The 49,484-nt window shown below is 70.6% G+C and carries 44 protein-coding genes (1 of these 44 running past the window's edge); 24 read left to right on the forward strand and 20 right to left on the reverse strand.

From position 1 onward, the window contains the following. The 4 genes from ACWDAG_RS23845 to ACWDAG_RS23860 form a co-directional block, all read right to left on the reverse strand. Positions 1-521: the 5' portion of a hypothetical protein gene (locus tag ACWDAG_RS23845; protein WP_450697572.1), read on the reverse strand. It extends 118 nt beyond the left edge of the window; only the first 521 of its 639 coding nucleotides appear in the window; the start codon lies at positions 519-521; its stop codon lies beyond the left edge, outside the window. 205 nt (positions 522-726) lie between these two features. Next, positions 727-1,326: a histidine phosphatase family protein gene (locus tag ACWDAG_RS23850; protein ID WP_450697573.1), complete on the reverse strand. Its 600-nt coding sequence runs from the start codon at positions 1,324-1,326 to the stop codon at positions 727-729. Between the two features lie 62 nt (positions 1,327-1,388). Further along, complete coding sequence (locus tag ACWDAG_RS23855; protein WP_450697574.1) at positions 1,389-2,558, reverse strand: serine hydrolase domain-containing protein; 1,170 nt, start codon at positions 2,556-2,558, stop codon at positions 1,389-1,391. A 66-nt stretch (positions 2,559-2,624) separates the two neighbouring features. Further along, on the reverse strand, positions 2,625-3,833 hold the full coding sequence (locus ACWDAG_RS23860) for a pyridoxal phosphate-dependent aminotransferase (protein WP_450697575.1): 1,209 nt from the start codon (positions 3,831-3,833) through the stop codon (positions 2,625-2,627). An 87-nt stretch (positions 3,834-3,920) separates the two neighbouring features. Between ACWDAG_RS23860 and ACWDAG_RS23865 the strand changes: the two genes are divergently transcribed. After that, positions 3,921-4,547 carry a winged helix-turn-helix transcriptional regulator gene (locus tag ACWDAG_RS23865; protein WP_450697576.1) on the forward strand — a complete coding sequence of 209 codons (627 nt, stop codon included), beginning with the start codon at positions 3,921-3,923 and terminating at the stop codon, positions 4,545-4,547. A gap of 442 nt (positions 4,548-4,989) precedes the next feature. Here the strand turns inward: ACWDAG_RS23865 and ACWDAG_RS23870 are convergent, their stop codons facing one another. Genes ACWDAG_RS23870 through ACWDAG_RS23880 form a run of 3 tightly spaced genes read right to left on the reverse strand, consistent with a single transcriptional unit; the run spans position 4,990 to position 8,640 of the window. Beyond that, on the reverse strand, positions 4,990-5,799 hold the full coding sequence (locus ACWDAG_RS23870; protein ID WP_450697577.1) for a hypothetical protein: 810 nt from the start codon (positions 5,797-5,799) through the stop codon (positions 4,990-4,992). Further along, entirely contained in the window at positions 5,799-7,073 is a 1,275-nt protein-coding gene (locus tag ACWDAG_RS23875; RefSeq protein WP_450697578.1) for a VWA domain-containing protein, read from the reverse strand. The genes ACWDAG_RS23870 and ACWDAG_RS23875 overlap by 1 nt, the downstream gene beginning before the upstream one ends. Positions 7,074-7,128: 55 nt before the next feature. Further along, a complete protein-coding gene (locus ACWDAG_RS23880) occupies positions 7,129-8,640 on the reverse strand; it encodes an IucA/IucC family protein (protein ID WP_450697579.1) in 1,512 nt (503 codons plus the stop codon). A gap of 93 nt (positions 8,641-8,733) precedes the next feature. On the opposite strand from ACWDAG_RS23880, the gene ACWDAG_RS23885 reads away from it, so the two are divergent. Further along, on the forward strand, positions 8,734-10,248 hold the full coding sequence (locus ACWDAG_RS23885) for an IucA/IucC family protein (RefSeq protein ID WP_450697614.1): 1,515 nt from the start codon (positions 8,734-8,736) through the stop codon (positions 10,246-10,248). Here the strand turns inward: ACWDAG_RS23885 and ACWDAG_RS23890 are convergent. The 5 genes from ACWDAG_RS23890 to ACWDAG_RS23910 all read right to left on the reverse strand — a co-directional run bounded on the left by ACWDAG_RS23890 (position 10,233) and on the right by ACWDAG_RS23910 (position 16,205). Beyond that, positions 10,233-10,805, reverse strand: coding sequence for a YbhB/YbcL family Raf kinase inhibitor-like protein (locus ACWDAG_RS23890; RefSeq protein WP_450697580.1), 573 nt, complete (start codon positions 10,803-10,805; stop codon positions 10,233-10,235). The genes ACWDAG_RS23885 and ACWDAG_RS23890 overlap by 16 nt on opposite strands. Positions 10,806-10,959: 154 nt before the next feature. Further along, positions 10,960-11,373, reverse strand: a complete 414-nt coding sequence (locus ACWDAG_RS23895; protein ID WP_450697581.1) for a hypothetical protein — start codon at positions 11,371-11,373, stop codon at positions 10,960-10,962. 176 nt (positions 11,374-11,549) lie between these two features. Beyond that, positions 11,550-12,926 carry a glycoside hydrolase family 43 protein gene (locus ACWDAG_RS23900; RefSeq protein ID WP_450697582.1) on the reverse strand — a complete coding sequence of 459 codons (1,377 nt, stop codon included), beginning with the start codon at positions 12,924-12,926 and terminating at the stop codon, positions 11,550-11,552. A gap of 89 nt (positions 12,927-13,015) precedes the next feature. Beyond that, entirely contained in the window at positions 13,016-14,554 is a 1,539-nt protein-coding gene (locus ACWDAG_RS23905; protein ID WP_450697615.1) for an alpha-L-arabinofuranosidase B, read from the reverse strand. Positions 14,555-14,777: 223 nt separating this feature from the next. Further along, entirely contained in the window at positions 14,778-16,205 is a 1,428-nt protein-coding gene (locus ACWDAG_RS23910) for a glycoside hydrolase family 43 protein (protein ID WP_450697583.1), read from the reverse strand. 899 nt (positions 16,206-17,104) lie between these two features. Between ACWDAG_RS23910 and ACWDAG_RS23915 the strand changes: the two genes are divergently transcribed. The 3 genes from ACWDAG_RS23915 (at position 17,105) to ACWDAG_RS23925 (ending at position 20,933) form a co-directional block, all read left to right on the forward strand. Further along, positions 17,105-19,408 carry a beta-L-arabinofuranosidase domain-containing protein gene (locus ACWDAG_RS23915; RefSeq protein ID WP_450697584.1) on the forward strand — a complete coding sequence of 768 codons (2,304 nt, stop codon included), beginning with the start codon at positions 17,105-17,107 and terminating at the stop codon, positions 19,406-19,408. A 311-nt stretch (positions 19,409-19,719) separates the two neighbouring features. Next, entirely contained in the window at positions 19,720-20,634 is a 915-nt protein-coding gene (locus ACWDAG_RS23920; RefSeq protein ID WP_450697585.1) for a HipA family kinase, read from the forward strand. Between the two features lie 5 nt (positions 20,635-20,639). After that, positions 20,640-20,933 carry a SelT/SelW/SelH family protein gene (locus ACWDAG_RS23925; protein ID WP_450697586.1) on the forward strand — a complete coding sequence of 98 codons (294 nt, stop codon included), beginning with the start codon at positions 20,640-20,642 and terminating at the stop codon, positions 20,931-20,933. A 1-nt stretch (position 20,934) separates the two neighbouring features. Here the strand turns inward: ACWDAG_RS23925 and aceB are convergent, their stop codons facing one another. Then, on the reverse strand, positions 20,935-22,560 hold the full coding sequence (gene aceB, locus ACWDAG_RS23930) for a malate synthase A (RefSeq protein WP_450697587.1): 1,626 nt from the start codon (positions 22,558-22,560) through the stop codon (positions 20,935-20,937). A 202-nt stretch (positions 22,561-22,762) separates the two neighbouring features. Then, a complete protein-coding gene (locus tag ACWDAG_RS23935) occupies positions 22,763-23,362 on the reverse strand; it encodes a nucleotidyltransferase family protein (protein WP_450697588.1) in 600 nt (199 codons plus the stop codon). Between the two features lie 215 nt (positions 23,363-23,577). On the opposite strand from ACWDAG_RS23935, the gene ACWDAG_RS23940 reads away from it, so the two are divergent. Beyond that, on the forward strand, positions 23,578-23,865 hold the full coding sequence (locus ACWDAG_RS23940) for a DUF5955 family protein (RefSeq protein ID WP_450697589.1): 288 nt from the start codon (positions 23,578-23,580) through the stop codon (positions 23,863-23,865). Positions 23,866-23,883: 18 nt separating this feature from the next. Here ACWDAG_RS23940 and ACWDAG_RS23945 read toward each other — a convergent pair whose 3' ends face one another. Next, complete coding sequence (locus ACWDAG_RS23945) at positions 23,884-24,192, reverse strand: antibiotic biosynthesis monooxygenase family protein (RefSeq protein ID WP_450697590.1); 309 nt, start codon at positions 24,190-24,192, stop codon at positions 23,884-23,886. Positions 24,193-24,242: 50 nt separating this feature from the next. After that, on the reverse strand, positions 24,243-25,052 hold the full coding sequence (locus ACWDAG_RS23950) for an IclR family transcriptional regulator (protein ID WP_450697591.1): 810 nt from the start codon (positions 25,050-25,052) through the stop codon (positions 24,243-24,245). Between the two features lie 268 nt (positions 25,053-25,320). Between ACWDAG_RS23950 and allB the strand changes: the two genes are divergently transcribed. After that, a complete protein-coding gene (gene allB, locus ACWDAG_RS23955) occupies positions 25,321-26,661 on the forward strand; it encodes an allantoinase AllB (RefSeq protein WP_450697592.1) in 1,341 nt (446 codons plus the stop codon). A gap of 52 nt (positions 26,662-26,713) precedes the next feature. Next, positions 26,714-27,844, forward strand: coding sequence for an allantoicase (gene alc / locus ACWDAG_RS23960; protein ID WP_450697593.1), 1,131 nt, complete (start codon positions 26,714-26,716; stop codon positions 27,842-27,844). Between the two features lie 174 nt (positions 27,845-28,018). Here alc and ACWDAG_RS23965 read toward each other — a convergent pair whose 3' ends face one another. Next, complete coding sequence (locus tag ACWDAG_RS23965; RefSeq protein ID WP_450697594.1) at positions 28,019-28,765, reverse strand: 3-oxoacyl-ACP reductase family protein; 747 nt, start codon at positions 28,763-28,765, stop codon at positions 28,019-28,021. A gap of 120 nt (positions 28,766-28,885) precedes the next feature. Here ACWDAG_RS23965 and ACWDAG_RS23970 point away from each other — a divergent pair, with 120 nt between their 5' ends. The 4 genes from ACWDAG_RS23970 to ACWDAG_RS23985 all read left to right on the forward strand — a co-directional run bounded on the left by ACWDAG_RS23970 (position 28,886) and on the right by ACWDAG_RS23985 (position 31,913). Beyond that, on the forward strand, positions 28,886-29,701 hold the full coding sequence (locus ACWDAG_RS23970) for an AIM24 family protein (RefSeq protein WP_450697595.1): 816 nt from the start codon (positions 28,886-28,888) through the stop codon (positions 29,699-29,701). A 107-nt stretch (positions 29,702-29,808) separates the two neighbouring features. Further along, positions 29,809-30,435 (forward strand): dihydrofolate reductase family protein, encoded by a 627-nt coding sequence (locus ACWDAG_RS23975; protein ID WP_450697596.1) that lies wholly within the window; start codon positions 29,809-29,811, stop codon positions 30,433-30,435. A 91-nt stretch (positions 30,436-30,526) separates the two neighbouring features. Next, on the forward strand, positions 30,527-31,432 hold the full coding sequence (locus ACWDAG_RS23980) for a DMT family transporter (RefSeq protein WP_450697616.1): 906 nt from the start codon (positions 30,527-30,529) through the stop codon (positions 31,430-31,432). Positions 31,433-31,517: 85 nt separating this feature from the next. After that, positions 31,518-31,913 (forward strand): ribonuclease domain-containing protein, encoded by a 396-nt coding sequence (locus tag ACWDAG_RS23985; RefSeq protein ID WP_450697597.1) that lies wholly within the window; start codon positions 31,518-31,520, stop codon positions 31,911-31,913. Positions 31,914-31,971: 58 nt separating this feature from the next. Here ACWDAG_RS23985 and ACWDAG_RS23990 read toward each other — a convergent pair whose 3' ends face one another. Next, entirely contained in the window at positions 31,972-32,172 is a 201-nt protein-coding gene (locus ACWDAG_RS23990; RefSeq protein WP_390664814.1) for a hypothetical protein, read from the reverse strand. 168 nt (positions 32,173-32,340) lie between these two features. Here ACWDAG_RS23990 and ACWDAG_RS23995 point away from each other — a divergent pair, with 168 nt between their 5' ends. From ACWDAG_RS23995 to ACWDAG_RS24010, 4 genes are all read left to right on the forward strand, one after another. Then, complete coding sequence (locus ACWDAG_RS23995; protein ID WP_450697598.1) at positions 32,341-33,594, forward strand: sensor histidine kinase; 1,254 nt, start codon at positions 32,341-32,343, stop codon at positions 33,592-33,594. Positions 33,595-33,641: 47 nt separating this feature from the next. Beyond that, positions 33,642-34,322 (forward strand): response regulator transcription factor, encoded by a 681-nt coding sequence (locus ACWDAG_RS24000; protein ID WP_450697599.1) that lies wholly within the window; start codon positions 33,642-33,644, stop codon positions 34,320-34,322. A gap of 64 nt (positions 34,323-34,386) precedes the next feature. Next, positions 34,387-35,571 (forward strand): cytochrome P450 family protein, encoded by a 1,185-nt coding sequence (locus ACWDAG_RS24005; protein ID WP_450697600.1) that lies wholly within the window; start codon positions 34,387-34,389, stop codon positions 35,569-35,571. A 34-nt stretch (positions 35,572-35,605) separates the two neighbouring features. Then, positions 35,606-36,106 (forward strand): hypothetical protein, encoded by a 501-nt coding sequence (locus ACWDAG_RS24010; RefSeq protein ID WP_450697601.1) that lies wholly within the window; start codon positions 35,606-35,608, stop codon positions 36,104-36,106. 231 nt (positions 36,107-36,337) lie between these two features. Here the strand turns inward: ACWDAG_RS24010 and ACWDAG_RS24015 are convergent, their stop codons facing one another. After that, positions 36,338-37,360 carry a Gfo/Idh/MocA family protein gene (locus ACWDAG_RS24015; protein WP_450697602.1) on the reverse strand — a complete coding sequence of 341 codons (1,023 nt, stop codon included), beginning with the start codon at positions 37,358-37,360 and terminating at the stop codon, positions 36,338-36,340. Between the two features lie 117 nt (positions 37,361-37,477). Here ACWDAG_RS24015 and ACWDAG_RS24020 point away from each other — a divergent pair, with 117 nt between their 5' ends. From ACWDAG_RS24020 to ACWDAG_RS24045, 6 genes are all read left to right on the forward strand, one after another. Further along, positions 37,478-38,227: a GntR family transcriptional regulator gene (locus tag ACWDAG_RS24020; RefSeq protein ID WP_450697617.1), complete on the forward strand. Its 750-nt coding sequence runs from the start codon at positions 37,478-37,480 to the stop codon at positions 38,225-38,227. 203 nt (positions 38,228-38,430) lie between these two features. Continuing rightward, the gene (locus ACWDAG_RS24025; RefSeq protein ID WP_450697603.1) at positions 38,431-39,579 is read left to right on the forward strand and encodes an ROK family glucokinase; all 1,149 of its coding nucleotides are present in this window, start codon (positions 38,431-38,433) and stop codon (positions 39,577-39,579) included. After that, positions 39,576-40,157: a sugar kinase gene (locus tag ACWDAG_RS24030; RefSeq protein ID WP_450697604.1), complete on the forward strand. Its 582-nt coding sequence runs from the start codon at positions 39,576-39,578 to the stop codon at positions 40,155-40,157. Before ACWDAG_RS24025 ends, ACWDAG_RS24030 begins: the two co-directional genes overlap by 4 nt. A 100-nt stretch (positions 40,158-40,257) precedes the next feature. Beyond that, positions 40,258-43,095 (forward strand): DEAD/DEAH box helicase, encoded by a 2,838-nt coding sequence (locus ACWDAG_RS24035; protein WP_450697605.1) that lies wholly within the window; start codon positions 40,258-40,260, stop codon positions 43,093-43,095. Continuing rightward, the gene (locus ACWDAG_RS24040) at positions 43,092-45,203 is read left to right on the forward strand and encodes an SWIM zinc finger family protein (RefSeq protein ID WP_450697606.1); all 2,112 of its coding nucleotides are present in this window, start codon (positions 43,092-43,094) and stop codon (positions 45,201-45,203) included. Before ACWDAG_RS24035 ends, ACWDAG_RS24040 begins: the two co-directional genes overlap by 4 nt. Before the next feature lie 80 nt (positions 45,204-45,283). After that, positions 45,284-46,090: a DeoR/GlpR family DNA-binding transcription regulator gene (locus tag ACWDAG_RS24045; RefSeq protein WP_450697607.1), complete on the forward strand. Its 807-nt coding sequence runs from the start codon at positions 45,284-45,286 to the stop codon at positions 46,088-46,090. Here the strand turns inward: ACWDAG_RS24045 and ACWDAG_RS24050 are convergent. Then, positions 46,040-47,248: a hypothetical protein gene (locus ACWDAG_RS24050; protein ID WP_450697608.1), complete on the reverse strand. Its 1,209-nt coding sequence runs from the start codon at positions 47,246-47,248 to the stop codon at positions 46,040-46,042. The two genes, ACWDAG_RS24045 and ACWDAG_RS24050, sit on opposite strands and share 51 nt — an antisense overlap. 143 nt (positions 47,249-47,391) lie before the next feature. Here ACWDAG_RS24050 and ACWDAG_RS24055 point away from each other — a divergent pair, with 143 nt between their 5' ends. Both ACWDAG_RS24055 and ACWDAG_RS24060 read left to right on the forward strand, forming a co-directional pair. Next, positions 47,392-48,963, forward strand: coding sequence for a hypothetical protein (locus ACWDAG_RS24055; protein WP_450697609.1), 1,572 nt, complete (start codon positions 47,392-47,394; stop codon positions 48,961-48,963). A gap of 237 nt (positions 48,964-49,200) precedes the next feature. After that, on the forward strand, positions 49,201-49,484 hold a 284-nt coding region (locus tag ACWDAG_RS24060), incomplete at its 3' end, for a glycosyltransferase family 2 protein (protein WP_450697610.1).

A 49,484-nucleotide genomic window follows, 5' to 3' on the forward strand; every position in this document is an offset into this window, starting at 1 on the left:
TCCGGTTCGTGCACGGCGACGGCCTCGGGCTGCGGGGTGGCCCGCACCCGGTAACCGACCAGGTCCGCACCCGCGGGGCGGTGACCGGCCGCCTCCAGGGCGAGCGCGGCGGCCTGCACCAGATGCGTACGCTCCCAGCCGCACGGCCGGTCCATGTCCCCGTCCGGATTGGTCATCCGCCGCAGCTCCAGCAACCCCTGCCAGGCGCTGCGCACCTCCCGCCCGCGGGCGGGACCCTCGTCCGGCGGCTCCTCCGCACCGCCGACACGCGCGGCGAACACACCGGTGTCGGCAGTCGCAACCCGGTCGGCCTCGGGTGCAGGCGTCCCCGGCTCCTCGGCCTCCCGTATCCGATGCCCGGCCGGCGTCAGAAAGTGGTCGTGCGGCGGCCGCGGATGCCGGAAGGCGAACCCCCACTTCACCAGCGCCGCCAACTGCGCCTCCGTACCCTTCAGCCGCCCGGTCACCGGATCGGCGGCACCGATCACACGCCGCTGCGCGGCACTCGGCGGTCGTGTCACGGCATACTCCTTCCCGTCGCCGGGCCCCCTCTCCCACCTCCTCCGAGACTACGGCGAGGCTCTGACAACGCCGGTGCGGCCGGTGACCGGTGTACATGCCCCGGGCCGCATGCTCCACCCGGAGTCGACCGGCCGCCCGTGCTCCGTTCTGGCGGCCTATGCCGCTGGGCCTCCTCCATCGCCGGTGCGGCTGGAGGCCCGATGTTCAGGCCCCGGGTCGCATGTTCCATCCGGCGATCACCGGTCGCCCGTGTTCCGTCCCCAGTCGGCACACCGTCCCCGTGGCCAGCTGGAACAGGGCGCCGCCCGACGGCGGCAGACCCAGCCGTCGGGCCGTCAGCACCCGTAGGAAGTGACCGTGCGCCACCAGGACCACGCAGCCCTCGGTGTCGGCGAGGGCCGCGTCCACCTTGGCCAGCATGCGGTCCGCGCGCTCGCCGACCTGCTCGGAGGTCTCCCCGGGGTGGTCCGGCGGCCCGGGTTCCACCCCGTCCCGGAACAGGAACCAGTCCGGCCGGGTGCGCTGGATGTCGACGGTGGTGATCCCCTCGTAGCCGCCGTAGTCCCACTCCCGCAGATCCGGGTCGACCCGCACGTCCTGCAGCCCGATCAGCTCCGCCGTCTCCCGCGCCCGCTGCAGCGGGCTGACGAACGCGGCCCCGATCCGGTGCGAGCGGATCAGCGGTACCAGCTGCCGGGCCTCCGCGCGGCCGCGCTCGGTCAGTGGCACGTCCGTCCAGCCGGTGTGCCGCCCGGACCGCGACCACTCGGTCTCACCGTGCCGGACGAGAAACACGTCGCCCATGCCGCGAACCCTTCCCGTTCGGACCCGCAGGAAATGGCCGTGCGGGCCTTACCCACACCGTGTCACGAGCCCGAGGCCGCCCGCAGTACGGCATCGGCCAGACGGCCGTTCTCGGGGGACGCGCCGACGCCCGAGGGGAAGGCGAAACGGCGCCGTGTGTAGGCGTAGGCCACCCCGCTCGCCGGGTCGGCGAACGCCAGCGAGCCCGTCGCGCCGCTGTGTCCGAAGGAGTCCTCGCCGAGGAGCGGATAGCGGCCGGCGAGGTACTCGAAGCCCACCGTGAAGTGGTCGTCGCCGCCGGTCACCAGGTCGGGGCCGGGCGTCCGCAGCCCGCCGAACAGGGCCGCCGTCTCGCGGGTGAGCAGGGGCGCCCTGCCGTCCACCGAGCTGATCGCGGCGGCGTACATGCCGGCCACTCCGCGCGCGTTGCCCACACCTCCCGAGGATGCCGGGCCGAGGGCCCGCGTCCGGCGCTCGTTCGCGAAGGCGAGCAGGTCGGTGGGCTCGGGGGCGTTCAGGTTGAAGGCGATGAACCGGATGCTGCCGGGGGCAGCCGCCCGCGCCGCCAGCGCGGCGGCCTCCTCGGGTGTGGGAAGGAGCGGCTGCACCTCCCGCCACCGCGGCTCCAGCGCCTCGGGCAGACCGAGGTGGAAGTCGAGGCCGTAGGGCGCGCGGACGCGCTCCTCGTACAGCTCCTGGATCGACTTGCCGGTGGCCCGGCGCACCACCTCGCCGGTGAGCGCGCCGATGACGAGCCCGTGGTAGCCGTATCCGCTCTCCGGGTCCCACAGCGGCTTCTGCCCGGCGAGGCGTGCCGCCATGAGCCGGTCGTCGGCCAACTCCTCCGTGCTGAACCCCCCGTCGGGGATGCCGACCAGCCCGGCCCGGTGCTCCAGCAGCTCGCGCAGTGTCAGCCGGCCCTTGCCCTCCACCCCGAACTCGGGCCAGTACGCGGCCACTTCACGGTTCAGGTCCAGCACGCCGTCCTGCACCAGCAGTGCGACGACCAGATGCGCCGCGCCCTTGGTGATGGAGAACAGGCTGGTCAGCGAGGACCCGTCGGTCCCCTCCCCGGCCCACAGGTCCACCACCCGCCGCCCGTGGTGGTACGCCACGAGCTGTGCGCCGGGCTCGTGCCGCTCCCCGGCGAGGAAGGCGGCGAACTCCTCGCGCACGCCCTCGAATCCCTCGGACACCGTTCCCTGCACGACCTGCGATACGTCCTGCGACATGCAAGCCCCCTGTTTGGTGATCGGATACGGAATCCACCAACAGGGGGTCGTGGCACGGCATTCCCGCTACTGCCGGTATCCGCTCAGGAACCGCCCGATCCGTCCGATCGCCGCCTCCAGGTCGTCCGCGTACGGAAGTGTCAGGATCCGGAAGTGGTCCGGTGTCGGCCAGTTGAAGCCGGTGCCCTGCACCACCTGGATCTTCTCCCGCAGCAGCAGGTCCAGGACGAACTTCTCGTCGTCGTGGATCTTGTGCACCTTGGGGTCGATGCGCGGGAAGGCGTACAGCGCGCCCTTCGGCTTCACGCAGGACACACCCGGGATCTCGTTCAGCTTCTCCCAGGCGACGTTGCGCTGCTCGTGAAGGCGGCCGCCCGGCGCGGTCAGGTCGCGGATCGACTGGCGGCCGCCGAGCGCGGCCTGGATGGCGTACTGGGCGGGCGCGTTGGCGCACAGCCGCATGGAGGCCAGCATCGTCAGGCCCTCCAGGTAGCTCTTCGCGTGCTGCTTCGGGCCGGTCACCACCAGCCAGCCCGAGCGGAAGCCGGCCACCCGGTACGTCTTCGACAGGCCGCAGAAGGTGAGGACCACCAGGTCGGGGGCGAGCGCGGCGGCCGAGTGGTGCACGGCGTCGTCGTAGAGGATCTGGTCGTAGATCTCGTCGGCGAAGACCATCAGGCCGTGGCGGCGGGCGAGGTCGAGGATGCCCTCGATGATCTCCTTGGGGTAGACCGCGCCGGTGGGGTTGTTCGGGTTGATGATGACCAGGGCCTTGGTGCGGTCCGTGATCTTCGAGGCCATGTCGTCCAGGTCCGGGTACCAGTCGGCCTGTTCGTCGCAGAGGTAGTGGACGGCCTTCCCGCCGGCGAGAGTCGTCACCGCCGTCCAGAGGGGGAAGTCCGGGGCGGGGATGAGGATTTCGTCGCCGTCCTCGACCAGCGCCTGTACGGCCATCGAGACCAGCTCGGAGACGCCGTTGCCGAGGAAGACGTCGTCGACGTCGACCTCCAGGCCGAGGGTCTGGTATCGCTGGGCGACCGCGCGGCGGGCGGAGAGGATGCCGCGCGAGTCCGTGTAGCCGTGCGCCTGCGGGAGCATCCGGATCATGTCCTGGAGGATCTCCTCCGGCGCCTCGAAGCCGAACACCGCGGGGTTGCCGGTGTTCAGGCGCAGCACACTGTGGCCCGCCTCCTCCAGCGCGTTGGCGTGCTCGATCACCGGGCCGCGGATCTCGTAACAGACCTCGCTGAGCTTGTTCGACTGCCGGAACTCCATGCGCGCTCGCCCCTCCGGTTTCGTGTGTTGCTTGGTTTTACCAAGTTCGAGCTTGGAAAGTCCAACAACATGTCTAGACTGCGTCGCATGTCACCACGCCGAAGCTACGACCAGTACTGTTCCGCCGCCCGCGCACTCGATCTCGTCGGCGACCGCTGGACCCTGCTGATCGTCCGGGAGCTGCTGGCCGGCCCTCGCCGATACACGGACCTGCACGCGGATCTGCCCGGCGTGAGCACGGACGTACTCGCCTCACGGCTGAAGGACATGGAGCGGGACGGGCTCGGCACCCGTCGCCGGCTGCCGCCGCCCGGCGCGGCCTACGTCTACGAACTCACCCCGCGCGGGCGGGAGTTGCTGCCCGTGCTGCAGGCGCTGAGCGTGTGGGGCCAGGAGGAGCTGGGGGAGCGGCGGCCCACGGACGCCCTGCGCGCCCACTGGTTCGCACTGCCCCTGCTGCGCTCGCTGGAGGGGGAGGGGCTCGTCGAAGTGCGGCTGGAGGAGGGGGACTTCCATCTGTACGTCGGTGCCGAGGACGGTCCGTTGTACGGCGACGGGCCCGCTCCCGGTGAGCCCGACGCGCGGCTGGTCCTGGACGCGGAGACGGGCGCGGCGCTCGCGCGTGGGGAGCTGAGCCTGGCCGACGCGGTGCGCGGCGGTCGCGTCGCCGTCACCGGCGACGGCACGCTCGCGAAGGCGCTGCGCGAGGCCTGAGGCGACAGAAGGCCCGCCGAATGCGGGCCTTCTGTCGGGATGTCAGGCGTCTGGTGGGACCTGTGAGGGCCGTCTCGACTCCCGCATCCGGCTAGGGCGCCGCGCCGTGACGAAGGTGCTGAGGGAGGCGTTAGAGGGCGGAAGGCCCGGCGGTTGCGGGTTTTCTGCCCGGGGCGTCAGGTGCCCGGTGGGATCTGCGAGGGCCCGTCCCCATGCCCCCCGTCAGTTGGTGAGGGCACCCTGGCGAAGGCCCTTCGTGAGGCCTATCAACTGCAGAAGGCCCTCCGGAAGCGGGCCTTCTGTCGGGACGTCAGGCGTCCGACGGCACCTGTGAGGGCCGTCCCGGCTCCCGCGTCAGTCGACTACGGCGCCGTGACGAAGGCGCTGCGCGAGGCCCAAGAACTGCAGAAGGCCCGCCGGAAGCGGGCCTTCTGTGGGAGCGTCAGGCGCCCGGTGGCACCCGCGAGGGCCGTCCTGAACCGCGCGTCAGCGCATAGCCGCCGACACCCGCGAGCGCGGCCAGCATGCCGCCGATCGCTGTCCACACCCAGCGGTCCGACCACCAGCCGGACGCCCAGCCGTCCTGGGGCTCGATGCTCGACAGCACGGCGGACTTCGACGAATCTCCGTTGTCCGCCTCGGACTTGGAGGTCACCGCGATACCCGGTACCAGCGGCTTCGCCAGCGAACCGTCCACCGCCGACGCACCGCCGACGTCCTTGGAGCCGACCCGGACCGAGGCGCGGATCGGCTGGCCGAGGTCGGCCGTCGCCAGGTCCACCGCCGTCAGCCGTATGTAGTACGTCCCCGGCAGCGGGTCATCGGCCCACGGCTCCGACCAGGCGCGCACGGTACGCAGGACGCAGGCCAGGTCGACCGAGGCCGCGCCCTGCGCGGCGGTGCGCGTCTGCGCACCGTACTGGCAGGCCTGGCGGCGCCGCAGTCCGTCGTAGACGTCGATCTGCCAGGTCTGCGCGGTATGCGTGGCCGGCAGCTTCACCGTCGCCTCGACGGTGGGGCGCTGACCGGCGTCCGCGGGGAACGACCAGTACAGGTAGTCGCCCGTGGAGCCGATCGCCGTGGCCTGCTGCCCCTGCTCGATCTCCGTGGCCGTACGGAAGGACGTACCCGCCGAGGTCGGCGCCGAGCTGCCCTCGGAGGCGCTCGGCGACGGCGAGGAGTCGGCCGCCGCGGGAGCGGCCGCCAGGCCCAGCGTCAGCAGAGCCGCGCTCAACACACCTGTGATCCACATCAGTTGGTCCTCCAGACCGCGACCCGCCAGCGCGACAGCCAGCCCCAGATCAGACCGGCCAGGAAGCCGACCAGCACCAGTACGCCGAGCAGCCACCAGCCGCGCCCGAGGCCGAAGGAGGCCACGTCGCTTGAGTGGGACGGACCGTCGACCACGTCCACGGTCAGCTCCAGCGGCAGACCCGGCGTGGTCTTCACACCGGAGGCCGCCGAGAAGGAGTTGGTGACCTGAAGGCAGACCGTCTCCGCGGCGGGCTTGTCGCTGTCGTCGTCGTCCCGTTCGGGCTTGGGGTAGCGCAGGCCGGTGGAGATGACGTCCGTACGCCCGTTGCCCGCCGCCTCCCCGCGCACGATCTCGCGGCCGTGCACGGTGACGGCCCGCAGCAGTGCCCCGTAGTCCGGACCGACGGCCCGGTCGGCCGCCACACTCACCGAGGCGCGCAGCTCCTGGCCCGCCAGGACCTCCACGCGGTACCAGCGCTGCTGCCCGAACTCCTCGCGGTCGGTGTACAGACCGGACTTCAGGGTCGGCGCGTTCGTGCACTGCGCGGCGCCCTCGGTGGCGACGGGAGTCACCACGGGGTCGGCCGCGCGGTCCACCAACTGGTTGACCTTGTCGGTGAGTTCGTCGGTGTGCTCGACCGAGGTGTAGGTGCCGCCGGTCGCCTCGGCGATACAGCTGAGCTGCTTGTTCAGCTTGGTGTCGGGGACCAGGCCGAGGGTGTCGATGGTCATGCCGATGCCCTTGGCGGCGATCTCGCGGGCCACCTCGCACGGGTCGAGCGGGGCGCAGGTGTCCTCGCCGTCGGTGATCAGCACGATCCGCTTGGAGCCGTCGCCGCCCCGCAGGTCGTCGGCCGCCTTGAGGAGGGCCGGGCCGATCGGGGTCCAGCCGGTGGGCGAGAGGGTCGCCACCGCCGTCTTCGCCCCGGTGCGGTCCAGCGTGCTGACCGGGTAGAGCTGCGCGGTGTCCTTGCAGCCCGTCTTGCGGTCGTTGCCCGGGTAGTTGGCGCCGAGCGTGCGGATGCCGAGCTGGACCTCCTCGGGCGTCGCGTCGAGCACCTCGTTGAACGCCTGCTTCGCCGCGGCCATCCGGGTCCCGCCGTCGATGTCCCGGGTCCGCATGGAACCACTGACGTCGAGGACGAGATCGACCTTCGCGGTCGCCTCGCCCGTGGGTTCGCCGGCGGTCGCCGCGGCCGGGAACGCGATCCCGGCCGCCAGGGCGGCGAGCAGGGCGCACACCCCTGCCGCCAGCCGTTGTCTTCTGATCATCGGCGGATCTTATTGATCAGATGTGCCGGGCTCCAAAACGAGCGTCGAGCGACCGTCAGCGGGCCTGCGGCCGCAGCGGATTGGGCAGCTGGGCCCACCGGTCCCCGGGCGTCCCCGGCGACATCCGCATCAGCGTCAGGGCCTTCGCGGGCAGCGGCTCCTCCAGCAGCGCGGCCAGGTCGGGGGTGCGCTGCAGACCCCGTACGGCCGTCTGCAGCGCCGTCCCGAGCGCCTGCGCCGAACCCGCCGTACCGGCGAGGGCACCCGCCACCAGCGACCCGAACAGCTTGCGCCGCAGTGTCGTCACGTCGTCCGTGACGATCCGTCCGGACAGCTCCGGCACCGGGATGCCGTACCGGGCCAGGCGCGCCGGGCTGACGCGGATGTCGGCGAGGTCGCGGTAGACCAGCCGCAGCGGGGCACCCGTCGCCGACAGGACGACCAGGAGGTTCTGGCCATGCGCCTCAAGGGCCACTCCCAGTTCCAGTAGGCGCAGGCCGACGGTGAGGGTGAGGCGGGTGAAGTCGGCGAGCCAGGCGGGGGATTCGGGCAGCGCGGTGGTGGCGAGCGCGGCCACCGGCACGACCCGCTCGCCGCGAGCCGTCGAGGCGTACGTCTGCGGTGACTCCCGCAGCACGGCGGCGAGGTCCGCGGACTCGGCCGAGGCCGCACCCAACGTGCGCGTGACGTGCAGCAGGCCGTCGGCGCGCGCCGCCAGTGACTCCGCGAAGGCGGACAACGTCGCCGACAACGCGATCGAGTAGAGCGAGATGTCCCGCACCGAGGACGTCAGCCGGGCGCTCAGCGCGGTCTTGACATGCGGTCCGCCGGGCACCGCGAGCGTGCGCAGGGACATCAGCGGGTGCGCGGTGAGCTTCTCGTCGCAGGTCCGCTTGAGCACATGCGCCGCCTGCCACGGGTGCACCGGCAGCAACAGCCGTTCCCCGTCGCGCATGTGGTCCGGCCACACCCCCGTCACCAGGCACTCGTCGACCCCGACCGGCAGCATCCCCAGCTCGACCCGCGGCCGGTGCTCGGGCCCGTAGGCCAGCTGCTCGGCCACCGAGAAACCGGGCCGTGAACGGCAGCCCGGGTGGTACGGATGCCCGTCCACCACCCGCTGCTCCCACTCCCACTCCTGCGCGGGCCACTCGTCCGGGTGGCCCTCCTGCCCCGCCCGCGACAGCGCCAACGAGGCCACGCTGTGCCCGAGTTCGGCCGCGAAGCCGACGCAGTGCGGCACCGCGAGGTCGGTCATCAGCCGCGCCGGATGGTCGTACACCACGCTGTCCAGATGTACGGCGGTGACGTAGGCGGCGGTGGCGTACGGATCCGCGGCCGGCCCGTGCAGCCGGCGCCCGTCGCGAAGGCGCAGCGTGACGCCCTCCGGGTCCGGGTCCCGGCCGGTGATCCACGTCAGCGGCTCATGGGCGAGCGCCCGCCACAGCCGGGTCAGCACGGCCGCCCGGGCACCCGGCAGCTCGGCCGCGTACCGTGACAGCAGCGCGGGGCGTACGGCGGCCAGCTCGTCGGCGACCTCGGCCTCCGCGGGGTGGGGACGGTGCACGGGCGGGCTCCTCGGGTACGAGTAGGGCGTCACGGACGGGAGGTGACGGCATACATACTGATCTTCTCCGCCCGAACGGACCTCAGGGAACGAGTGGATCGCGTGGATCTCATCCCCCCGCACACCGGTGACGACCGCACCGGCCGTGCCGACGCGTACGCGGCCGCACCGCTCCTCAACTGTCTGCTGCGCGAGGTGGCCGAGCCGGTCGGACGGGACGGCGAGCACCTCACGTACCGGCTGCCCGGCATCGACCGCCTGCTGCGCGTCCGCGGCGGACGACGGCCCGCCGAACCCGAGGTGTACGCGGCAGGCCACTGGCGCCACATCGGCCACACCGAACTCGTCAAGCTCGTCGCCGAGGAACTGCGCCGGCACACGGGCCTGTCCAACCACGAACTCCCCGCCGAGATGATCGACAGCCGGGACGCCGTGGCCGCACTGCTCACCGCCCGCGCGCGGGTGACGGTGCCCGAGGACCCGTACCAGCGCTCCGAGCAGTCCCTCATCACCGGCCACCCCTACCACCCGGCCCCCAAGGCGCGCGGCGGCGGCCCGGTCACCGGCTGGCTGCCGTACGCTCCCGAGGCCCACACCCGCTTCCCGCTGGTGCTGCTCGGCGTGCGCGAGGACCTGGTCGTCGAGGAGGGCGACACCTCGGCGCTGGACGCCCTCGGTGAGGCCCCGCCCGGCTACCGCCTGCTGCCGGCCCACCCCTGGCAGCTGGACCTCCTGGACCTCGCGCCCGCCTTCTCCGACGGCCGCCTGATCCGGCTGGGCGAGACCGGCTTCGATGCCTGGCCCACGGCCGCGATCCGCACCCTCTACGCCCCGGAGCGCGACCTCTTCCTGAAGTTCAGCCTCGACGTCCGCATCACCAACGACATCCGGCGGCTGTGGCGCCACGACCTGCTGAAACTCCGCCGGACGGACGAGGCGGCGGCTGCCGCCTTCGTCGCGATGGACGGCCCGGCGGCCTGGCTCGGCGACCGCGGCTACCGCACCGCCGCCTTCGCCTTCGAGGAACTCGCCGTCCTGGTCCGCGACGGACTGCGCGCCCATCTGCTGCCCGGCGCGACCCCGCTGCTCGCCGCGGGCCTGGTGGAGGGCTTCGCGGGCAGCCCGCTCGACGGGGCCCGTGCCCCGGAGGCCTGGTGGAAGGCGTACCTGAGGGCCGTCGTACCCCCTGTCCTGGCGGCCTTCGCCGACCACGGTGTCGTACTCGAAGCGCACCTGCAGAACACGCTGGTCGCTGTCGACACGGACGGCACTCCGGTGCAGGCGCTGTTCCGGGACGCCGAGGGTGTGAAGCTGCTGCCGGACGTGTCGCGCGCGGCCGGCTGGGAACGGCTCGTGTACTGCCTGGTCGTCAACCACCTCACCGAGGTCGCGGTCGCCCTGGCCGAACGCCACCCCGGCCTCGACCCGTGGCCCGCCGCACGCCGCGAGCTCGCGCGCCACGACCTCCCTGAGACCGCCGCCCTGCTCACCGCACCGACCCTCCCCGGCAAGACGAACCTGCTCCTGCGCTGGACGGGCGCGGACGGCGCGGACGCCCGCTATCTGCCGCTGCCGAATCCGCTGGCCGCAGGTCAGACGCGTTCGTAGACGCCGTCTAGGCGGCCGCGCGCGAGCACGTCACCCGCGGCGGCCAGCACGGCCCGCGGCTTGGCGGTGTCCGGGACGGAGACGCTCTTTCCGACGGTCAGCGGCTTGCCCAGGGCGAACAGCTGGAAGACGTAACGGTGCGGCCCGTGGCCCTTGATCGGCGCGGGCCCGAGGTAGCCGCGACGCGATCCCGAACCCAGCAGGCGCACACCGTCGGCCGGGGTCCCGTCGTCGAGGCCGCCCTGGGGGAGGCCGGTCAGCGACGGGTCGAGCAGGGCGACGCCGTGGTTGTACGGGTACGTCGTCGGTGCGTCGGGGTCCTCGATCACCAGCAGCAACTGAACCGTTCCCGCGGGCGCCGCGCTCCAGGTCAGGGCCGGTGAGAGATCCTGCCCACCGAGACGCTTCCCGGCATGCGGGGTCGGCATCGTCGTCTCGTGGGCGAAGTCGGGACTGCTCAGCTCCAGTGTGTTCGGGCCGGCCAGGTTCGGCGCGTTCCAGGCGAGGCCCTCGTCCCCGGCCCTTTTGTTCTTCAGTAACTTGCCTATGACAGCCATGAGTTGCTCCTCGTGGAGGTTTCGATCCTTATACACGGGGATCGCAATGGTTCGCACAGGAACATTTCGGGCTGCGGGCAGGCAAATCCTCGGTGTCCGCCGAGATCTGGTGCTGACCGCTGCTGGTCGCGCTTGTTGGTGCCGGCCGCTGATGTCAGATGTCGTCCATGCTCGCCGGGCCTGCGACGCATTTCCCGCTCTCGTCCACTACGTAGATGACGTCACGGGTCCCCACTGCGCCCTCCGCCTTACCAGGCTCGGGGTCGATGAATGGGCAGACCGACTGCACTCCTCGGACAACGACCTTGTACGTCTTGGGCCACGCGCGTCTCTCGGTCCACCCAAAGACGGAACCGCCGCCCTCGCCAGGCTTTCGGTCAGGATCCCCTTCGACCACAAGGCCGAGCTTTCCGCACTGCGGACAACCGAACACGTGGGCATCCCAGGCCGACTCGTTGACCACTCGCACCGGCAGTCCTCCATCATCGGAACTGCCGCCGCACCCCGTGGCGGAGACGGCAACGATGCCCAGCGCGGCGACCAGCAGCGAAATACGCGGCCGCTTCACGCTCCGGCAGGCCACGGTGCTGGGCCTGCCCGGTCTCCGAGTCTGCATGCCTGGACTCTCTCGTGATCATGATTCGGGCCGAATCATCTCAGGTCACAGCAGGGATGGACAACGGTCCAGGACCGACGTGAACCCTCTCGATGCGAACTGCGGGCGGGGCAGGACAAACGCCGAGCTCAGTACCAGACGGAGAAGGTGGCGTCGGCTCTGCCGGTGGCGGTGGAGATCGGGTCGATACGCAGCGCGTAGTCGTAGTGCCGGATGTAGCGGTCCGGGTAGTTGTGGGAGCGGAACGACGACCAGGACGGGTCGGCGAGCCCGGACGTCTTGTGGAAGGTGGCGTCCTGGGCGAATTTCGCGGTGCCGTCGTTGGCGTCCAGTCGCAGCTGGAAGTAGGAGTGCCGCAGGTGGCGGGTCGGGTCGGTGACGGACTGGAAGGAGACGCCGGAGGGGTCGGCCAGCCCCGGCACCAGCTTCCATTGCGAGTCGGTGTACGGATCGAACGGGTACGGGTCGATGCGGCCGAGCGCGTCGACCTGCCGCCAGTATCTGTCCGGGAAGTTGTAGGACTTCAGCCGGTTCCAGGCCGGCTTTCCCCACTTGGCGACCATGCTGTCGTACACCGTCTGGGGAATCGGCTTGATGTCGGCGTGCTTGGAGTTCAGCGGCTGGGTGTAGAGGCGCCGGTCGGTGGCGGTCCAGGTGCCGGTGGAGAGGTCGTTGGTCTGGTAGGCGTAGAAGAGCGCGTTGGCGTCGCCCCACAGGTACCAGGTGCCGGCGACCTGGGCGAGGATCGGGCCCTCGATGCCTCCCTGGGGCGCCAGACCCGAGGTGAACTGGGTGAAGCTGCCAGGAGCGAGGGAGGTGGACTTCGCACCCGTGAGGCTGTTGTGGCCTTTGTAGTACAGGTAGTTGACGCCGTTCACGTCCTTCGCCAGGGTGCCGTCGATGACGTCGTAGCCCGGGTCGAAGAAGACCTGCGGCGACGTCACGGTCTGGAAGTCCGTGGTGTAGTTGACCATGATCACGTTGTGTCCGCTGCTGCTCACGGCCGAGTAGATGATGGCGTACTGGCCGCGGGAGGGGTCCCAGAAGGCGTCGGGTGCCCAGGTGTGGGTGGCCATGTCGTGCAGTTTCAGCAGACGGTAGTTGTCGAAGGAGCGCAGGTCGGCGGAGTCCCAGACGTGGATGTACGGCGTCTTCTTGGTCCAGTCGGTGCCCTTCAGATTGGTCGCCATGACGACGTAGGTGCCGTCCTGCTTGGGCAGGATGACGGGGTCGCGCAGACCGCCGTCGCCCGCGGTGGGGGTGACGACGGGGTTGTTCTGGTTCAGCGGCATCCACTGCAGCGCGTCGGTGCTGACGGCGAGGTGCAGGCCGTAGTCCGTACCGAGGTTTCTCGGTGACTGGGTGAAGTAGGCCATGACGAACGGGGAGGCCGTCGCGGCGCTCGCGGACCGGCTGCCGAGGGTCAGCGCACCGGTCATGGACAGCGGCACGGCCGCGGCCATGCCGAGGAACAGCCGGCGCGACGGGAGGGGGGTGGCGCTCATCTGCTGCCTCCGGGGCGTAGGAAGGTGCGGGCGGACGAAGAACCCGTGGGCGGCCCCGGCCCGGAGCCGCCCACGGGTTCGGTCCCTCGTCAGCTCCAGGGAGCCGAGGTGAGCCAGCTGGTGTCCTGGGCCCATGACGTCGCGGAGTCAAAGGCGTTGGAGCCGCCGTTGCTGGCGATGTAGACCGTGTAGTTGTAGTGGCGGAGGTACTTCGTCGGGAAGTTGGCGGACTGGAAGGAGGTGCCGACGCCGCTGTTGCCCGCGGTGGGGCAGAAGGTGGCGTCCTTCGCGAAGTTGCTTCCGCCGTCGTCGAAGTTCAGGTTGAGCTGGTAGTTGTAGTGGCGCAGGAACTGGCCGGGCTTGTCGACGGACTCGAAGGACACACACGAGGGGTTGGCCAGTCCGGCCCGGACGATCCAGGTGGCGTCGGCCTTGTCGGTGGCCGAGCTGGTGGACGTGATGTTGGAGATGACGACCTTGGAGTCGGCGTCGTTGTGGCGCAGGTAGTGCGAGGTGCAGCAGGGCGAGGTGGTGGCCTTGAGAGAGATCCGGGAGCCGGGGGTGAGGGTTCCGGTGCTGGTCGAGCCGCCGTCGTAGTTGGCGGCGGTGATGTTGGCCTGTACGGCGTTCTCGGTGGCGTCCGAGGGGTAGCCCTGGGTCATGACGCCTTCGTAGAAGGTGCCCTGGGCCCACTTGCTGTTGTCACCGCCGATGCCGAGGATGATCGCGCCTTCCTTGTGCATCGGGTTGTAGCCGGAGGCGGTGGGGCGTATTCCGTTGTAGAAGGTGGACAGGCCGCCCGACTGGGCGTCGCCGCCGCGCAGGGCCCACTGGTTCGCGCCGCCCTTGAGCATGGCGGTCAGGAACCGGTGGTCGACACTGGGGTTACCCGCGTTGAGTCCGCGGTTGACTCCGGAGAAGAGACCGTTCTCCAGGTCGGCCATGACCCAGGGGCCGTTGCCGCTGCCCCAGCCCCAGCCCTTGTTGTTGCCGAAGTAGAGGGCCTCCATGTGGCCGTTGCCGGTGTCCAGGCTGTTGGTCTCGGCGTTGCCGTAGTCGAAGCAGCAGCCGCCGTTGAAGTGCTTGCCGTTGAAGATGGCGTACATGCCCTCGGGCTGGTCGCCGGTGGCGATGCCGTTGGTGTTGTTGTTGCGGTAGCCGGTGCCGGGGGCGATGTAGACGCCGTACGCCTTGTGTCCGCCGACGGTGACCGGCGCCTCGACGGCGTTGGCGAGGTTGTCCGGACCGCCGGCGGCTCCGCCCCCGGGTGCCTGGGTGAGGTTGTTGCCCTTGGGGGACTGGTCGTAGATGACGGTGATGACGCAGGTGGTGTTGGCGCAGAAGGAGTCCTGCTGTGCGGCGTCGGCGTATCCGCCCGCGCTCAGCAGGCCGATGTCCTTGGTCGCGTTGTCGGAAGCGCGCTTGACCTGGTACAGCGGGCCGTTGTACGCCCCGTACAGGGCGCGGGTGGTGCTGTGCGCGGCCACACAGGGGGTGTTGCCCGCGGCGTAGATGTCGCACGGCCCCTGGGTGGCGGCCTGCGAGGGGGCGGCCGTGGCGGTGAGCAGTCCGGCGGCGAGCGCGGCGGTGGCACCGGCCGCCAGCAACGCGCGTCTGACGCCGAGCATCCAGAGTGGCTTGATCACGAAGGACTCCTTTTCGAGGTGGGGTGTGACGTGAGTGTCGACGAACTCCCGGGTGCCGCCGTCACGGCGGCAACCCGGCCCGGCCGGTGGCTCCGTGGGCCGGCTGAGGAGGCGGGCGCCGTCGCCGGAGCTGTGGGGTCCGCTGCCGGAGCGGCGGACTCCGCAGAGCGCTCAGGGTCGGGCTTCACCGTGAGAGAGGGCCGGGTCAGCTCGTCACGCGGAAGGTGGCGTCGCTGCGTCCCGTCGCCGTGGTGATCGGGTCGAGCTTCAGGTAGTAGGCGTAGTGGCGGATGTAGTGGTCGGGGTGGTTGTACGACTGGAACGACGACCAGGTGGCGTCGGCGAGCCCGGCGACCTTCCGGAAGGTGGCGTCCGCGGCGAACTGGGCGCTGCCGTCGTAGAGGGCGAGCTGGAAGTCGTAGTTCGCGTGCCGCAGGAAGTACCCGGGGTAGTTCACCGACTCGAAGGAGACGGTGCCGGTGCCCGCGAGGCCGGGCCTGATCCGGAACTGGGAGTCCTCGACGGGGCTGACGTTCGGGTCGATGCGCACGTCGAAGTTGATCTGGCGCACGTACCGGTCCTGGAAGTTGTACGACTGGAGCCGCTGCGCCGGGGTGTTGAGCCAGCGGGCGAGCACGCGGCTCTCCTCGGCGGCCGTGAGGGTCATGATCGCGCCGTGGCGCTTCGGGGTGCCGCCCATGTCGTAGCTGGTCGCATCCTGAAGCCGGTAGGTGCTGACGTCGAAGGGGTTGGTCGTCAGGATCGGCCGGTACTCACGGACGCCCTGCGGGTTGTTGTAGTCGATGTAGAGGGCCCACTCATTGCGGTCCCTGAACTTCATCCAGACCGGGCCTTCGACCACGTTGCCGGTGAGGCCGATGCTGGAGAGGTTGCCGAGGTTGGTCCACGTCCCCAGGATCGAGTTGCTGCCCTCGACGTTGTTCTGGCCGTCGCCGGAGACCCTCAGGTAGCGGTAGGGGCCGGTACCTGCGGGCACCTCGGTCATCTGGGTGTCGACGACCGGGGTGCTGCCGGGCGGGTCGATCCAGATCTGCGGGGTGGTGATGGTGCGGAAGTCCTTGGTGCGGGCGGCGTAGATGCGGTACTTGAAGATGCCGTTGACCGTGGCGTTCGTCGCCCAGTACAGGACGTAGTCGTTGGTCTCGGGGTTCCAGATCGCCTCCGGTGCCCAGGCGTTCTTTCCGCCGGGGATCAGTCCGGCGGCGCCGAGCAGCCACGGCTTCGACCAGGTGACCAGGTCGGTCGACTCCCACACCACGAAGTTGGGGCTGCCGTTGGTGTACGTCGAGCCGCAGTTGATGCACAGGTCGGTCGCGATGATCCAGTACTTGCTGCCGTCGGGGGAGCGCACCAGTGCGGGGTCGCGCACCCCCTTCGTGCCGATCTTGGAGTTGAGGACCGGCGCTCCGCCGTTGAGGTCGTTCCAGTGCAGGCCGTCCGTGCTGTGGGCGAGGTACAGCATCTGACCGGTCGCGGAGTCGCCGGTGAAGTGCACCATCAGGTAGCCGGGGTCGGCGGCGGCCGCCCGCTGCGGCGTGGTCAGGGCTTGCCCCGTGAAGAGGAGGCAGACGGCGAGCAATATCACCGTCAGCCGGGCGCGGAGCGCAGACATCGGATCTCCTGTCGGGTGCGGGTGCCACCGCCGGGCGAAGGGGGAGCGGGGTGGCGGGGGGAACTTGGTCTCGGAACGGGCGGGACAGGACTCGGACACCGCGCGGGCCGGAAGGGGGATCCGAACGACGGTGTTTCACCGCTTCGCCCAGGGCGCCGTGGTGACGGCGGGTCAGGGCGTGCGAGCAGGTGCGTCCGCCCAGGTGGGGCGGTTGCGGCGCGGGCCGGGTGTCTGTGCTTCTCGGCGCCCGTGAAGGCGTTTCAGGTGGGGGCGCTTCGGCCGGAAGCCTTCATTGGCAACTCACTGTCCGATCAGGCATGTTGGACGATATATCGAACGCTGTTCGTGAAATCGGGCAGAGGCTAAATCCGAAAAAGAGAGCGCGTCAATACATCCGACACATTCGATTAACCGAACGTACAAATGAGCGATCACCCCCGCCCGCGTAACCCCCAGCACACCGCACCGGCGGCCCGGTTTCTGTTATCGCCCCGCCGTCCCCCCGTCTCCTGTGCATGCACGCGACACGAGAGATCGGTCGGCGCACCGTGCCCAAGGCCACGGGCGCCGCAGCTCGTCGGTCTCGCCACCCCTCGGTGGCCGCGGGCGGAGCCTTCGCGCACCCCGGCCTCCTCGCAAGAATTTTGTGTTCACACGTCTGGACACGAGCAACGTCCATGTCCGTTAATCCATCCCATGCGTCAGCGAAGATCCACGTTCCATATTTCGAACGACGTTTGAAAAGTCGAACCGCGTGAGGAAGGTGTCGTCGGCCTGTCGGCCGTAGGGCGCCTCGTCGGCAGCGCACAGGCCCGTGACGCGCCACGCCCCACCGTCGGACGTGTGAGCCGGCACATCAAAAGTCCAAGCAGTCGCCCTGCCCTAGCGAAAGGCTCAAGATGTCTCCCTCCGTCAGCAGACGTCGTCTCCTGCAACTGGCCGGGGCCACCGTGGCCGCCTCTGCCACCGGACCCTTCCTCGGCGCGTCTGCTGCCCAAGCGGCCATCGCCCCCGCGAGGACCGACATCGGGGTCCTGGCGCACCCCTTCGAACTCGGCCAGGTCCGGCTCACCGCGAGCCGGTGGCTGGACAACCAGAACCGCACCCAGAACTACCTGCGGTTCATCGATGTCGACCGGCTGCTGTACAACTTCCGCGCCACCCACAAGCTGTCCACCAACGGTGCGACCGCCAACGGCGGCTGGGACGCGCCGAACTTCGGCTTCCGCACCCACATCCAGGGACACTTCCTCACGGCATGGGCACAGTCGTACGCCGTGACCGGGGACACCACCTGCCGGGACAAGGCCACCTACATGGTCGCGGAACTGGCCAAGTGCCAGGCCAACAACAGCGCTGCCGGCTTCAACCCGGGGTACCTCTCCGGCTACCCCGAGTCCAACTTCACTGCTCTAGAGCAGGGAACCAGTGGCGAGGTGCTGTACTACACCATCCACAAGACCCTCACCGGCCTGCTGGACGTATGGCGGCACATCGGCAGCACACAAGCCCGGGACGTGCTCCTCGCCCTGGCCGGATGGGTCGACTGGCGCACCGGCCGGCTGACCACCCAGCAGATGCAGACCATGCTGCGCATCGAGTTCGGCGGCATGAACGCCGTGCTGACCGATCTCTACCAGCAGACAGACGACGCGCGGTGGCTCACCGTCGCCCAGCGGTTCGACCACGCCGCGGTGTTCGACCCCCTGGCGGCCGACCAGGACCAGTTCAACGGACTGCACGCCAACACCCAGGTGCCCAAGTGGATCGGGGCCGCCCGGGAGTACAAGGCCACCGGCACCACCCGCTACCGCGACATCGCCACCAACGCCTGGAACATCACCGTCGACGCGCACACCTACGCCATCGGCGGCAACAGCCAGGCGGAGCACTTCCGCGCCCCGAACGCCATCGCCGGCTACCTGAACAACGACACGTGCGAAAGCTGCAACACCATCAACATGCTCACCCTCACCCGGGAGCTGTTCACGCTGGACCCGAACCGCGTCGCGCTGTTCGACTACTACGAGCGGGCGTGGCTCAACCAGATCATCGGCCAGCAGAACCCGGCCGACGACCACGGCCACGTCACCTACTTCACCCCCCTCAAACCGGGAGGCCGACGCGGTGTCGGCCCGGCGTTGGGCGGCGGCACCTGGAGCACCGACTACGGCACCTTCTGGTGCTGCCAGGGCACGGGCCTGGAGATGCACACCAGGCTGATGGACTCCATCTACTTCCACGACGACACCACGCTGACCGTGAACCTGTTCGTGCCGTCGGTGCTCACCTGGACGGAGCGGGGTATCACCGTCACCCAGACGACGACCTTCCCTGTCAGCGACACGACGACCCTTCAGGTCACCGGCAGTGTCAGCGGAACGTGGGCGATGCGCATCCGTATACCGAGCTGGACCACCGGGGCCACCATCGGCGTCAACGGCGTCGCGCAGAACATCACCACCACGCCCGGCAGTTACGCCACCCTGAACCGCTCGTGGACCTCCGGCGACACGGTCACCATCCGCCTGCCCATGCGGATCGGCATGCGGCCGGCCAACGACAACGCGAACGTCGCCGCGATCACCTACGGCCCGGTGGTCCTGGCCGGCAACTACGGCGACACCGCTCTCAGCTCGCTCCCCACGCTGGACACGTCCTCGGTCAAGCGGACCAGCAGCAGTTCGCTCGCCTTCACCGCCACCGCGGGCGGCTCCACCGTCAACCTGGGCCCGTTCCACGACGCGCACGGCTTCAACTACACCGTCTACTGGAACACCACGGGCAATACCGTCCGTCTCGCCAACGCGAGCAGCGGTCTCCTGCTGGGCATTCAGAACATGTCCACGGCCAACGGCGGCCGCGCTCTGCAGTGGACGGACAACGGCACCGCCGACCACAACTGGGAAATGATCACTGATGGAAGCGCGGTCCGCTTCCGCAACGCCAACAGCGGCAAGGTGCTCGGCGTCCTGAACATGGACACGGCAGACGGCGCGACCGTTCTGCAGTGGTCGGACAACGGCACCGCCGACCACAAATGGACCCTGCTCGACCAGGGCGACGGGACCTACAAGATCCGCAACGTGAACAGCGGCAAACTGCTCGCCATCGCGGGCAACTCCACCGCCGTCGGCGCGTTCGCGGTCCAGGACGCGGACGACGGCACCGCCGACAACCGCTGGCGCATCGTGCTGAACTAGCGTCCGTGCGTGGCTTCGTCGGGCAGCGACGGACGAGGAGCGGGGCGAGTCCGGAGACCCGCGCGACGTCCTGGAGGCGGCCGTCGACGACAAGCGGCAATCACCCTCGGTTACTATGCTCACTTCATGCCGGAGGCCGGAAGCAAGGGACGGACGGCCATGGACGGGTTGCTGGGGAGGCAGGAGATCGCATGCCGTCGGTCGAAACTCCCCAGATTCTCCCCAGGGCTACTGACGGGCAATTCCCGCTGACAGGCACCTACGAGGTCCACCATGGATGGCAAGGTCAATGAAGGTGGTGACCTGAGAACATGCTGAGAAAGGTCACCGCGACCCGCTACGTCGCCCCTCTGCGGTCCGGCGGCTCCGTCCCCGGCGTCGTCGAGGCCGACGACCTGGGCACGTACGTCGTGAAGTTCACCGGCTCCGCGCAGGGACACAAGGCGCTGGTCGCCGAAGTGATCGTCGGTGAGCTGGCCCGGGCGCTCGGACTGCGCTTCCCCGAACTGGTGCTGGTGCACTTCGACCCCGCGATCGCCGACGGCGAGCCCCACCAGGAGGTGCGGGAACTCCACAGCGCCAGCGCGGGGATCAACCTCGGCATGGACTATCTGCCGGGCGCGTGGGACTTCACCCCGGAGGTCGCGAAGTCGTTCCCGGTCGACGCGCTGGAGGCGGGCCGTATCGTCTGGCTCGACGCGCTGACCGTGAACGTGGACCGCACGGTCCACAGCTCGAACCTGATGGTCTGGCCCACGCTCGGGATCGTGCCCCCGCGCCTGTGGCTGATCGACCACGGGGCGGCCCTCGTCTTCCACCACCGCTGGGACAGCTCGGACCCCACCAAGGCGTACGACTTCCGGCATCACGCCCTCGGCCACTACGCGCCCGACGTACGGGCGGCCGACGCGGAGCTGGCGCCGAAGGTCACGCGGGAGCTGCTGCGGGACATCGCCGCGGAGGTCCCCGACGCCTGGCTGGCCGGAGAGGAGGGCTTCGCGACCCCGGACGACATCCGGGCCGCCTACGTGGACTACCTCCACGCGCGCGTGCAGGCCTCCGCGGACTGGCTCCCCACCGACTTCCCCACCCGGGAGGAACTCGCCGCCGAGGAGGCCCTCCGGACGGCGCGTACCCAGCAAGGCCGCCCGAACTGGCTGAAGCGGGTCCCCGACCTGCACGGCAAACCGGCGGCGGAACAGGATTGGTCGGTGCACCTCGGATGAGCCCCGTGAACCCTGTCGTACAGATCGAGTACTGCACCCAGTGCCGCTGGCTGCCCCGCGCGGCCTGGCTGGCACAGGAGCTGCTGACCACCTTCGAGACGGAGCTGACCGAGCTGTCGCTCAAGCCCGGCACCGGCGGTGTCTTCGTCGTCCGGGTCGACGACGAGGTGGTCTGGGACCGCCGCGAACAGGGCTTCCCGGAGCCGACGGCCGTGAAGCAGGCCGTACGCGACCGAGTGGCCCCGGGAAGGTCCCTGGGCCACTCGGACAAGGCGTCGCAGGAGCAGAACAGCCAGTAGGTCAGCCCTTGAGCTGCTCGTACGCGGGCAGCGTGAGGAAGTCCGCGTAGTTCTCGTCGAGGGAGACCTGGAGCAGCAGGTCGTGGGCCTGCTGCCAGTGACCGGCCGCGAAGGCCTCCTCGCCGATCTCCTTGCGGATGTTCGACAGCTCCTCGGCGGCGACCTTGCGGGCCAGCTCCGGAGTGGCCTTCTCACCGTTCTCGAACTCGACGCCCGCGTTGATCCACTGCCAGATCTGCGAGCGGGAGATCTCCGCGGTGGCCGCGTCCTCCATGAGGTTGAAGATGGCGACCGCGCCGAGGCCGCGCAGCCAGGCCTCGATGTAACGGATGCCCACTTGGACGGCGTTGACCAGGCCGTTGTACGTCGGCTTGGCGTCCAGGGAGTCGACGGCGATCAGGTCGGCGGCCTCGACGTGGACGTCCTCGCGCAGCCGGTCCTTCTGGTTGGGCTTGTCGCCGAGCACCTTGTCGAAGGACTCCATGGCGATCGGGACCAGGTCGGGGTGGGCGACCCAGGAGCCGTCGAAGCCGTCGCCCGCCTCACGGTCCTTGTCGGCGCGGACCTTCTCGAAGGCCACCTTGTTGACCTCGGCGTCCCGACGGGAGGGGATGAACGCCGCCATGCCGCCGATCGCGTGCGCGCCGCGCTTGTGGCAGGTGCGGACGAGGAGTTCGGTGTACGCCCGCATGAACGGGGCCGTCATCGTGACCGCGTTGCGGTCCGGCAGGACGAACTTGGCGCCGCCGTCACGGAAGTTCTTGACGATGGAGAACAGGTAGTCCCAGCGGCCGGCGTTCAACCCCGAGGCGTGGTCGCGGAGTTCGTAGAGGATCTCCTCCATCTCGTACGCCGCCGTGATCGTCTCGATCAGGACGGTGGCGCGGATGGTGCCCTGCGGGATGCCGACGTAGTCCTGGGCGAAGACGAACACGTCGTTCCACAGGCGGGCTTCGAGGTGCGACTCGGTCTTCGGGAGGTAGAAGTACGGGCCCTTGCCGAGGTCGAGCAGACGCTGGGCGTTGTGGAAGAAGTACAGCCCGAAGTCGACGAAGGCGCCGGGGACCGGTGTGCCGTTTGCGTCGACGAGGTGCCGCTCGTTCAGGTGCCAGCCGCGCGGGCGCATGACGACCGTGGCCAGCTCCTCGTTCGGGCGCAGGGCGTACGACTTGCCGCTCGCCGGGTCGGTGAAGTCGATGGTGCGGGTGTACGCGTCGGCCAGGTTGATCTGACCGAGGACGACGTTCTCCCAGGTCGGCGCGGAGGCGTCCTCGAAGTCCGCGAGCCAGACCTTGGCGCCCGAGTTGAGGGCGTTGATGGTCATCTTGCGGTCGGTGGGGCCGGTGATCTCGACGCGGCGGTCGTTCAGGGCGGCGGGGGAGGGGGCCACCTTCCAGGAGTCGTCGGCGCGGATCGCGGCCGTCTCCGGGAGGAAGTCGAGCGTGGAGGTGCGGGCGATCTCGGCGCGGCGCTCCGCGCGGCGGGCGAGGAGTTCGTCACGGCGCGGCGTGAACCGCCGGTGCAGCTCGGCCACGAAGGCCAGGGCCGCCTCCGTGAGGACCTCCTCCTGCCGCGGCAGCGGCTCGGCGTCGACGATGGCCAGCGGGGACGGCGCTGGTGCGGACATGAGCTGTCACTTCCTTCAGCGGTGGCACCGGGTGCCAGTCGAACCGGGTACGGCGAGCGGCGCCCCTGGAGCGGTAGGGCGCTTCTGAACAGTGGATACTAGTTTCCTCATTGTGGAAGTTCAATGGTTTGTTGATATCGAGATTCTCCGGGTCGAGGGAAGGTGGCGCTCGGTGCCACCCCGGTCACTCAAAGTTCAAGGTTCACTCAAGGTGGACCAGATCGGCTTCCGTGTCGATGTCGTACGGCTGTGCCACGTCCCCGCACTCGACGAGCGTGATCGCCGGCTCGTGTGCCTTGAGGTAGGCGCGGGCTCCGCGGTCCCCGGTCGCCGTCTCGGCGATGCCCGCCCAGTGCGCGTTGCCGAACAGAACGGGGTGACCGCGTACGCCGTCGTAGGCGGCCGAGACGAGGGACGACTCGTCCCGGTAGGCGGCCAGCACCCGTTCTGCCGCCTCCGGGCCGATCCCCGGCTGGTCGACGAGCGAGACGAGCGCGGCCCGCGCACCCGTACCGGCCAGTGAGTCCAGCCCGGCCCGCAGTGAGGTGCCCATGCCCTGCTCCCACTCGGGGTTCTCCACGAGCACGCACCCGTCCAGCTCGGCCCGCTCCCGTACGGCGTCGGCCCGCGCCCCCAGGACCACGTGGATACGGGTGCAGCCGGCCGCGCGCAGTACACGGACCGCGTGCTCGACGAGCGGCCGTCCACGGTGCTGAAGCAGCGCCTTGGGGCGTCCGCCGAGCCGCCGCCCGCCGCCGGCGGCGAGGATCAGCCCGGCCACCTGCTGTTCGTTCTCCGTCATGGGTCCTGCATACCTGACGCCAAGGCGAGCGCCCGGTTTCCTGGGGCTGAATTTCGGTCCGCACGGTGGCGCACCGGGCATCGGGTGGCGTTTACTGACCCGCGTCCCCCGGCGCCCGACCACCGCCACGGGGCTGCACTGCGGGAACGCGAAGAGACTGCGCACGAGGGCGTGCGAGGGGGAGAGCTGTGTTGCGGAGCTTGGGGCAGAGGCCAGTGACCGGCAGCGACGAGGACCCGAGAGTGGCGGAACTGCGGACCGCGGTGTCCCGGCTGCGCCGCGAACTCGCCGCGCACCCCGCCGAGTTCCCCGACCGCGGCATAGCCGAGGACGAACTCGCCGCACTGGCCGCGATGACGATCGACGGCGCCCCCGAAATCCCCCGCCTGCGCCGGTCGCTGCTGCTGATCGCCGGGGCGATCGGGTCCGTGAGCGCGCTGGCCAGGGGGCTGTCGGACGTACGCGACGCGGTGGACCTGTTCGGGGAACCACCGCGCCGCTGAGTCGCTTTTGAGGCCCGCTCAGATCTCGACGACCAGTTCGTAGCCGCTGCTCTGCATGTCCTCGCACAGCACGTAGGCCGCGTCGAAGCGCTCCTTGAACTCGGGGGAGTTCTGCCAGGCGCGCATCGCGTCGAGGTCCTGCCAGCTGGCGAAGGACACGAAGGAGTTCGGGTTGCGGACGTCGCGGACCAGGCGAGCCCCGAGGAACCCCTCGTTCGCCTCCTTGGTCCAGGTCAGGAAGTCCCGCCAGCGGTCGATGAACTCGTCGGCGTTTCCCTGCTTGACCTGCCACTTCCCCGAGGACCAGTGCTTGTTCTCCTGCAGCATGGTGGACACCTCGCTCCGCTGCCGGACTGCCGGTCCCCCCGGTTTCCAGGCTAGGCCGCCGGTCCCGAGCTTGCGAGTGCCTCCGACAGCTCCACCGCCACCTGCTGCAGCACCGGCACGATCTTGTCCGTGGCCGCCTCCGTGACCCGGCCCGCGGGGCCCGAGATCGAAATGGCGGCGGCGGTGGGGGAGTTGGGCACGGAGACGGCGAGGCAGCGCACCCCCATCTCCTGCTCGTTGTCGTCGACCGCGTAACCGTCCCGGCGCACGTCCGCCAGGGCGGCCAGGAAGCCCTCCGGTGTGGTGATCGTCCTGTCCGTCGCTGCGGGCATGCCGGTGCGGGAGAGCAGGGCGCGCACCTCGTCGTCCGGGGTGTTCGCGAGCAGCGCCTTGCCGACGCCCGTGGAGTGCGGGAGCACCCGGCGGCCCACCTCGGTGAACATCCGCATCGAGTGCTTGGACGGCACCTGGGCCACGTAGACGATCTCGTCGCCGTCGAGCAGTGCCATGTTCGCCGTCTCGCCGGTCTCCTCGACCAGACGGGCCAGATAGGGGCGCGCCCAGGTGCCGAGCAGCCGGGCGGCGGACTCGCCGAGACGGATCAGGCGCGGGCCGAGCGCATACCGCCGGTTGGCCTGCTGGCGGACGTACCCGCAGGCCACGAGCGTGCGCATCAGACGGTGGATGGTGGGCAGCGGCAGTCCGCTGCTCGCGGAGAGCTCGCTCAGCCCGACCTCGCCGCCAGCGTCCGCCATCCGTTCCAGCAGATCGAAGGCGCGCTCGAGGGACTGGACGCCACCGCCGTTGGACTTGGCGGCGGCGTCTACTGCGGGGGCGTCGCTGGCGCTGGACGTCGGCACGGCGCGTTCCTTTCGGGACTGGCGGGAAGGGCAGAAGCCTACCCGCCGGTCGGTTGACTCCCTGCTTGTACATAGCTACGTTCTGCTTGCTGGAATTCTAATTCCGCTTTGTGGAAACGTCCAGAGGGGGTGCAGGGGGTGCACTGTGGAGAAGTGTGCCCTTGACGGCGCGGAAGCGGGAGTGAAGACTCCTTCAACAGAAAGTTGAATTCCGTTACGTGGAAGTAAATCGCGTGGAAGTACATCGCGGCGGCTGAGAGGGGTCCGGGTGTCCGACACAGAACTGGTGCTGCGCTCGACACGCGTCATCACACCCGAGGGAACGCGTCCCGCCACGGTCACGGTCGCCGGGGGCAGGATCACGGCCGTACTCCCGTACGACGCCCCCGTACCGCCGGACGCCCGCCTGGAGGACTTCGGCGGCGACGTCCTGCTGCCCGGCCTCGTCGACACGCACGTGCACGTCAACGACCCCGGACGCACCGAGTGGGAGGGCTTCTGGACCGCCACCCGTGCGGCAGCGGCCGGCGGCATCACCACCCTCGTCGACATGCCGCTCAACTCCCTGCCGCCGACGACGACGGTCGACAACCTCCGTACGAAGCAGGACGTCGCCGCCGACAAGGCGCACATCGACGTCGGCTTCTGGGGCGGCGCCCTGCCCGACAACGTCAAGGACCTGCGCCCGCTGCACGAGTCCGGCGTCTTCGGCTTCAAGGCCTTCCTCTCGCCGTCCGGGGTGGACGAGTTCCCGCATCTCGACCACGATCAACTCGCCCAGTCCCTGGCCGAGATCGCCTCCTTCGGCGGCCTGCTGATCGTGCACGCCGAGGACCCGCACCACCTGGACGCGGCCCCGCAGCACGGCGGCCCCAAGTACGCCGACTTCCTCGCCTCCCGCCCGCGCGACGCCGAGGACACGGCGATCGCCCAGCTCATCGGCCAGGCGAAACGCCTGGGCGCGCGCGTGCACGTCCTGCACCTGTCGTCGAGCGACGCACTCCCGCTGATCGCCGAGGCGAAGGCGGAGGGCGTGCGTATCACGGTCGAGACCTGCCCCCACTATCTGACCCTGACGGCCGAGGAAGTCCCGGACGGCGCAAGCGAGTTCAAGTGCTGCCCGCCCATCCGCGAGGCCGCCAACCAGGACCTGCTCTGGCAGGCGCTGGCGGACGGCACCATCGACTGCGTGGTCACCGACCACTCCCCGTCCACGGCCGACCTCAAGACGGACGACTTCGCGACCGCCTGGGGCGGCATCTCCGGCCTGCAGCTGAGCCTGGCCGCGGTGTGGACCGAGGCGCGCAGGCGCGGGCACGGCCTGGAGGACGTGGTCCGCTGGATGTCCTCGCGCACGGCGGAACTGGTCGGCCTGGACACCCGCAAGGGAGCCATCGAGGCCGGCCGCGACGCCGACTTCGCGGTCCTCGCACCGGACGAGACGTTCACGGTGGACCCGGCGGCCCTCCAGCACCGCAACCGCGTGACGGCGTACGCGGGCAAGACCCTGTACGGCGTCGTGAAGTCGACCTGGCTGCGCGGTGAACGCATCGTCGCGGACGGCGAGTTCACCGAGCCGAAGGGACAGCTGCTCACCCGCGACCACTGAACGACTCTCCCGCACCCGCAGCGGCCGACCCCGAAAGGACGACCTGATCACCGTGACGGCGCAGCATCCATCCCGTTTGGCGAGTTTCACTGGCGACGCGAACCCGTACGGAGGCGGTGACCCGTACGCCGACTACCGCACCGCCGACTTCCCCTTCACCCAGTACGCCAACCTCGCCGACCGGCGCCTCGGGGCCGGCGTGATCGCCGCCAACGACGAGTTCTTCGCCCAGCGCGAGAACCTGCTGGTGCCCGAGCGGGCCGAGTTCGACCCCGAGCACTTCGGGCACAAGGGCAAGATCATGGACGGCTGGGAGACCCGCCGCCGCCGTGGCGCCTCGGCCGACCACCCGTGGCCGACGGCCGAGGACCACGACTGGGCGCTGGTCCGGCTGGGAGCGCCGGGTGTCGTCAGGGGGATAGTCGTCGACACGGCCCACTTCCGCGGCAACTACCCGCAGGCGGTCTCGGTCGAGGGCACGTCGGTATCCGGCTCCCCGTCCCCGGAGGAGCTCCTGGGCGACGACGTGAAGTGGACGACCCTCGTCCCGCGCACCCCGGTCGGCGGCCACGCGGCCAACGGCTTCGCCGTCTCGGTCGAACAGCGCTTCACCCACCTGCGGGTCAACCAGCACCCCGACGGCGGCATCGCGCGCCTGCGCGTGTACGGCGAGGTCGTCCCCGACCCCGAGTGGCTGGCGACCCTGGGCACCTTCGACGTGGTCGCCCTGGAGAACGGCGGCCAGGCCGAGGACGCCTCCAACCTCTTCTACTCCCCGGCCACCAACACCATCCAGCCGGGCCGCTCCCGCAAGATGGACGACGGCTGGGAGACCCGGCGCCGCCGCGACCAGGGCAACGACTGGATCCGCTACCGCCTCGCCGCGCAGTCCCAGATCCGCGCGATCGAGATCGACACGGCGTACCTGAAGGGCAACAGCGCGGGCTGGGCCTCGGTGTCGGTGAAGGACGGTGAGGACGGTGACTGGCGCGAGATCCTCCCGCGCACCCGCCTCCAGCCCGACACCAACCACCGCTTCGTCCTCCCGACCCCGGCGGTCGGCACCCACGCGCGCGTGGACATCTTCCCGGACGGCGGCATCTCGCGGCTGCGGTTGTACGGCTCGCTGACGGAGGCGGGTGCGACGGGGCTGGCGGCTCGCCACCAGGAACTGGGCGGCTGACACAGACTCGGACCCCTGCTCCTCAATCGCCGGAGGGGCTGGATTTGGCGCAGCCAACTCAGCCCGTCCGGCGTTTGAGGACGAGGCCGTTCAGGCCGAAAGCGGGGGTCTGGGGGCGCAGCCCCCAGGGTCGGGAATGGGAAGGGGCGGCGGGGGCGAAAACCTTCGACAGCGTCACGCCGCGAACCCGCCGTCCACCGCGAACTCAGCCCCGGTGACGTACTCCGCCCCCGCCAGATACGCCACCATCCCCGCCACCTCCTCCGCCGTCCCGTAGCGACCGACCGCCGTCATCGCCGCCTGACCGGCAGCATCGGGCCCGTCCGCCGGATTCATGTCCGTGTCGATCGGCCCGGGATGCACGATGTTCGCCGTGATCCCGCGCCCGCCCACCTCCCGGGCCAGCGCCTTCGTCAGCCCGATCAACGCCGCCTTGCTCGTCGCGTACAGCGTCCCACCCGGCCCCGGCACACGCTGAGTCATGCACGTACCGATCGTGATGATCCGCCCGCCGGAGGGCATCCGCGCGGCAGCCGCCTGCGAAGTGAGGAACACACCCCGGACGTTCACCGCCAGGACCCGGTCGACATCGGCGAGCGCCAGACCGTCCAGCGGCCCCAGCACGCCCACGCCCGCGTTGTTCACGAGGACGTCCAGACCGCCCAGCGCCTCCGCGGCGCGCTCCACCGCCCCCGTCGCCTCGTCCGCTTCCGCGGAGTCCGCCCGCAGGGCCACCGCCCGCCGCCCCAGCGCCTCGATCCGCCGTACGACGTCCGCGGCCGCCTCCTTGCCGTTCACATACGTCACGGCCACGTCCGCACCGTCCCGGGCGAGCCGCAGCGCCGTCGCCGCACCGATGCCACGGCTGCCGCCGGTCACCAGGGCCACCCTGCCGTCGAGAGTTCCGTGAGTGGTTGTCATGGGTCCATCCCAGCGCCGACCGCACGGCGATGCCGGCGGCGAACGGACACCGAGATCGAGTGGCCGGAACACACCGGTTCAGGCCGGAACTCTTTCCTCCACCTCCCGCGTTCTCCCCTCGTGACACTTCAGCAAGAGATCGTCGGCAACGCCATGCAGATGGCGGTCGTCAACCTGAGCCCCGGCCAGACCGTCTACTGCGAGGCCGGAAAGTTCCTGTTCAAGACCACGAACGTGACCATGGAGACCCGCCTCTCCGGTCCGTCGAACAGCGGCGGGCAGTCCCAGAGCGGCGGAGGCGGCGGCATGGGCGGCATGCTCCGCCAGGCCATGGGGACGGCCATGCAGGTCGGCCAGCGCATGCTCGCCGGCGAGTCGATGGCGTTCCAGTACTTCAGCGCACAGGGCGGCGAGGGCACCGTCGGCTTCGCGGGCGTGCTCCCGGGCGAGATGCGCGCCCTGGAACTCGACGGCACACGCGCGTGGTTCGCCGAGAAGGACGCCTTCGTGGCCGCCGAGTCCACCGTCGACTTCGGCATCGCCTTCCAGGGCGGCCGCACCGGCATGAGCGGCGGCGAGGGCTTCATCCTGGAGAAGTTCACCGGGCGCGGCACGGTGATCATCGCGGGAGCCGGCAACTTCATCGACCTCAACCCCGCCGACTTCGGCGGCCGCATCGAGGTCGACACCGGCTGCGTCGTCGCCTTCGAGGAGGGCATCCAGTACGGCGTCCAGCGCGTCGGCGGACTCAACCGCCAGGGCATCATGAACGCCGTCTTCGGCGGCGAGGGCCTGTCCCTGGCCACCCTGGAGGGCAACGGCCGGGTGATCCTGCAGTCCCTCACCATCGAGAGCCTGGCGAACGCCCTGAAGAAGGCCCAGGGCGGCGACAAGCAGGGCCCGACGGGCGGCCTGTTCTCCACTCACGCCGGGTGAGGTGCCGTACCCCCGGCCGATCAGTCACGACCGACCGATGAGTTGCGGGCGCGGGTGGGGTCTGAGGTGATGACAACAGACCCCACACCAGGAAGCAGGCACCCGCCATGGGCAAGCTCGTCTCCACGATCTTCGTCACTCTCGACGGCGTCTACCAGGCACCCGGCGGCCCCCAGGAGGACACCCGGGGCGGCTTCGAGCACGGCGGCTGGAGTTTCGTGTACGGCGACGAGGACTTCGGCCGGTTCGTCGGCGAGGTCTTCGAGCGCCCTACCGCGTTCCTCCTCGGCCGTCGCACGTACGACATCTTCGCCTCGTACTGGCCGAAGGTGACCGACCCCGCCAACCGCATCGCCGCCCAGCTGAACGCGCTGCCGAAGTACGTCCCGTCGTCCACCCTCACCGACCCCGCCTGGTCCGGCACCACGGTGATCGGCGGCGACCTCGCCAAGGAGGTCACCGCCCTCAAGGAGCGCACCGACGGCGAGCTCCAGGTGCACGGCAGCGGCGCCCTCGTCCAGTCCCTGCTGGACCTCGGCCTCGTCGACACCGTCCACCTGGTGACGTTCCCGGTGGTGCTCGGCACCGGCCTCCGGCTCTTCAGGGAGGGCGCCGTACCGACCAAGTTCCGCCACACGGGCGGCCGTACCACCCCCGCCGGGGTCTCCATCCAGTCGTACGACGTGGCCGGACGGCCCGACTACGGCTCGTACGAGCTCCCCGAAAACGCCTAGCTGAAGATCACCCGCGCCGGTACGGTGATCGCTCCCCGTGGGAGCCGCCGACGTCTCCGCACAGCCGCCGGAGACCGGGAGAGCCGCCCCCATGTCGTCGATCGCCGTACCGCGCCCGTTCGTACCCCGCCGAGCCTGGCTCACCGACCTGCCCGTGCTGCTCGTCGCGGTCGTGTGGGGCGCGAGCTATCTCGCCGCCAAGGACATCACCACCGCCCGGACGGTGCTCGCCGTGCTGGTGCTGCGCTTCGCCCTGGTCCTGCCCGTGCTCGCGGTCGTCGCGCGGCGCTCCCTGCGTGCCCTCACCGCCGCCCAGTGGCGGGGGGCCGCTCTGCTCGGGCTGATCCTCGGCGGGATCTTCCTGCTGGAGACGTACGGCGTCGTCCACACCTCGGCGACCAACGCCGGCCTCATCATCAGCCTCACCATGATCTTCACCCCGCTCGCCGAGGCGGCCGTCACCCGTGTCCGGCCCCCGCGGGCGTTCCTCGCGGCGGCCGGCCTCTCCGTGTTCGGTGTCGTCCTGCTCACCCAGGGCGGCGGCTTCACCCGGCCTTCCCTGGGGGACCTGCTGATGCTGTTCGCCGCCCTCGCCCGCACCGTCCACGTCCTCGCCATGTCGCGCATCAGGGCGGTCCGGGGGGCCGGTGCCCTGCCGCTCACCACCGTCCAACTGGGCGCTGCCGTCGCGGTGTTCGCGGTCCTGTCCTCGGGCGCCGACACCACGCCGTGGGGCACGGCGGCCGGATTCGGGGCGAGGGAGTGGGCCGGGCTGCTGTTCCTGTCCGTGTGCTGCACGCTGTTCGCGTTCTTCGTGCAGATGTGGGCCGTGCGCCGGACCTCCCCCTCGCGGGTCAGCCTGCTGCTCGGCACCGAGCCTCTGTGGGCCGCTGCGGCCGGCATCGCGCTCGGCGGGGAACGGCTCGGGGCCCTCGGGCTGACGGGCGGTGTGCTGGTGCTTGTGGGGACCGCGTGGGGACGCAGGGCCGCAGGTTAACGTGCGGAAAACTCATCGGACTTGACGGGAAATTCTGCCGACTTGACATTGACATGCCACTGTCTACGCGCGTCATCATGACGTCATGACTTCCCCCACACGCGCCACTCGTTTCGGCGCCGCAGCCGTTCTTCTGTCCGCCCTCCTCGTCGGCGGCGCCGTCATCGCCCCCACCGCGGACGCCGCCGCCGACTCCGTCGGCAGCATCTGCTACAACTCCCTGCCCTCCCAGGCGCACGACACCCTCGACCTGATCGATCAGGGCGGGCCGTTCCCGTACTCGCAGGACGGCACCGTCTTCTCGAACCGTGAAGGCGTCCTGCCCACGCAGTCGTCCGGGTACTACCACGAGTACACGGTCATCACCCCCGGCTCCTCCACGCGCGGAGCTCGCCGCATCGTGACCGGTGAGGAGAGCCAGGAGGACTACTACACCTCGGACCACTACGCCACGTTCGACCTGATCGACTTCGGCTGCTGAGCGACTTCCCCCGCTCGGTCACTCCGAGGGAAAGGTGCGCCGGAAGTCCGGTAGGCACTCATCCGGACTTCCGGCTCTCCGCGGCGGCGAACAGCGCGAACGCCAGCACCACCAGGGCGACGCTCGCATAGACCCCGTAGCCGTCGAGGAAGCCGAGCCGTTGCACGAGGCCCACATGCCAGTGGGTGAACTCGTGCACCAGGCCCAGCACGCCCTGCACCAGGGCGATGAAACCGAGTAGCTCCAGCAGCTGCTTCATACTCCGACCCTCGCCCCGCGGACCCCCCACAGACATCGGCCGCGGGGCGAGTCGCGCCCGACGGAAGTCCACCGTCCGGCGGCGGTGTGCGCCGAAAGTCTCCAGTGGTGCGACTTTGGTCGGGGATCCGCCGCGTGGAGGGGTGACGGCGCGCCGCACTGCGTAGATTTGTCGACCGTGAGGGATGACAAGCCGACATCGGCCGCGGGGGTCATAGGCCGCAGATGGCTGTTCCCGTCGGCCCTGCTGCACGAGATCGACCCCGACGCCGGGCGGCCCGGGCGGCCTCGGCGCACCGTGCGCGACTGGGTCGTCGACTTCACCTGCTTCCTGCTCGCCGTCGCCCTCGGGCTGGCGGCCGCGGACACCCTGAACCACGACACGCACACCTCGCACACACTCGCCGTCGTCGACCAACTGCTCGGTGCGCTGGCCTGCGCCGCGGTGTGGGCACGCCGCCGCTGGCCGCTCGGGCTCGCCGTCGCGATGATCCCCGTCGGCCTGCTGTCGAACACGGCGGGCGGCGCCGGCATGGTCGTCGTCTTCACTCTCGCCGTGCACAGGCCCTTCCGGTACGTCGCCTGGATCGGCGGCATCTCTCTCGCGCTGATCCCGCTGTTCTTCTGGATGCGCCCGGACCCCGACCTGCCGTACGCGGGCGCGGTCGCGTTCACGGAGCTGCTCACCCTCACCGTCATCGGCTGGGGCATGTTCGTACGGTCCAAGCGCCAGCTCATGGTGAGCCTGCGCGACCGCGCCCGGCGGGCCGAGACGGAGGCGCAGCTGCGCGCCGAGCAGGCGCAGCGGCTGGCCCGCGAGGCCATCGCCCGTGAGATGCACGACGTCCTCGCGCACCGGCTGACGCTGCTGAGCGTGCATGCGGGCGCCCTGGAGTTCCGGCCCGACGCGCCCCAGGAGGAGGTCGCGCGGGCGGCCGGGGTCATCCGTGAGAGTGCGCACGAGGCCCTCCAGGACCTGCGGGAGATCATCGGCGTCCTGCGGGCGGGCGAGCCCGACGACGCGGGTCGGCCGCAGCCGACCCTCGCCGCGCTGGACGGGCTGGTCGCCGAGTGCCGCGAGGCCGGCATGAAGGTCACCCTCGCGAACCGCGTCACCGACCCCGCGGCCGTGCCCGCCTCGGTCGGCCGCACGGCGTACCGCATCGCCCAGGAGGCCCTGACCAACGCCCGCAAGCACGCCCCCGGCACGGAGGTCACCGTCTCCGTCACGGGCACCCCGGGCGAGGGCCTCGTCGTGGACGTACGCAATCCCGCCTCGGAGGGCGAGGTGCCCGCCGTGCCGGGCTCCGGGCAGGGGCTGATCGGGCTGACGGAACGGGCCGTACTGACCGGCGGCCGGCTCGAGCACGGGCCGGAGCCGGACGGCGGGTTCCGGGTGCGGGCCTGGCTGCCCTGGGGATGAGGCGACCCGGGCGCGGCGGCCCCGCCGACCGTGATTACGTAAGCCCCATGACTGCGATCAGACTGCTCCTCGTCGACGACGACCCTCTGGTGCGGGCCGGGCTGTCCCTGATGATGGGCGGCGCCGAGGACATCGAGATCGTCGGCGAGGCCGCCGACGGCGCCGAGGTCGAGGAACTCGTCGACCGCACCCGCCCCGACGTGGTCCTCATGGACATCCGGATGCCGTCGGTGGACGGCCTCACGGCCACCGAGCGGCTGCGGGAGCGCAAGGACGCCCCGCAGGTCGTGGTCCTCACCACCTTCCACGCCGACGAACAGGTGCTGCGCGCCCTGCGCGCGGGTGCCGCCGGGTTCGTCCTGAAGGACACCCCGCCCGCCGAGATCGTCGACGCCGTGCGCCGGGTCGCGGTCGGTGACCCCGTGCTGTCGCCCACCGTCACACGGCAGTTGATGGAGCACGCGGTGGGCTCCGGAGCCGACACCCGGCGCACGCACGCGCGCGTGCGCATCGACGCCCTCAACGACCGCGAACGCGAGGTCGCCGTCGCGGTCGGCCGCGGCCTGTCCAACGCCGAGATCGCCGCCACGCTCTTCATGAGCGTCGCCACCGTCAAGACCCATGTCTCCCGCATCCTGGCCAAGCTCGACCTCAACAACCGTGTGCAGATCGCCCTGTTGGCGTACGACGCCGGGCTTCTGGAGGATCCGGACGGCGACGGGCACTAGCGGCGCCCGCCGAGCGTTGTCGGTGCACCGGGGGAGAACCGGCGGGGGACGGGACGGGGAGAGCATGGCCGAAGTGATCGACCTGGGGGAGTTCGGCGACGGGTTCCGCACGGACCCTCATCCGGTGTACGCGCAACTGCGCGAGCGCGGGCCGGTGCACCGGGTCCGGCTGCCCGCGCCCGACCAGCATCACGTGACCTGGCTCGTCGTCGGCCACGAGGAGGCACGCACGGCGCTCGCCGACCCGCGGCTGGCCAAGGACGGCAGCAGGATCGGCATGGTGTTCCTGGACGAGGAGCTGATCGGGAAGCACCTGCTGGCCTCCGACCCGCCCCAGCACACACGCCTGCGTGCCTTGGTCGCGCGGGCCTTCACCATGCGCCGTGTGGAGGAACTGCGGCCCAGGATCCAGGAGATCACCGACGAACTGCTCGACGCGATGCTGCCGCACGGCAGAGCCGACCTCATGGACTCCCTGGCCTATCCGTTGCCGATCACCGTCATCTGCGAGCTGCTCGGCGTACCGGAGTTGGACCGCGGCGAGTTCCGCAAGATGTCGTCGGAGGCGGTTGCGCCGACCGACGCGGACCTCGAACACAACGCGTTCACGCGTCTCGCCGAGTACCTCACCGAGTTGATCGAGGACAAGCGGTGCGCCGGGCCGAGCGGCGACCTGCTCAGCGACCTGATCCGCACCACCGCCGAGGACGGCGACCGGCTCTCCCCGGGCGAACTGCGCGGCATGGCCTTCATCCTGCTCATCGCCGGGCACGAGACCACGGTCAACCTGATCGGCAACACCGTCCACGCCCTGCTCAGGCACCAGGACCAACTCGCTGCCCTGCGCGCCGACTTGAGTCTCCTCGACGGCGCGGTCGAGGAGACTCTGCGCTACGAGGGGCCGGTGGAGAACGCCACGTTCCGGTTCGCCGCCGAACCCCTGGAGATCGGCGGCACACAGATCGAGAAGGGCGACTTCGTGATGGTCGGCCTCACCGCCGCCGACCGCGACGGACTGCGCTACCCCGCGCCGGACCGCTTCGACATCCACCGCGACACCCGCGGCCACCTGGCCTTCGGCCACGGCATCCACTACTGCCTGGGCGCCCCACTGGCCCGCCTCGAAGCCCGCACGGCGATACGCACCCTCCTGGAGCGCGCCCCCGGCCTGGCCCTGGACGCCCCGCCCGGCGACTGGCTCCCCGGCATGCTGATGCGCGGGGTGCGCAGCCTGCCGGTGTGCTGGTAGAACACGCTGATCCAGAAGTACTCAGGGGGCCCGCATGCTGCGCACCGCGGAGATCACCACCGAGCTGACCGGGCAGCTCAGCGGCGACAACTTCCACAATCTGCACTGGCGTTCAAAGCTCGAGTTCAGCGTGGACTGCTTCATCTGCGAGCGCACCGGCCGCACCACGGTCTACGAGCGCGGCGCCGAGCGGGCCCTGTGCTCGGGCAGCCGCAGCGGCTTCCGGCGCCACTACACCGCGGGCCGGATCGCCGCGTACGACACCACGTCCGGCAAGGAGCGGCTGGCGCTGCGTGCCCTGGTCGACTTCTGGTGGTCGCCCTTCGAAGACGCGAAGGACAACCGGCCGGGCCAGGCACCCACCAGCCACCCCTGGGTGCGACTGCATCTCGGGTACTACTGCCCGAAGACCAAGGAGTCCGGCACCGCCGGCATCCAGACCAACCTGGTCCGGCCGTACGAACTGCGCTGCACCCACTGCGAGTCACTGATGGCCACGGACACCACGACGCCGGCGATACGCCTGCTCACCTGAAGGCGGACTCGGCCCGGCCCGGGATCTCCGCGAGTGCCACCTGTCTGCGCTCCCGTCGTGAGACCTCGCAGGCTTCGGCGATCCGCAATGCCTGGAGGGCCTCGCGGCCGTCGCAGGATTTGGTTGGCCGGCCCCGGCCCGGTCCTCGACGGCCGCCCGGGTACTGGCTGTCCGGCTTGCTGGTGCGCGGGGTGCGCTGGTGGGTGGGTTACGGGCGACGGCTGCGGCGGCTCACCTGAAGGCGGACTCGGCCCGGCCCGGGATCTCCGCGAGTGCCACCTGTCTGCGCTCCCGTCGTGAGACCTCGCAGGCCTCGGCGATCCGCAGCGCCTGGAGGGCCTCTCGGCCGTCGCAGGGGTTGGCCCGCTGGCCGAGTACGACCTCGACGAACGCGGCCAGCTCGGCCTCGTAGGCAGGCCCGAAGCGCTCAAGGAAGCCGGACCAGGGCTTGTCCGCGGCCGGCGGTCCGGTCGGCTCCGTGGACGCGATCGGCGTACGGTCGTCCAGGCCGACGACGATCTGGTCCAGCTCCCCGGCCAGCTCCATGCGGACGTCGTAGCCGGCGCCGTTCAGCCGCGTCGCCGTGGCCGTGGCGAGGGTGCCGTCGTCGAGCGTGAGCAGCGCGGCCCCCGTGTCCACGTCACCCGCCTCCCGGAACATCGGCGGCCCCGCGTCCGACCCGGCCGCGTACACCTCGACGACCTCGTGCCCCGTCACCCAGCGCAGCGCGTCGAAGTCGTGGATCAGCGCGTCCCGGTACAGCCCGCCGGACAGCCGCAGCCACCCGGGCGCGGGAGGAACCTGGTCGGACGTCACCGCCCGCACGGTGTGCAGCCGCCCGAGCCGGCCCGCGAGCACCGCGTCGCGCGCGCCCGTGTAGCCCGCGTCGAAGCGGCGCTGGAACCCCATCTGCAGAATCGTCCCGGCCGCTTCGACCTCACCGATGGCATGCAGGGTGCCGGGCAGATCGAGGGCTATGGGCTTCTCGCAGAACACCGGGAGCCCAGAGCGTGCTGCCCGACCGATCAGTTCGGCGTGGGCCGACGTCGCCGTGGTGATCACCACGGCGTCCACGCCCCACTTGAAGATCTCGTCCACCCCCGGCGCAGCCGTCTCCCCGAGGCGGAGCGCGAGCTCCTGGGCCCGCGCCGGATCCACATCCGTGAGGATCAGGGACCCCACCTCGCGGTTGCGGCTGAGCGTGTTCGCATGGATGGTGCCGATCCGGCCCGTACCGATGACCCCGATGCGCATGGAAACAAAGTGAGGGTTCAGTGCGCACGCTGTCAATGCATATGTCCGGACAATCGAACTACACAACTTCCCGTCAACAACTCGTGGAGCTACGCTCGGCCCGTGCCGAAACCAGAAGTGGACCCGACCGCGTCGCTCCAGCTCCGTGTGGACCGGAGCTCTCCGGTGCCGTTGTACTTCCAGCTGTCCCAGCAGCTCGAAGCGGCGATCGAGCACGGAGCGCTCACCCCCGGCAGCCTGCTGGGCAACGAGATCGAGCTGGCCGCACGGCTCGGCCTGTCCCGGCCCACCGTCCGACAGGCCATCCAGTCGCTCGTCGAGAAGGGCCTCCTGGTACGCCGCCGCGGCGTGGGCACGCAGGTCGTGCACAGCCAGGTCAAGCGCCCCCTGGAGCTCTCCAGCCTCTACGACGACCTGGAGGCGGCCGGCCAGCGCCCCGCCACCAAGGTTCTGGTCAACACGGTCGTGGCGGCGACCGCCGAGGTCGCAGCCGCCCTCAATGTGGCCGAGGGCAGCGACGTCCACCGGGTGGAGCGCCTCCGGCTCGCGCATGCCGAGCCGATGGCCTACCTGTGCAACTTCATCCCGCCGGGCCTGCTCGACCTGAACACCGCACAGCTGGAGGCCACCGGCCTCTACCGCATGATGCGCGCCGCCGGGATCACCCTGCACAGCGCCCGCCAGACGATCGGCGCCCGCGCCGCCACGTCCGTCGAGGCCGACCGCCTCGCCGAAACCGAGGGCGCCCCCCTGCTCACCATGCAGCGCGTCACCTTCGACGACACGGGCCGCGCGGTCGAGTACGGCACCCACACGTACCGCCCGACGCGCTACTCCTTCGAGTTCCAGCTGCTCGTACGGTCATGAGCGCGTTGAGTTGGTAGCAATGTCAGGACAATGTGGCCGACGTGAGCTGCACCATGCCTGAGGGGCGCGGGGCTGTATCGATGTGCGGCTCCGCCGCGTGGGCGCGACCAGCCACAACCAACCCGCACCCGGCACACATCGCGCACCCCCCTTTGCTCCCCCGCACAGCACCCAGAGTCACGTTGAGGCACAATCGGGCCTTGATGAGCACCTACGGCAACTTCACCGCCCCCATAGGCTCCCGCCGCGCACCGGCGCTCCGCACGGTCGGCACGAGGGAGCGCCGCTCCCACCTGACCGCACCCCGCGTGCCGACGGTCGGTATCGACATCGGCGGCACAAAAGTGATGGCGGGCGTCGTCGACGCCGACGGCAACATCCTGGAGAAGCTCCGCGCGGAGACCCCGGACAAGTCCAAGAGCCCCAAGGTCGTCGAGGACACCATCGTCGAACTGGTCCTGGACCTCTCCGACCGGCACGACGTGCACGCCGTCGGCATCGGCGCGGCCGGCTGGGTCGACGCCGACCGCAACCGCGTCCTGTTCGCCCCGCACCTGTCGTGGCGCAACGAGCCCCTCCGCGACCGCCTCGCCGGCCGGCTCGCGGTGCCCGTGCTGGTCGACAACGACGCCAACGCCGCCGCCTGGGCGGAGTGGCGTTTCGGCGCCGGCCGCGGCGAGGACCACCTCGTCATGATCACGCTGGGCACCGGCATCGGCGGCGCGATCCTGGAGGACGGCCAGGTCAAGCGCGGCAAGTACGGCGTCGCCGGCGAGTTCGGCCATATGCAGGTCGTGCCCGGCGGCCACCGCTGCCCGTGCGGCAACCGCGGCTGCTGGGAGCAGTACAGCTCCGGCAACGCGCTGGTCCGCGAGGCCAAGGAACTGGCCGCCGCCGACTCCCCGGTGGCGTACGGGATCATCGAGCACGTCAAAGGCAACATCGCCGACATCACCGGCCCGATGATCACCGAGCTGGCCCGCGAGGGCGACGCGATGTGCATCGAGCTGCTGCAGGACATCGGGCAGTGGCTCGGCGTCGGCATCGCGAACCTGGCGGCCGCCCTGGACCCGTCCTGCTTCGTGATCGGCGGCGGCGTCTCGGCCGCCGACGACCTGCTGATCGGGCCCGCCCGGGACGCCTTCAAGCGTCAGCTCACCGGCCGCGGCTACCGCCCCGAGGCCCGTATCGCCCGCGCCCAGCTCGGCCCCGAGGCCGGCATGGTCGGCGCCGCCGACCTTGCCCGCCTGGTCGCCCGCCGCTTCCGCCGTGCCAACCGGCGCAGGGTCGAGCGGCACGAGCGCTACGGGCGGTACCTGGAGACCCGCCGCTCCACCAGGGACACCGCATGACCGCCTCGCTGCCGCGCCAGGCCCTGCCCCCGGACGAGCCGCCGAAGCCGACCGAGGACCGCCGTCACAAGATCCGCCGCAGGGCGCTCACCCTGCTCATCATCGTGCTGCTCATCGGCGTCCCGGCCGGCTACCTGGTGATCTCCGCCAACCAGAGCCGCGACAGCGGCAAGGACAAGGAGGCCAAGTACGCGGCCACCGGCCTGACCAAGGGTTGGCCGTCGAAGGTGCAGCGCCGCCTCTACCAGGTGCCGATGCCGCACCCCTCGGGCAAGGTCGCGAGCTACGAGACGAACAACTGGAAGACCAGCCGTCTCTACGTCCAGTTCCAGACCCCCCTCCGCAACCTCGACGTCTTCCTCCACGACATGGGCGTCACCCGCGCCGATCTCAAGCGGGACGACATCACCATCAGCGCGCGCGACCAGAAGATCACCGGCTGGAAGTTCACCCGCACCGGCCCCTGGTACGGCCTCGTCCACAAGCAGAAGAACCCGAAGCCGACGCAGGACGTGGTCGTGAACCTGTCCGACCCGAGGAACCCGTTCTTCTACGTCGTCTCCCGCGCCGTACCGTGACGGGGCGGCCCCCGGGACCGCCTCCGGAGCCGATTGTCAGACCCCGCCCGTAGAGTCGAAGACGTCTGATCCGACACACGGGCAGGAGGTGACAGGTCGTATGAGCGACATGGCTGCGGTGGCCGCGCCAGCGGGGGAGCGGGAGCAGGGCGCGGGACGGTCCGTGCCCGTCCGGCTCGCGGCCGTCTTCCTGCCCGCCCCGCTGCCGCGGGACGGTCGGATCGCCTTCTGGGACCCGGAGGGCGCCGCACTGACCGTCGAGGACACCGAGCTCACCGTCGTACGACCGCACGGCGCGGGAGCAAGGCGCAGGACCGCCCCCGCGCTCTCCCTCCCGGTCGGCGAGGCACTGCCTCACCTCGTCCGTGCCCGGCGCGACCCGGCCGCCCACCCCGCCACCGCCTGCTGGGGCGCGGCCGCACTGCACGCGCTGCGGCTCATCGCCCGCGGACGCCTGCTGCCCGGCCTGACGGCCGCCGGCCACGACGCCTGGCGGGCCGGCCCCCTGGACCCGGAGGACATCGCGCACATCAGGTCGGTCGCCGCGGCCCTGCCGTACGAGGGCCATGCGGTCCCGCTGCCCGGCCCGGGCCCGCTGCGGCTGCCCGAGCCGGAGGCGCTGATGCGCTCCTTCCTGGACGCGGTCGCCGACACCCTCCCGCGCACCCCCGCCGCACCGCACGCCTCCGGCAGGCCCTTCGCCGACCGCCGCCCGCAGCGCCTGCCGGACGCCCACGACTGGGCCGCCGAGGTCGCCGCCGGCATGGACACGGGCGTCCGTATCTCTCTGCGCCTGGACCTCTCGGCGTACGAGCTGTTCGACGGCGAAGAGGGTGTGCGCACCGCGGGCGCCGCGATCGTCCAGGTGCACAGCCTCGCCGACCCCACGCTGATCGCCGACGCGGCGGCCCTGTGGGCGGGCGAGGCGGACGCGGCGTTCGGCCCGCGCGCGCGTGTGGACGCGGCCCTCGCGGTGCGGCGCGCGGCCCGCATCTGGCCGCCGCTGGACCGGCTCGCCGAGCAGGACGTGCCAGACGTCCTGGCGCTGTACGACGAGGAGCTGGGCGAACTGCTCGGGGTGGCGGCGACCCGCCTGGCGGCCGCCGGGGTCGCCGTGCACTGGCCCCGGGACCTGGCCCAGGACCTGAGCGCGGCCGCGGTGGTCCGGCCCGCGCCGGGCTCCGCGACCGACGGCACCGGCTTCTTCGAGAGCGAGGAACTCCTCCAGTTCCGCTGGCAGTTGGCGCTCGGTGGCGACCCGCTCAGCGAGGCCGAGATGGACGCCCTCGCCGAGGCCCACCGCCCGGTGGTGCGCCTGCGGGACCGCTGGGTCCTGGTCGACCCCGCCCTGGTCCGCAAGGCCCGCAAGCGCGAACTGGGCCTGCTCGATCCGGTGGACGCGCTCTCGGTCGCGCTCAGCGGCAGTGCGGAGGTGGAAGGCGAGACGGTCGAGGCGGTACCGGTCGGCGCCCTGGCCGCCCTGCGTGACCGTCTGACAGCCGGGGTGCGCCCCGCCGAACCGCCCCCGGCGCTGCACGCCACCCTCCGCGACTACCAACTCCGGGGTCTGGCCTGGCTGGACCTCATGACCTCCCTCGGTCTGGGCGGCTGCCTCGCCGACGACATGGGGCTCGGCAAGACGATCACGCTCATCGCGCTGCACCTCAAGCGCGCCCGCACCGAACCGACCCTGGTCGTCTGCCCCGCCTCCCTGCTCGGCAACTGGCAGCGGGAGATCACCCGCTTCGCACCCGGCGTCCCCGTCCGCCGCTTCCACGGCCCGGACCGCACCCTGGACGACCTGACCGACGGCTTCGTCCTCACCACCTACGGCACGATGCGGACGACGGCACCGCGACTGGCCGAGCAGCGCTGGGGCATGGTCGTCGCGGACGAGGCACAGCACGTCAAGAACCCGTACTCGGCGACGGCGAAAGCCCTGCGCACCATCCCGTCCCCCGCGCGCGTGGCCCTCACCGGCACCCCGGTGGAGAACAACCTCTCCGAACTCTGGGCGCTGCTCGACTGGACGACACCCGGACTCCTCGGCCCCCTGAAGTCCTTCCGCGCCCGGCACGCGCGCGCCGTGGAGAACGGCGAGGACGAGGAGGCCGTGACCCGCCTGGCCCGACTGGTCCGCCCCTTCCTCCTGCGCCGCAAGAAGTCCGATCCCGGCATCGTCCCGGAGCTGCCGCCGAAGACGGAGACGGACCACCCGGTGCCGCTCACCCGCGAACAGGCGGCCCTGTACGAAGCGGTGGTGCGGGAGTCCATGCTGGCCATCGAGACCTCGGACGGCATCGCACGCCGGGGCCTGGTGCTCAAGCTGCTCGGCGCGCTGAAGCAGATCTGCAACCACCCCGCGCTGTATCTCAAGGAGGAGGAGACCCGGGCCGACCGCCTACTGGCCCGTTCCGGCAAACTCGCCCTCCTCGACGAACTGTTGGACACACTCCTGGCCGAGGACGGCTCGGCACTCGTCTTCACCCAGTACGTCGGAATGGCCCGCCTGATCACCGCGCACCTGTCCTCCCGGGCGGTCCCGGTGGACCTGCTCCACGGCGGCACGCCGGTCCCGGAACGCGAACGCATGGTGGACCGCTTCCAGAGCGGTTCGACGCCGGTCCTGGTGCTGTCCCTGAAGGCGGCCGGCACCGGCCTGAACCTCACCCGCGCGGGCCACGTCATCCACTTCGACCGCTGGTGGAACCCGGCGGTCGAGGAACAGGCCACCGACCGCGCCTATCGCATCGGCCAGACCCAGCCCGTCCAGGTCCACCGCCTCATCACCGAGGGCACGGTCGAGGACCGCATCGCCGAAATGCTGGAGTCCAAGCGGGCGTTGGCCGACGCCATCCTCGGCTCCGGAGAGTCGGCCCTCACCGAACTCACCGACCGCGAACTCACCGACCTGGTCACCCTCCGGAGGCCGACATGACCCCGGGCCCGGCCGACGAGGCCCGCAGGGCGCTGCGGGAGGCGCGTGGGTCGGCAGCGGAAGAACCTGCCGGCGCGGTGCGGAGAGAGCCCTCTGGAGCGGTGCTTGCGCAGGAGCCGGACGCCGATGAGCCCCAGGCACCGGCGCAGGGGCCCGAGGGACCCGGCGATGCCGCAGCCCGGCCAGGTGATGCCGCCCGTGCGGCGTTGCGCCGGGCTGTTTCGGCCAGGCGCGGCGGTGGTGTGGGCGTTGGCGGTCCGCACACCGACGCGATGCCCTCGGACCCTGTACCGGACGACGGTTCCGACAGCGCCACGGCCCCGACGTCGGGGAGCGACTCCGATGCGGCGGAGGACGTGCACGGCTCAGATGAGGGACCAGTCGGCCCCCCGGCGGCACCGGACACCTCAGCGACTCGCCCTGCTGATGTCGCCCGTGAGGCCTTGCGCGCTGCCAGAGCGGAGTCCCGGCAGGCACGTACGGTCGCCGAGCGGGCGGAAGCCGAGGCCGGTCGGCGGTCGCGTCGCCCCGCGCCGCCGAGCGACCGCGCCCGCGGCGATGCGCCCCGCCGTGCCGCCGGCGTGAGGGCGCGCGACCTGAGAGACCTGCTCGCCGGCAGTTTCCGCATGCCCGGCTCGGCGAACGGGCCGGAAGCGGCACCCGACGACAACGAGGCCACGAAGAAGGGGAGTTCGGAGCCGGGCGCAACCACGCCGGAGGCCGACCCGGAGGCAGCCGTACAGACAGACCCTCGCATGGATCAGCCGCGCGCCGACCGGCCCCCGACCGGCACCGCGACCTCCACCCCCACCCCGGCCCCCCTCCCCCCACACTCCATGGCCGCTCCCTCCCGCGACGGCGAGCTGCGCCGCACCTTCCCCGCGTTCCGGTCCCGTACCTCCCGCTCTTCGGCCGACGCCTCCTTCGCCGAGACATGGTGGGGAAATGCCTGGGTCACCGCGCTGGAGGAAGGAGCGCTGGACGCCAAGCGTCTTGCCCGCGGCCGGAGTTACGCCGAGCAGGGCCACGTGGACGCCATCACGGTCACCCCCGGACTCGTGCTCGCGTATGTGCAGGGAAGCCGCCCGCGCCCGTACCGCGTGCAGGTGCGGCTGCGCACGCTGGAGGACGCCGACTGGGCGCGGTTCCTGGACGCCGCCGCCGAGCGGCCCGGGCACATCGCGGCGCTGCTCGACAAGGAGTTGCCCCAGGGCCTCGCCGACTGCGGAGTGCCGTTGCTGCCGGGCCCGCGTGACCTCGACCCGCACTGCAGCTGCCCCGACCACGGCCACCCCTGCAAACACGCCGCCGCCCTCTGCTACCAGACGGCACGCCTCCTCGACGCCGACCCCTTCGTACTCCTCCTGCTGCGCGGCCGAGGAGAACGCGAGCTCCTCGACGCCCTCTCTCGCCTCAGCGCCACCCGCGCGGCCCGCGCCGCCCAGGAGCAGGAACCGGCCCCGCTCCCCGGCGTGCGCGCGACCGAAGCCCTCCGGCCCCGCCGACTACCGCCGCTCCCGGCCCCGTTGCCCGTCCCGCCGCACCCCGAGCAGCCCCCGGTCTACCCGGCGGCCCCGGGCGGCCCCGACCCCTTCGTGCTGGACCAGCTGGCGACCGACGCCGCCGCCCGCGCCCACGCCCTGCTCAGCACCGGCCACGACCCGGTGGCGGAGCTGACGCTGTGGCAGGACGCGGTCCGGCTCGCCGCCGCCCGCCCCGGCTCCGGCCTCACCGCCGGCACCCGCGCGCTCTACGCCTCACTCGCCTCCGCCGCCGGCCGCACCCCCGCCGAGCTGGCCCGAGCGGTCGCCGCCTGGCGGCAGGGCGGCGGCGAAGGCCTCGCCGTCCTGGAGGAACCCTGGGACCCGCCCGCCGGACGCTTCGACCGCGCCCGCCCGCTCCTCCTCGCCGCCGACCTCCCCGCCTTCAGACCCTGGCGCAACCACCTCACCCACCCCCGCGGACACGTCCAGCTCCGCCTCGGCCGCGACGGCCTGTGGTACGCCTACGAGTCGGAGCCGGGCCACGACGACTGGTGGCCTCGCGGCACCCCCGACCTCGACCCCGTGGGTGCCCTCACGGGACTGGGCACACCGAACGACCTCTGAGCGGAGGCAGCACGCGCGGTCACAACTGGGGCCAGGAGTCAGCGGATTGCGCCGAACTGCAGCGTGTAGTGTCCGGTTGTGTGCTGGCTGAACGACGACACCGACTCATCCTGCAGGTCCTGCGCTCCGGCGGCACCGCCTCGGTGACCGACCTCGCCGAACAGCTCGACGCCAGTGCGGCGACCATCCGCCGTGACCTCCTCAAGCTGGAGGCGGACGGGCTGCTCACCCGGGTGCACGGCGGGGCGGTCGTCGAGGAGGACCAGCCGTCGTTCAGCGAGGCCGCCGTGGTTCGGGTGGACGAGAAGGATGCGATCGCCGCCCGGGCGGCGGCAATGATCGAGGACGGTCAGTCGGTCATTCTCGACAGCGGCACGACGGTCCACCGGCTGGCGCAACGCCTGCGTGGCCGCCGCCTCACCGTGATCACCAACAACCTTGCGGTGTATGACGAGCTCAACGATGACGAGAGCATCGACCTGATGCTGCTCGGAGGCATGGTCCTCCGGGAGTCACGCATGCTGGACGGCTTCATGGCCGAGGACAACCTCCGCCAAGTGCACGCCGACTGGTTGTTCATGGGTGCTTGCGGCCTCCGGCCCGGGGGCCAGGTCATGGACACCACCGTGGCCGAGGTGCCCGCCAGACGGGCGATGATCACCGCCAGCGACAAAGTGGTCCTGTTGGCCGACAGGAGCAAGTTCCCCGGCACCGGCATGGTGAAGATCTGCGGCCCGGAGGACCTGCATGCCCTCGTCACCGACGCATCGGAGGACGACGCCACATGCATCGCCCTGCGTGAGGCCGGCGTGACCGTGCTACCGACGACTCGGACGTCACAGCGGCCGATGGGAGACGGTGAGCAGATAGGTGCCGTAGAAGAGTGAGACGACGGCCAGGGACGTGAGCAGGATGACAAGGGTGCGCAGACGGCTCCGTGCCAGATGCCGGGCGAGCGGGAGCAGCAGCGGGAAGGCCGGCAGCAGGAACCTCGGCTTGCTGGTGAAGAAGTGGGTGCCGCCGACCGCCATCACGATGAGGACCACGCAGTAGGCGAGCAGGGGCAAGGGCATCCTGTTCAGGACGCAGAACACGAACAGCAGCAGGAAACCGAGGACGAGCGCGGCGGTCGCATAGACGACGAGCGTGTCGTGCCCGACGATCAGGTGCTTGAACATGCGGGCGGTGAAGCGGCCGAAGTCGAACCGTGAGCCCCACAGGCTCTGCACGTGGAAGTAGCCGAGGGGGTCGTGGGTCCTGAGCCCCACCCAGCCGATGTAGCCCAGCCATCCGAGGGGAGCCAATGCGGCGGCCGCCCAGGCACGTGGAGCGGTCGGCTCACCGGCGCGGCGCAGCTGCCAGAGATGAGCGACGGCGCCGGTGACGACGGCTGCCGCCACGGCCAGGCCATTGGGACGGCACAGACCGGCCAGCACCGCCAGGGTCCCCGCGGTCAGCCAGCGGCGGGTCAGCACCGCGTAGAGCGCCCAGGCCGCGAAGGCGGTCATGAGGGGCTCGGTGTACGCCATCGTCAGGATGATCGCGTGCGGCAGCAGCGCCCACAGCGCCACGAGGAGGATGCCGATCCGCCGTCCGTGCAGCAGCTCGCCGACCGCGTACACGCCCCAGGCCGCCGCCAGGGCGGCAGTCCATGCGATGAGCAGCGCCGCGTTGACCGGGCCGATCGGCAGCACCGTGTCCACTGCGCGGATCAGGCCGGGGAAGAGGGGGAAGAACGCCAGGTCGTTCCAGACGGCGTGGCCCCCCTTGGTGTGGACGATCAGACCGTAGCCGTACTGGGAGATGTGCCAGTACCAGCGGCCGTCCCATTCCAGGCCGGCCACGGATCGCGGATGCCTGCCGAGGTGGACCGACCACAGGGTCGCCATGATCGCCCCGGTCAGCCGCACGGAGGCGAACAACGTCAATACCGGCAGTGCCTTTCCCAACTCGACACGCCACGGCCGCTGCTGAGGCGATGGATCGAGTCTCGGCGCGAGCCGCCGTATGAGCGTGTTGCTCGTCTTCATGGGGCTGTCGCCCATTTCGACCTCCTTCTCTGCCCTGCATGAGGGAGGGGCCGGAGGTCAGGTTCCATTGACGAGAAATCTCTTACTTCATGAGAATCAGTGAAATTCATGGTCAGAGCGGACGACAACCTTCGGGGTGTCTCACGCATCTCATGTGCATGAAAGCCAAGTGCACGGTGTTCGGGGCAGTGTCGGCTGCCGTGGTGCTTGCCCTGGCGCCCGGTGCGGCTGCCGTGGCCGGCGTTCCGTCCACGACGCCGTCGCCGCTGCCGACACAGGCGTACGCGACGATCGAGGCGGAGAAACAGATCAACGTGGGGTCGGTGGCACAGTCGACCGGTGTGAACTGGATGTTCGGGGACGACGGGGCGCAGGTCCCCGTACCCACGCACGACACGCTCGTCATCGACACGCGCGACCTGGCCGGTATCGCGAGCGTTGCGGTCGACGACCCGAGGTGCAAGGCCGACCGGCAGGTCATCACCTGCGTCAACGCGGGTTCCACACAGAGCCGCTCGGTCCTCTTCACGGTGCGTGCGGACGCGGGCGCGAAGCTCGGCGAGAGCGGCACGATCAAGTACACCCTGACCGCCCGTCATGCCACCGGTGTCACCGCGAGGACGAAGGTGGTCGCGGGCACTCCGAAACTGGTCGTCGGCAAGGTCCCCGATGTGTCCCACGCCAGGATCGGATCCCGGATCGCTCTTCCGCTCCAGCTCCGCAACACCGGGGATCTGGCCACCGACCGGCGCATCATGGTGCAGTGGGAATCGGAGGGCGGTCTGGCCTTCGACCGTAAGTTCTCCAACTGCACTTACGGCGGAGGGGGCGATGCGGTTGAACCGGGCGGCCACGCATCCGTGACCTGCATCTTCAAGGCCTCCCTGCCCGCCGGTGCCACGGTGGAGCTGAGCAGCCCGCTGACCGCCCTCGTCGGCAAGCGTTTCCTGTCCGCCGTGACCGACTACTCGGTCACCCTCATCAGACCCGATGTGAAACCCGGTGGAGGCAGCGAGCGGGGCACCGGGCCCGCCCTCACGCTGGTCCCGGCTTCCGGGTCGGGAAGCGGTTTCGAGACCGGCGCCAACGGTCAGTTCACTGTCTCGGCCGACAACTTCGCGGATCTCGCCGCCACCGCCACCGCCACGGCCAAGCCCGGCCGCCACGCGGGCGAATGGACCCTCGATCTGAACGCCGTCAACCACGGCCCCGCCTCCGTGTACAGCACCGTCAGGAAGGCCGTCGCCCTGGTCGATGTCGTGCTGCCCAAGGGCACGGTGGCGACCGGCAACGCCTTCGAGGAGGGCGAGGACTCCCCGTACGGCCAATGCCTGCTCTGGGTGAGCAACACCGGGACGGCACCTTTCGAGGCGGGGCATCGGCACTACGTGTGCCCGGTGCCGTTCGGCGTCGCCGCCGGCAAGGACCAGTTCTTCGAGCTGTGGGTGAAGACCGAGAGGGGGTACGACGGAGCCAAGGGCACTGCGACCGTGCGCCCCGGCCCGGCAGGCCTCGCCCTCCACGACCCGGACGCCTCCAACGACAGGGCCACCTTCACCTTCGGCACATCGGCCACTTCGACTCAGGCGGCACCATCCGGCGGCACGCCGGCTGCCGCGGGCAGAGACCGGGCACCCCTCATCGCCTCCGCGGCGGGCTGTGCCGCTCTGCTGGGCGGTGCGGCCCTCGTCGTCCACCGCCGTAAGCGTGCCTCGACACCCATGCGTTGACGCCTGGCGCAGACGAGCGGTTGGCTGAAATCAGCAAACGGATTCGGCCAAGTGTGTTCCTGTATAGCTCGCGAGAACATTCTGCGGGCTTTTGTGGGTCGATTTACACCAAGGACTATCCTTGTTCACAACCGCGGTTTACCTATTACCTCTAAGCTCCGCCGAGCGCTTACTGAGCGGCGGCGGGCGCCGGGATGTGGCGCGGTGACTCCCAAGCAACCAGGCGGAAGAAGAGACATGCCCATCAAGGTGAGCGTGGTCATCCCGGTCTATAACCCGGGCAAGTACATCGAGGACTGCATTGCCTCTCTTCTGCGTCAGAGTCTGCCGGACGACGAGTATGAAGCGATCTTCGTGGACGATGGTTCGACGGATGAGACGCCGGAGCGTCTGGACCGGCTGGCCGCGGAGTACCCGCACATGCATGTGATCCACCAGGAGGGTTCGGGCTGGTCGGGCAAGCCGCGCAATGTCGGCATCGAGGCCGCGAGGGGTGAGTTCATCCAGTTCGTGGACAACGA

The sequence above is a fragment of the Streptomyces sp. NPDC001157 genome, from assembly GCF_053598255.1.

Excerpts from the sequence above, each read along its gene's own strand:
- ACWDAG_RS23850 (WP_450697573.1), bottom strand. The coding sequence starts at position 1,326 with ATGGGCGACGTGTTTCTCGTCCGGCACGGTGAGACCGAGTGGTCGCGG.
- ACWDAG_RS23855 (WP_450697574.1), bottom strand. The coding sequence starts at position 2,558 with ATGTCGCAGGACGTATCGCAGGTCGTGCAGGGAACGGTGTCCGAGGGA.
- ACWDAG_RS23860 (WP_450697575.1), bottom strand. The coding sequence starts at position 3,833 with ATGGAGTTCCGGCAGTCGAACAAGCTCAGCGAGGTCTGTTACGAGATC.
- ACWDAG_RS23865 (WP_450697576.1), top strand. The coding sequence starts at position 3,921 with ATGTCACCACGCCGAAGCTACGACCAGTACTGTTCCGCCGCCCGCGCA.
- ACWDAG_RS23870 (WP_450697577.1), bottom strand. The coding sequence starts at position 5,799 with ATGTGGATCACAGGTGTGTTGAGCGCGGCTCTGCTGACGCTGGGCCTG.
- ACWDAG_RS23875 (WP_450697578.1), bottom strand. The coding sequence starts at position 7,073 with ATGATCAGAAGACAACGGCTGGCGGCAGGGGTGTGCGCCCTGCTCGCC.
- ACWDAG_RS23890 (WP_450697580.1), bottom strand. The coding sequence starts at position 10,805 with ATGGCTGTCATAGGCAAGTTACTGAAGAACAAAAGGGCCGGGGACGAG.
- ACWDAG_RS23900 (WP_450697582.1), bottom strand. The coding sequence starts at position 12,926 with ATGAGCGCCACCCCCCTCCCGTCGCGCCGGCTGTTCCTCGGCATGGCC.
- ACWDAG_RS23905 (WP_450697615.1), bottom strand. The coding sequence starts at position 14,554 with ATGCTCGGCGTCAGACGCGCGTTGCTGGCGGCCGGTGCCACCGCCGCG.
- ACWDAG_RS23910 (WP_450697583.1), bottom strand. The coding sequence starts at position 16,205 with ATGTCTGCGCTCCGCGCCCGGCTGACGGTGATATTGCTCGCCGTCTGC.
- ACWDAG_RS23915 (WP_450697584.1), top strand. The coding sequence starts at position 17,105 with ATGTCTCCCTCCGTCAGCAGACGTCGTCTCCTGCAACTGGCCGGGGCC.
- ACWDAG_RS23920 (WP_450697585.1), top strand. The coding sequence starts at position 19,720 with ATGCTGAGAAAGGTCACCGCGACCCGCTACGTCGCCCCTCTGCGGTCC.
- aceB (WP_450697587.1), bottom strand. The coding sequence starts at position 22,560 with ATGTCCGCACCAGCGCCGTCCCCGCTGGCCATCGTCGACGCCGAGCCG.
- ACWDAG_RS23935 (WP_450697588.1), bottom strand. The coding sequence starts at position 23,362 with ATGACGGAGAACGAACAGCAGGTGGCCGGGCTGATCCTCGCCGCCGGC.
- ACWDAG_RS23945 (WP_450697590.1), bottom strand. The coding sequence starts at position 24,192 with ATGCTGCAGGAGAACAAGCACTGGTCCTCGGGGAAGTGGCAGGTCAAG.
- ACWDAG_RS23965 (WP_450697594.1), bottom strand. The coding sequence starts at position 28,765 with ATGACAACCACTCACGGAACTCTCGACGGCAGGGTGGCCCTGGTGACC.
- ACWDAG_RS23975 (WP_450697596.1), top strand. The coding sequence starts at position 29,809 with ATGGGCAAGCTCGTCTCCACGATCTTCGTCACTCTCGACGGCGTCTAC.
- ACWDAG_RS23980 (WP_450697616.1), top strand. The coding sequence starts at position 30,527 with ATGTCGTCGATCGCCGTACCGCGCCCGTTCGTACCCCGCCGAGCCTGG.
- ACWDAG_RS23985 (WP_450697597.1), top strand. The coding sequence starts at position 31,518 with ATGACTTCCCCCACACGCGCCACTCGTTTCGGCGCCGCAGCCGTTCTT.
- ACWDAG_RS23990 (WP_390664814.1), bottom strand. The coding sequence starts at position 32,172 with ATGAAGCAGCTGCTGGAGCTACTCGGTTTCATCGCCCTGGTGCAGGGC.
- ACWDAG_RS24000 (WP_450697599.1), top strand. The coding sequence starts at position 33,642 with ATGACTGCGATCAGACTGCTCCTCGTCGACGACGACCCTCTGGTGCGG.
- ACWDAG_RS24005 (WP_450697600.1), top strand. The coding sequence starts at position 34,387 with ATGGCCGAAGTGATCGACCTGGGGGAGTTCGGCGACGGGTTCCGCACG.
- ACWDAG_RS24010 (WP_450697601.1), top strand. The coding sequence starts at position 35,606 with ATGCTGCGCACCGCGGAGATCACCACCGAGCTGACCGGGCAGCTCAGC.
- ACWDAG_RS24015 (WP_450697602.1), bottom strand. The coding sequence starts at position 37,360 with ATGCGCATCGGGGTCATCGGTACGGGCCGGATCGGCACCATCCATGCG.
- ACWDAG_RS24025 (WP_450697603.1), top strand. The coding sequence starts at position 38,431 with ATGAGCACCTACGGCAACTTCACCGCCCCCATAGGCTCCCGCCGCGCA.
- ACWDAG_RS24030 (WP_450697604.1), top strand. The coding sequence starts at position 39,576 with ATGACCGCCTCGCTGCCGCGCCAGGCCCTGCCCCCGGACGAGCCGCCG.
- ACWDAG_RS24035 (WP_450697605.1), top strand. The coding sequence starts at position 40,258 with ATGAGCGACATGGCTGCGGTGGCCGCGCCAGCGGGGGAGCGGGAGCAG.
- ACWDAG_RS24040 (WP_450697606.1), top strand. The coding sequence starts at position 43,092 with ATGACCCCGGGCCCGGCCGACGAGGCCCGCAGGGCGCTGCGGGAGGCG.
- ACWDAG_RS24050 (WP_450697608.1), bottom strand. The coding sequence starts at position 47,248 with ATGGGCGACAGCCCCATGAAGACGAGCAACACGCTCATACGGCGGCTC.
- ACWDAG_RS24055 (WP_450697609.1), top strand. The coding sequence starts at position 47,392 with ATGAAAGCCAAGTGCACGGTGTTCGGGGCAGTGTCGGCTGCCGTGGTG.